This is a genomic window from Rodentibacter pneumotropicus DSM 21403 (assembly GCF_000379905.1).
GTDB classification, from domain to species: Bacteria; Pseudomonadota; Gammaproteobacteria; order Enterobacterales; family Pasteurellaceae; genus Rodentibacter; species Rodentibacter pneumotropicus.
On the sequence record NZ_KB904055.1, the window covers coordinates 57,672 to 115,342 of the forward strand.

Consider the following 57,671-nt stretch of genomic DNA (forward strand, 5'->3'; position numbering starts at 1 on the left):
TGTAGCAGACTGAGCCTTATCATGCTCTTCCTTCGCATCCATAATACCCGCTGCAATAAGAATGCCTGTTAAAGCTGTTCCTACATACGCCAATCCTTCCAAAATCCAAGGGACTGCCGGTGCAAGTGCCGGCGCAAATAATCCCAAGGGATCCGTTTGATTTCTGCACCGTTCCCTCAAACCGATACAAATTCATCCCACCTTTCAACCCTATCGGGTCCTGTGTCGTAAACCGCCCTGTTATCGGGTCATAGTAGCGCAGGAAGTTATAGTGCAACCCCGTTTCTTCATCATAGTATTGGTTTTGTAACCGAAACGGCTGGTGGGTGCCTGCCGTATTTTTCGGGTAGCGCTCTCGGATAAGAGCACCCCAAGCATCATAACGCCCCCGCCAAATCAGTTTACCATCACTGTCCGTCATCTCCCTCGGGATGCCGATTTGGTCACAGTGGAAGTAATTGACCTCGTGCTCAATCCGGTTGCCCTGTCCGTCCGTGCGGGCAAGACATTGCGCCAGTGGCTCATAGCTATTTGGGTGGCGGTAAATATAGGTGAAAGTGCGGTCGGTTTCGGTGCCGTTTTTGTGGTCATGTCGGATTTCCTGCACCAAGTGCGAACCGTCCCAGATAAATTCGCTGTGTAACGCTTTTTCGCCCCCGTTGTTCAGTTTCCATTTGGCTAGCCGTCTGCATCTAATATGCAATAAGATCATAGCTCAATAAAATAGAAGTTATAATAAAGAAAATAAAATAGGATAAAATCATCATAATTATCATATTTAACATCAAAACTAAATAACTGACATATGCTTTACCAGAAAACTTTATATAAACTTGATAAATAAAAAAAATAATTGGTGTATATATAAATAAAATAGTATTTTTATCCATGTAAAGCCAAAACAAATACATAAACCTATCATTAACCAAAAGAGATAAAATACTCATTAAAGAAACATAAATAATAATATATACATTTTGAATCATTAACTCTAATTTTCCCATATTTACTTCACCTTCTTAATTTTTAAGATGTCTTTTTCTACTTCTGTTGCAAAATCTTGACAATTATTCATTAATAAACTGTAATTATCATTACCAAAAACTGGATTATTTCTTATTACTATTTCCCCATTATCTGCTTTCTCTAAAGTTGGTTTCGTTCTATTTTTCACATTATTTACAGCTTGCCTCATAGTCTCATCATCATAATGAGTGCTAGAACATTTATATCCTTGTATTGAAGTCTCAGAGAATAGTCCATCTCCACCATATCCTATATTAGTTCCATCATCATAAAAAATATGTTCATGAAAGAATCCTAAATCTAAACCACCTCTAAAATTAGGATCTATATCACTGCTTCCAGGAAGAGCTTTCAAGGCTCTAGTACAAAAGCGTGCTAATCCCAAAGGATCAACCCATGCCTGTACATTAGGTGCAAATTGATAAAGATTCATCCCACCTTTCAACCCTATCGGGTCCTGTGTCATAAACCGCCCTGTTATCGGGTCATAGTAACGCAGGAAGTTATAATGCAACCCCGTTTCTTCGTCATAGTATTGGTTTTGTAACCGAAACGGCTGGTGGATGCCTGCCGTATTTTTCGGGTAGCGCTCTCGGATAAAACCGCCCCAAGCATCATAACGCCCCCGCCAAATCAGTTTACCATCACTGTCCGTCATCTCCCTCGGGATGCCGATTTGGTCACAGTGGAAATAGTTGACCTCGTGCTCAATCCGGTTTCCCTGTCCGTCCGTGCGGGCAAGACATTGCGCCAGCGGCTCATAGCTGTTCGGGTGGCAGTAAATATAGGTGAAAGTGCGGTCGGTTTCTGTGCCGTTTTTGTAGTCATGTCGGATTTCCTGCACCAAGTGCGAACCGTCCCAGATAAATTCGCTGTGTAACGCTTTTTCGCCCCCTTTGTTCAGTTTCCATTTGGCTAACCGTCTGCCCAACGGGTCATAATCATACCCCCAACTTTCCTGTTTGTAACGGGTGTAAATCTCCGCTTTTATCAGCCGATTTTTTAAATCATAGGTATAACGTTGGTAATCATCCTCTGCCCATTTGCGCTCAATCAGATTCCCCAAACTGTCATAGGTAAAACGAATACCTTGATAATTAACCACCCGGTTGTCGTGAACCTTTTCCGTCGGGCTATTGACGAGGTTATGTGCCGGGTCAAAATAAAAACCTTGGACTTGAGGTTGAGAATGCCCTTGACTCTCCGCTTTGGCAATCCGCCCCAGATTGTCATACTGATATTGCGTCTGTTGCGGTGCCTCAAACGGTTTAGGCGGGAACGCCGTGCGCGTTTGGGTCAGATTACCCAGACTGTCGTAGCCGTAAGTGCGGTCAATTTGTGCGCCGTTTTGGCTGTGGGCAAGCCCCGCCTGCTGTTGCACCAACCGTCCCATCTCGTCATAACGGTAACGCTCAGTCAGCTGCCCCTGGCTTCGAACAATTTCACGATGAAGATTATCCCGCGCCATTTCACTGATGAGTTGATGATTGAGCTTGATACCCGATAAATGTCCCGTACCATAGTAAAAATAACCTATACTATCCCCCGACGGCAGGCTGGTTTTTAAGCGGTTGCCATTCCCATCATAATCATAGGCAAGCCGCTTCCCTCCCTGACTTTCTTCCACTAAACGCCCTATCGCATCATAACGAAAATCAATCTGCTGCCCGCCACTTTCGACCGCACTCATCCGTCCGTTTAAATCAAACCGGAATCGGGTTTGGTGGGTGCTCTCTCCCTGACGGATAACCTCTTCGGTCAGCTGTCCCAAGCTATCGTACCTAAATTCCGCTATCCGTATCGCCGCTTTATTCCTCTCTCCACGTTCCGTCACACCATAATCCATGCGACGCATCAGATTCCCCTGTCGGTCATATTCATACTGCGTGAGCTTATCATCAAACCCCTTCGCCCAAATCACCCTGTCCAATTCGTCATACACAAAACGGTAGGTGGCGTGGTTTTCGTTAGTCAGCCCGACCAGTCTCCCTGCTACGTCATAACCATAGTGAAAGTGATGACCTTGTACATTGGTTTTTATACTGAGTAAGCCGTCAGCCCGGTATTGATAGCGGGTTCGGTTGCCCTGTGGGTCAATCACCTCTGTCATACGCCCCGCCTTGTCGTAGCGGTAAGCGGTGCGCTCTTGATTCGGTAACACCATGGCTATCAGCTGTTGTCGTTCGTTGTAGTCATAGCGGGTGGTGTGACCCTGCGCATCCGTTTGTGCGGTAAGTTGCCCCCATTCGTTATAACAAAAACGGCTTTGATTGCCCGAACAGTCCGTCACTTGGCTCAGTTGATAGTTGTCATCATACGCAAACAAGGTATCATTACCCAACGGGTCGGTACTGGAAGTCAGAAGTCCTTTGTCATTATAGACATACTGCGTTTTTTGATTTAACGCATCAAGGCGTTCAATCACGTTGCCCCTGTCGTCATAATGATAACGGGTCAGGTTGCCAAGCGCATCCGTTTGTCCCGTTAAACGACCCTCATTGTCATACATAAAATACAACATCGCATTATCCGGGCGGGTCAGTTTCGTCATCTGTCCCTGTGGGTTGTATTCAAAATAACGATGTTGCCCGGAGGCGTCGGTCTGCCGTAACACCCGACCCAGCTTATCCCGCTCAAACAACACAGCCTGACCATCCTTTGACACCTGCTTGACCAGTTCATTGTGCTCATCAAAGTGATATTCTTCACGTCTGCCCAGCACATCGCTCACCACCGTGTGGCCCGGAAAATAAGCAAATTCCCAACGTTCACCCAGACTGGTCGTATTGCGAATCACTTTGCCCCTTGGCGTATATTCGTCATACTCATAAGCAGACACTAAACCTGCCGCATCTTCATGAGAAATCATCAGGTGATGCCGATAGCCGAATTGACGGACAATATTGCCTAAGCCGTCTTTCACCCAAATTAAATCCCCTTCGCTATTGTAGCCATAAGAGACTAATTGACGGGCAGATAAAGGGGCGGCAAGGAGCGTCTCGACACCGTCGGAAAGTGCGGTCGGATTTTTCGCTGTTTTTTGTAGCCCTTCCTGTAATTGACTCAGGTCTATATCGGAAAAGGATTGTGTCAGTAAATACACAGCGGTCAGTCGCCATTGTGGTGAGACATCGTCGTGTTCAGACCCATCTATCTGTGGTGTGGTAGCGTGTGGGGTGATGTGTAGTATCCTATTTGTTGTTTCAGCATTGTCGGTCAGATTGGTAAACTGCAACCCAAACACCCGCCCATTGCCGTCCACAACCGCATAAGGTAGGTTATCCTGCCCGTATAAGAACTGTTGGCGATTACCATGATTATCCCCAATCTGCGTGAGCACAAAATTCCTGTTTCCACCCTGACGGGTAAAGGTAAAATGCACCATTTTATCCGACGAGGAAAGACGAACCGTCTCGGCAGATAAACGCTGCACCCAAATCTGCTCCGCCTGAATATACACCGGTATCCCGTCATTCATCATTGACGGCAACCTAATCTCCCGTCCCTGCTCGTCAAGATAAACCAACTGCTCAATGTGCACGACGGATTGACTCGTCCTCTCAATGTTCGCCTCCCCCTCTGCCGCCATATCGCCCATCAGCGTTTCCGCCGATATTGCCGTTAAACGGGATTCGATACGTTGACTGCCGTTCACCAACCAGCCCTGACCCAGCCAACCAATATGGGATACATCGGAATAATAACTTCGCCGCCAACTCAGCGGCATTAAACCCGGAAGCGCAAAATCCACTTCATGGCTTAACAACTTAATCCCCAAAATCGGATTCACCGGACGTCCCACCGCCGCAGCCTGTTTACACGCAACACATTCGCCTTCCACCGAACGTCCGCCCGCCACGGCGTTGTCTTTCACCGTCAACGGCCCTTCAATCGTCACTACGCCTTTTAACGTAATCCCTTTTTCATTCAGGTGAATCTCGCCGCCTCGGCTTTCCAGTCGGATTTCATCTTTGCCGGTCACGTGCATATTTTGACTGATAAGCGTCAAGCGTTCTGCGGTACTCAAATGCGTATTGTGGCTGACGTCAATCTTATAATCCTTGCCCACCGTTAAACCATAATCCTGTCCCACTATTTCATGTTGGTCTAGCAAGACGTTTAGGCTGCGCATCATGCCCACATTGTGCAACTCATTCATCACAATGTTGGTCATCCGGTTAAAGCCCACCGTGAGCAACTCATTTTGTTTTATCGTCTGCGAACGGTTTTTCCCCACCGTAATTTTTTCATTACGTCCGACCTTCTCCGTCCGATTGCGTCCCACTTTCGTGGTCTCATCATGATTCACGACGTTATTTTGGTCTCTTTGCGCATGAAGAAAGACTTCTTCTTTATCTTTTTCATCCTCAAAACGCAATTCGTTAAAGCCGTTACCCTTATGCGTCTTCGACTTTATCGTCATCCGCGTTTTATGCTCCGGCAAAGGATACGGCGGCTCCGTCGTACTGTGATAAGTCCGTCCTGTGATTATCGGTTGGTCCGGGTCGCCTTCTAAAAAGCTGACAATCACCTCGTGACCGATTCGCGGTATCATCATCGCACCAAACTGCGCACCCGCCCAGCCCTGACTCACCCGTACCCAGCAGGAACTGTGTTCGTTGTTGTTACCCAATCTGTCCCACGGGAACTGTATCTTGACCCGACCCCAGCGGTCACAATATATCTCTTCTCCCGCCGGTCCCACCACATGGGCCACCTGCTGACCGTCCACCTTGGGCTTCTGCTGTGGTGTCGGACGCCACGCCTTACCGCGCGGTATCAGTTTGATGGTGTTTTCATAACGGTTGCCCGCCTCCCCCGCTTCTTCCTCCAATACGCCGCTTTGCCAACCTCGGTGTACCACCCCCACCACTAACCAATCCTGATTAAATCGTGCCCGTCTATGCCCGGTTAAACTAAAGCAATACCCCGGCATCACGCGCAGGTCATCACTTTTTGCCTGCGCCACTTCCGCTTCCCGTTGTTCGTATTCCAATCGGTAGCGGCTAAACGGTTCACCTTGTTCATCCCGTTTATAACGTCCCGGATAATCATAACGCTCATATTGCCCGACCCGATGCTCGCCCAACACATTCGCGATATTATGAACCGCTTGATGCTCCTGATTGTAACGTGGATTCGTAAACGTATAATCACGCAGGGTTTGCCGGGTTGAACCCAGTGTTTCCTCATAATCCCAATGCCAAACCGCCGCCTGCGGACGCTCGCCTGACGGCATCCCATTGTACAATAACTCTCCCTTGGTCTCCGCGAGCGCCGCACTGTTACAAAAGTGTAAAATATGGCTGTCCGCCCGGTGTTCAAAATAATAGTACGTCCCCTCTTCCGCCGCCAAACGTTCCATAAAGGCTAAATCCGTTTCACGGTACTGCACGCAGTATTCCCGCGTCCAATAATTTTCCTTTAAATGAAACTGATGTTGCGTCACCTGATTTTTAGCCAACAGCGTTTCAATTATCACTCGACTGTCTTGGTGCTGGAAAATGCGAAGGTCCGACTGTAACCCCACTCGCGACAGCTCCGGCGCTATCACCATCTGATAGCGGGTACGGGAAAATCCGCTTTCCGCCTGTTTGAAGCCGGTGACGATACCGTTGAGATGACGGACCGCCACATCCCCCTGCCAGAAGGTGAGGGTCGCGGGATGGTCTAAAATATCGACAAATGCCGGGGCATCATCAAACCCCACAAGGGAAAGCTCCGCGCGGAAAAGCTCGGACAAATGTTCGGTCACCACAAAACTCACCACCTCAAATTGGCTTACGCCGTTTACGGTGAGACTATAACGATAATCAGATTGCACTGCCATAGGGACTCCTGTTTTTAACAAAGAGGAAAAGTACCATTGGTTTTTTGACAAAAAACGGTAAAAAACACCTGTTATTTTGACCGCACTTTATTACTACGATGTTAATAAATGATTTTTTCTGTGGGCGGTTCAATATAGTTTAATTTTACTGCACTTTGAATACTATCATACATCAAGAACCGTACGCTACTATGGTAAGATTTCTCTTATCTCCCATAGAATTTGTCTTTCCTAGATCATACCTGACAACAGTCATAGTATCAGAAATAGCCATTTCCTCATCCACTTTTCCCGAGTATGATGATGCATACTACGATATCAATCGTAATCACCATAAAAAATCGGTCATTTTTATCTGAGTTTACCTGTCATTTTAATCGGGTTAACATACAAGATAATTACTATGAAATAAGAAACATCATTTAAATAAGAGGAATTTCTATGCTTTCATTTTTAGCATCTAAACCGGGTAAACCGGTTCCCGATAATGAAATCAGAGAACGTTACAATCGTTTGAGATGGCATGCTTTGTTTGGAATTTTTATCGGCTACGCTGCCTACTATATTTTACGCAATAATTTTTTGCTTTCTTCTCCTGAACTTATTAGCGAATTTGGTTTTACCAAAAAAGATATTGGTCTCATTTCCGGAACCATGCTGATTGTATATGGATTGAGTAAAGGGTTTATGTCTGCCTTTGCCGATAAAGCCAATCCAAAACATTTTATGATTTTCGGCTTAACGATGTCGGCAGTCGTAAACTTAATGATGGGATTTAGTGCATCATTTTGGATGTTCTTATTTCTATGTATTTTGAATGGTATTTTCCAAGGAATGGGAGCCGGACCCGCTTATGTTGTACTCGCCAGCTGGTTTCCTCGAAAATCCCGAGGCGTGATAACAGCTGCATTTAATATTTCTCATAATGTTGGAGGCGGTTTGGTTGCACCAATAGCAGGAGCAAGTATTGCATGGTTAGGGCAGGAACATTGGCAAGCGGCACATTTTATCGTACCAACTGCCATTGCCACGGTAGTTGCGATTATTTTCTATATTTTCGGTACTGGTCGAACTTATAACGAAGGCTTACCTCCAACCAGTAAAATTCTTGGCACAGAACAAGAAGAACTGGTTGTCACCAAAGAAGAAAATGTCAATTTAACCACGTGGGAAATTTTTAGAGACTATATTGTTAAAGATATTAACGTTTGGTTTGTTTCTTTTATTGATGTATTCACCTATATGATCCGTTTCGGAGTATTAACTTGGCTTCCTCTGTATTTACTGGAAACTAAGGGCTTTTCTAAAGGACAAATGGCGACTGCCTTTGCTATCTTTGAATGGGCCGCAATCCCCTCTACCTTGTTAGCGGGTTGGTTGACTGATACCTACTTTAAAGGTCGCCGTATGCCGCTAGCAATTATAACTCTGGTTGGGGTTGGTGTAGCGATGTTTGCTTACTGGGGAGGGCAAGATTTGCTCACCGTCACCATCGGTGCAGGCATTATCGGGTGCCTAATTTATGTACCAATGTTTCTTTCTTCTTTGCAAACCATTGAACTTGTACCTTCATTTGCTGCGGGTTCAGCAACCGGTTTAAGAGGATTACTCAGTTATATTCTCGGAAGTTTCTCCGGCACGGCATTGTTTGGTATTCTCGCCGAACGTTTTGGTTGGAATGCAGGTTTTTATTTACTTCTGTTTGCTGTATGCGGTTGTATTTTTTGTTGTTATATGACCCACTTAGGCGTACTGCGTTTAGAAAAACAGCATAACAAGGATAAATAAAACAAATAGGAATAAATATGTCCCGAAATATCATTCTCGGGGCAATGGTATTGACGGAATAGGGCTAACTTTCCTTGGATAATGGGGTATTTTCTTTCCGTTGATTATTTACTTATTTGAACATCGCCCTATCAATAATATTGAGTAAAAAAGTGCGGTCGCTTTTCTCCTATTTTTGTAAAGCGACCAATTAAGAATTTATACGAGATAAAATTCTCCTGAAATCAACCGCACTTTTTGGTTTGGTAGACAGTATCGGGATGAGCAACTCAATATTTTTATAATGATACTCAGCAAAATAATCGCTAAAGCCTAAGACTAGAGCGATTATTGAAAGAATAATAAAGAAATTGTTCTATTTTTGATGTTTCTGCAACCATTGTTGCATAAATTTAATTTCCTCTTCTTGCGCTTGAATAATATTTTTAGCCAGTTGGCGCAATTCAGGATCTTTGCCATATTTCAGCTCAATTTCAGCCATTTTAACGGCACCTTGATGATGAGGAATCATACCCGTTGCAAAGGCGATATCTGCATCTTGGCTTTCCATCCCCTTCATCATATCTTGGTGCATTTCATTCATTCCAGCCATCAACTCTTTCTGCATAGGAGTAAGCTCAGTGACATGATGGTGGTGAGTAGTGTTTGCCATTGCTGTTGTACCAAGTGTTAAAGCAAATAATGCTGTCATTAGTTTTTTCATAAAATACTCCATTGGGTTAATTGAGCGGGCAGTTTAAACCCTAACCTTAGGTTAAGGTCAAGAGCATTTCGAATGTTTATTTTAAAGCAAATGTATATTGAGGGAATTCAATAATTAAGTGTAGAAAGAAAAATAGCGACTGGATAGCTAATAATGAAAAAAGGCTTACAAGTGAAGTATGACAGTAGTGTCATATTTTTGACATCAAAAAACAATAAAATGCCACCATATTAGTTGCCAGACTCGTTGAGGAAAAATATGAAAAAATTGGCTTTATTTGTCGTTTTTATACCGAGTATTGCAATGGCGCTTACTTATAATAGTTCATCTTTTCATGAAGAACTCAGTACAATAACAACGCCAGAAAAAACATTAAGCTTATCGGTTGGAATCGGAAGCGGTGCATTTCATCGCCAAAGTGACCCTGCCGATGTTTTTTATACCGTGACTGATCGAGGACCTAATATTGACTGTGGTGAGAATTCTAAAATTTTAGATCTATCATATTGCTCAAAAGGTAAAATTTTTCCTATACCGAATTTTGCACCAACTATTTACCGCTTACAACTATCTGAAAATAACAAATCTTCCGCAAAGATTTTGGATAAAATACCGCTAAAAACTCAGTCCGGAAAACTTGCTTCCGGTATCTCTAATCCAAATACTGAAACAGCGTATGATATTAACAAAAACTTACTCAAGGATGATGTAAACGGTTTTGATACTGAAGCATTAGTTGTAACACGAACAGGGGAATTTTATCTTGCCGATGAATATGGTCCCAGTATTATTTACGCAGCTCAAACCGGGGTAATTAAGAATCGTTTTGTACCTAAGGGGGTGAAATCTGAATTAAATGGCGCAGATTATACCGTCACAGAAAATTTACCGGCAGAATTGAGAAATCGCCAGCTTAATCGAGGTTTTGAATCCCTAGCATTAAGTAGAGATGAAAAAACACTCTATTTTATGTTACAAAGCCCATACAATCCTGGAAGCCGGACCATTACACTATATTCTATGGATATTCAATCTCAAACCATTAACGGACAATGGCTATATGAATTAGATACACCGGATACCTTTGTCAAAGATAATACTAAAAAAGCACGCATTCAAAATGATGTAAAAATAAGTGAAATAGCAACAATCGGAGATAATGAACTCATCGTTTTAGAACGGATTAGTAAAACGACTAAATTTTACAAAATTAAACTTGAACCTAACACAACTAAAAAAACAGTAAATAAAGAATTAATCGTAAACACAGATGATTTGGACAAGTTTCCAACTAAAATCGAAGGATTAGCGATTATTTCACCTCAAGAATGGATTTTAGTTAATGACAATGATTTTGCTATTGAGGGGGATAAAACACACATTATTCGTTTATCGCTACAAGATAAATAATAGAAAAATTATTTCTAACTTAAATAAAGACACCATTATAAAATGGTGTGCCCACAACAGGCTATCTCCCCAGATTTAATCATAAATAATGAAGGTTGCAACGGTTACGGTGAATGTAAAATAGCCTGTTTCACAAGTGCGATTACCTTGAAATAAAAACACGCTGATTTTTCACCGCACTTTCCTCTTGGAATATTTGACACTGCCAATACATCTGCCTATTATCCATTCATCATTTCTCTATTCTTACAAAATCTAAATTATGCAAAAAACAGCCTTAAACCAATTCAAAAACGCCCTCTCCCAACGCATTTTAATCCTCGATGGGGCAATGGGGACGATGATCCAACAATATAAACTCACCGAGGCAGATTTCCGCAGTGAGCGTTTTAAAAACAGTCCGATTGATTTACGCGGCAATAACGATTTACTCACTCTTACACAACCGCTATTGATTTCCGCCATTCACGAAAAATACCTTGAGGCAGGGGCGGATATTATTGAAACCAACACGTTTAGCTCCACCACCATTGCCCAAGCGGATTACGATTTACAAGCGGTCGCTTATGAGCTGAATGTTGCAGGGGCAAGACTGGCACGCCTTGCCGCCGATAAATATTCCACCCCCGAAAAGCCTCGCTTCGTGGCGGGCATTTTAGGCCCAACTAACCGCACAGCCTCGATTTCACCGAATGTGAATGATCCGAGTTTCCGCAACATTACCTTTATGGAATTGGTCGATGCCTACGCCGAAGCGACTCGGGGCTTAATCGAAGGGGGAGCGGACATCATTATGATCGAAACGATTTTCGACACTCTCAACGCCAAAGCCGCGATTTTTGCCATTGAAACCGTGTTTGAAGATTTGGGCGTTGACTTGCCGATTATGATTTCCGGCACGATTACCGATGCCTCAGGGCGAACGCTCTCAGGACAAACCACCGAAGCCTTCTACAATTCCCTTCGCCACGCTAAACCGCTCAGTTTTGGATTAAACTGTGCCTTAGGGCCAAAAGAGTTACGACCTTATGTGGAAGTAATGTCGAAAATTAGCGAAAGCTACGTTTCCGTTCACCCTAACGCAGGTTTGCCGAATGCTTTTGGTGGCTACGACTTGGGTGCAGACGAGATGGCGGAGCATATCAAAGCGTGGGCGGAGAGTGGCTTGGTCAACATTGTCGGCGGCTGTTGTGGCACAACGCCCGAACACATCAAAGCCTTTGCTGACGCGGTGGCAAACATTCCGCCGCGCCCCTTACCCGACATCAAAACGGCGATGCGTTTATCCGGGCTTGAACCGCTCAACATTGATGACAACAGCCTGTTTGTCAATGTGGGCGAGCGCAATAATGTGACGGGCTCGGCAAAATTCAAAAAATTGATTAAAGAGGAAAAATTTGCCGAAGCCATTGAGATCGCCATTGATCAGGTGGAAAACGGCGCGCAAGTGATCGATGTCAATATGGACGAAGCCCTGCTCGATTCACAAAAATGTATGACCCGTTTCCTCAACATTATGGCGACCGAACCCGATGCGGCAAAAGTGCCTGTAATGATCGATTCAAGTAAATGGGAGGTGATTGAGGCAGGTTTGCAAGCGATTCAAGGGAAAGGCATTGTCAACTCCATCTCACTGAAAGAGGGGGAGGAAAAATTTATCCAACAAGCCAAATTGGTGCGCAAATACGGTGCGGCAGTGGTTGTGATGGCATTTGATGAAGTCGGGCAGGCGGATACCGAAGCACGCAAAGTGGAAATCTGCACCCGTGCGTATCAGATTTTGGTCGATCAAGTCGGCTTTCCGCCTGAAGACATTATTTTCGACCCGAATATTTTCGCCATTGGCACGGGCATTGAAGAACACAATAACTACGGCGTGGATTTTATCAACGCCACCGGGCGAATTAAACGAACCTTGCCACACGCCAAAATTTCGGGCGGCGTGTCAAACGTGTCCTTTTCATTTCGAGGCAATAACCCGATGCGTGAGGCAATTCACGCCGTGTTTCTCTATCACGCCATCAAGCAAGGAATGGATATGGGGATTGTCAATGCGGGGCAGTTAGCGATTTATGACGATCTCGATCCCGAATTGCGTGAAGTCGTGGAAGATGCGGTACTCAACCGCCGTGCTGATGCGACCGAACGTCTGCTGGATTTTGCAGAAAAATACCGCAATCAGACCGCGTCCCACGAGGAAAACAGCATCGCTGAATGGCGGACTTGGACGGTAGAAGAGCGTTTAAAACACGCCTTGGTGAAAGGGATTACCACCTATATTGTGGAGGACACCGAAGAAGCACGCCAAAAATTCCCTACACCGCTAGAGGTGATCGAAGGGCCGTTGATGGACGGTATGGACGTGGTCGGCGATCTGTTTGGGGACGGTAAAATGTTCCTACCACAAGTGGTGAAATCCGCCCGTGTGATGAAACAATCGGTCGCCTATCTAGAGCCGTTTATCAACGCCACCAAGCAAAAAGGCTCATCAAGCGGCAAAGTGGTGATTGCAACTGTGAAAGGCGATGTTCACGACATCGGCAAAAATATCGTCAGCGTCGTGTTGCAATGTAATAATTTTGAAGTGATTGATCTGGGCGTGATGGTGCCTGCGGATAAAATCATTCAAACGGCGATTGACGAAAAAGCGGATATTATCGGCTTGAGTGGTTTGATCACACCGTCCCTTGATGAAATGGAATACTTTTTAGGCGAAATGAACCGCTTGAAGTTGAACATTCCCGTGATTATCGGCGGGGCGACCACCTCCAAAGAACACACGGCGATTAAACTTTACCCGAAATATCAGCACGAAGTGATCTACACCACCAATGCCTCCCGTGCCGTGACCGTCTGTGCGGCATTGATGAATCCGGAAACGAAAGCAGAATTGTGGGCGAGAACGAAAAAAGAGTACGAGCAAATCCAGCAGGCTTTTGCCAACAAAAAAGCGCCTCGCAAGCAGTTGCCAATCGAGGCAGCCAGAGCTAACCGCTTTAATGCGTTCAGCGGCGAATGGGTGGATTACCAAGTGCCAACACCAAAGCAAACGGGCATTGTGGAGTATAAAAATGTGCCGATTGCCACACTCCGAAAATTTATCGACTGGTCGCCATTCTTTCGACTATGGGGCTTAATGGGTGGCTACCCCGATGCCTTTGACTATCCTGAAGGGGGCGAAGAAGCCCGCCGAGTGTGGAATGATGCGCAAAACGTGTTGGACGAATTAGAGCAAAATCACAAGCTCAACCCAAGCGGTGTGATGGGCATTTTCCCTGCTAACAGTGTGGGTGATGATATTGAAATCTATCAAAATTCCGACCGCACTTTTGTCATCGGCAAAGCCTATCATCTGCGCCAACAAGGCGAACGGGGTAAAAACAGCAAAAGCCCGTACAATCTTTGCTTAAGCGATTTTATCGCAAGCAAAGAGAGCGGTAAGCAAGATTGGTTCGGCATGTTCGCCGTGTGTGCAGGGATTGAAGAATACGATTTAGTCGAAAGCTACAAAGCTGAAGGAGACGATTACAACGCCATTTTACTGCAAGCCGTCGGCGATCGTCTTGCCGAAGCAATGGCGGAATATCTGCACTTTGAACTTCGCACGAAAATCTGGGGATATAGCAAAGAAACCTTTGAAAACGACCGCTTGATCCGTGAAGAATATGTCGGCATTCGCCCCGCCCCCGGCTACCCAAGCTGCCCAGAGCATACCGAAAAACAGATTATCTGGGATTTACTGGAAGTCGAACAACGCATTGGTATGAAACTCACCGAAAGCTACGCCATGTGGCCTGCCGCCAGTGTGTGTGGCTGGTACTTCACCCATCCAGCGTCCAATTACTTCACTCTAGGAAGAATTGATGAAGATCAGGCCGTGGATTATGCACAACGTAAAGGCTGGAGTGAGAAAGAGATGGTGAAGTGGTTGGGGGTGGTGATGAAGTAGGATAAAAAATTAAAGTAATGAAATACCACCTAATATTAGGTGGTATTTCATAAGAACAGATATTTATTTGAGTATTTACATAGAATTGGGGATAGGGTCATTTATTTAGGAATGCCTTTTTTATTTGGATCATTAATCCATTCAGCAACTTTTCCTATAAAGTCCCATACATCCCCATCAGTGGGTCTAATATACTCATCTAAATCAGGATCATCTCCCATTTTATCAAAGATATTTCGTAACCAAGATGATTTTCCACGCTCAATATCAAGATTTTCTAACCATCTTTCAATTTCCCCCACAGGAACAACAAAACATCCGTAGTCTGATAAATTTTTAAAGAAATCTAAACAAAAATTTTTCTCTGAACCATTCAATAAATTAATTCCACCATCACATTTCATATTTTTTCCTGAAATACTATCAAAAGCTTTTTTTAGTTTAGCTCTATTAGTCCTGTAAGATTCATGACTGAGTTCAGGCAAATATATTCCATTTAATACTTTATTCCAGACATCTCCGCCTTCTTTAATTACATCAATATCAACAATCCCAACTGTAGGAATGCCTAATTCTCTTAATGGCTTAACAATATCCCAAACGGTCTGTTTATTTTGAGCATTTAGAAATAAACATCCTTCAATACCTCTAGGATCTTTTTCTCTTAATAGTCGTTCATTTATTTCTTGATAAAAAGCTCTATCTGCATCTGCTTCTGTAACTATAACTGCATTATAAAAAAGAGCATTAAAAACACCTATTGAGCGTAATAAAGGATTTTGCATTAAAGGTTTCAACTTATCTTGCGTTAAAATTCTCGCTGTAGCTCCCTGAATCCCATAAGTAAGTCTAACAATATTGATACCAACCTTACTTTGTACACAGCCCATCAAGAAATCAGCGCTATGAGTTGCAACAAATAGTCTTTTATCACTATTTAATATCGATGTAATCTCTTTACCTAATTTATAGGAGAGAGTTGGATGTAAGAAAGCCTCTGGTTCATCAACCAATATGAAATCAGACTCTCCAGCAATTAAAGATATTATAATTCCTATAAATGCTTTAACACCATCACTAGCATTCTCCACTAAAATTGCATTTTTATGGAAAGCTATTGCTTCTTCGGTAAGCCTTTTATCTAAACCATCTTTAGGTTCTTCTTCGGACAATCTCAATCTAAGATTACCTAAATTAGTAGGATCAATTACTAAATATTTTTTAAAAGCACTATAAATAACATCTCTCACTTTAGAAATTAATACCTGATCCCTAAATAATTTAGAAAAACTGCCTATAGGATTTTCTTGCAGATCACCAGCATGTTGTGAATTAACCAAAGATAATCTACTATATCCATCAAGTCTTGTCGTAAAATAAGATAAAACTTCCACTAACGCTGAATTTTTAATGTTCTCCCTAGTTGGGAGGAATGCAACCCTTATTAAATCAGGCAAATAAATCTGAATATTATTACCATACTTTCCAACTAAGAAATAATCGTTATTATAAGGAGTAAAATCCTTTGAAGGAGCAATTTTGATTTTATCTAATATTTTTTCATAAACTTGCTCACGGGTTAAACTTTCAAACTCTAGATTACTAATTACATTTAATAATTCCGTTCTTCCATTAGCTATCCATCCCTCTATTTCAATTAAAGCCTGAGATTTACCACTATTATTGGGTCCAATAAAAACAGTTACAGGGCTAAGTTCTATTTCCAAGTTTTCATCTGAGTTAGGATATGTCCCCGCTTGAAGTTTAAGCTTTTTAAGCATTTTATCCTCCGTATAATAAATAGTTATATTTTCAACTAAATAATGAGAATATCAAACAATATTTAATTATTTATATACAGCGATCAGTCCTATCGCGGCGCAGGCTTCTCAGCGAGTACATAACTCTAATTCTTCCCCCCCAAAAAACTCACCGCACTTTAGTGATTAGGGCATGCGTTAGGAAACATATGCTAGCACAAGTTTTCATCACTAAAAAATTCGGTCAAAATTCCAACGTTTTAGATTTATTGCACAACCAATCCACCTCATAAACTACTTCAACCCCATTAATCTCCATTTGTTCATAGTAGTAATTAAGATCTTTTTATAGTTATCTTTGATATGCAGAAGATTATCGGTTTCGTGGGTACTTTCAAGAATTTAAAAGGCAACTTGAATATATAAAATTTCATCAGACTTGCGAGCAATAAAGTCAATTTCTTTGCTATCAAGTTTACCGACATCAACGGTATAATCTTGTTTTAATAATTCAATGAAAAAATTGTCTATTTTCTCAAACTTGCACTCTCTCCAATTTCCGCTATCATACGCCACCTGATTTTCTATTTATGTTTAACGATGAACAAACTTAAACGACTTTTCCTTTTGGCTACGGTCTTCGTGCTCTTTGCCTGCACAACTACACAACCGCCGAAGAAGCCCGTTAAAACCCGTTTTTTAAAAGAAAACATCACCCAAGCGGAACTCAATAACCCCACCGCGTATAAACGCTATTACTATATTTGTCAAAATATCGAAACTCAATCTACTTCTTATTTAACAACCTATTTCCCTCTGTCGAGAGAGAGCCGTTTGAAAGAGAATTTTGGGATCTATTTTCAGTTAGATGGGGGTAAGGCTGTGCCGTTTGATCATATTGAGAACCGAGCGTTAAATACACGCGGTTCGAGATTTGAGGTCATTTACCGTTCCTATCAGCCGATTGAGGGGCGAGTTGTGGATTTAGTCGCACGCCAAAATCGTTCGACGTATTATAAAAACCATCAAGGTACGCAGGTGCGTTGGCTGAGTTGTAAAGAAAGTTAGCGATTGTATGGTTGATTTTCTAAATGGGGAATCAACGTCCAACTTTCCTAAACATTCAATCAGTTAGCATTAGCTTTCCAACTTCTCTACCCCCAATATCTCTTTTTGCGCTAAATCAAATTCGGCACGCACACCAAAGGCTTTTGCAAGATTTTCAGCATTTAGCACCGCTTGCGTTTCGCCACAGGCTAGCACGTTGCCTTTATCCAGCAAAATCACCTCATCACAAAATTTATACGCCAGTGATAAATGATGGATTGCCACCACGCACGTCTGTTTGGGCGTGAGGGACTTAAGCTGTTCCATCATATCGATTTGATAATAGGGATCGAGCGGGGCAATCGGCTCATCTGCAAGCAGTAATGGCGCATTTTTAATACAACAACGCGCCAGTTGCACACGGGCTTTTTCACCGCCTGACAGTTGCTGAAAGGGTTTATCCAATAAGGCAGAAACAGAAAATCGCGCTGAAATTGACCGCACTTTTTCCTGCTCTTTTGCAGGGCTAAGGGGATAAGGCAACCCTAAGGCGATCACCTCATAAGTGGACAAATCCCAGTGAATGGCGGTATTTTGGGCAAGATAGGCGAGCTGTTCGCTTTTCTGTTGGGCGCTCATTTCGCTTAATTTGCGACCATTTAACCAAATTTGACCGCTTGCAAGGGGTAAGATTCCCGCCAAACTTTTCAACAGCGTGGATTTGCCTGCGCCGTTTGCCCCCATAATGCCGACCAATTTTCCTTGCGGAATATGGCAACTAACATTGCTTAAGCCGTAGGGCTGGCTCACATTTTCAAGGTTAATCACGGGCAAGCCTCCGTTGTTGCGTCAGTAAAATCCAAATCAGCACGGGTGCACCAATGATGGCGGTGAGTGTGCCGATGTAGATGTGTGAGAAAAGCGGGAGATATTGCACACTGAGATCGGCGATGAGCAGCAATAACGCACCGATTAACGCACTGCTCACATAAAGCTGAGAGGGGCGTTTTTTGAGTAGCATTCGGGCGAAATGAGGGGCGATTAAACCGATAAAGCCGATTGTCCCTGTTTGGGGAATGGTCGCACCAACTAGCAATGCCACCCCCAGTGCGGTGATAAAAAAGCTCCGTTTCGGGTTGATCCCCATCGTGGCAGCGCTTTCTTCGCCAAAGGTGAGAAAGTCGATATAACGCCGTTGCTGAAAAAGGCAAAAGCCACCGAGTAGTAGAATCGGGAGCGATAAAAGGAGCGTCTCCATTTTTGCCCACACTAACGAGCCTTGCAGCCAGCGATAAAGTTCTGCCAATGCCCACGGGCTGTCAGCATTTGAGAGCAATAGGGCAATTGCCGAGCCAAGTAGCATATTCACCGCCACGCCACTTAAGATCATCACCGTTGCGCCTTGTTTGTGCGCAATGAGAGAGACCAACGCAAAACTGGCTAATGCCCCAAGTACGCCGCCGAGCAACAATAGGGGGGCAGGAAGGGAAAAATAGTAGAGCAAAAAAACGCTGGCGGTGGTTGCCCCATTAGCGCTGCCGAGCAATCCGGGGCTGGCGAGGGGATTTTGAAAAACCGCCTGCATCGCATTGCCTGCAAGCGCTAAACTTGCGCCTGTCAGCACCGCCAATAATATACGGGGTAGGCGAATGTCCCATATCACTAACGAACGCATATCGCTGATGATGCCGTCTGCGTTGCGTAACGCACTAAACTCATTCAGTTGATAGCAGGTGGCGAGTGTGCCGATCATTATCAGTAAGACGGCAAAAAAACGGTTTAACCGATGCACTTTATTCATTTTTATATCCGTATCTTGATTGTTTTAGCTGTTGGAAAATCTTTTCCGCCCCTTGCCAAATACCGTGATCGAAGCAGTAGGTGTATTTCATTGGAATACGAAAGTGCGGTCTGTTTTTAAAAAGTTTTTGTAAAATCGGATGATTGAGTAACTCAGCCTGTTCGTTATAGCTTTGTTTATCTGAAATTTCAATCAGTACATTTGGTTGGGTAAGCAACATTTTTTCGAGGGAAAAATTTTGTGCAGTGAATGGCATTTTCAATGGTGTTAATCCCAGTAAATTAAGTAAAGCGGAATATTGTGGAAAATTGCTTTCCACTACGCCTGTATCCGAAAGCATTAAAGTATCTGTGAGAGGTTGGTTTAGCGTGAAATTTTGCGATTTCAATGTTTTCACCAAATGCTCTGCATGAATTTCATTGCCCGTGATTTTTCCAAGTTTTAATATCAAAGCAAAGAGTTCATCAAACGTTTGTGGGACATCATTAACGGGAATCACCTTTGCCCCAAGTTTTTTCAGTTCTTCCACAAGCTGGGGATAAAATGCTTCATTGATAAATATGGTTTTATCCAAGTAAGGTAATAATGCAGTGAGTTGCGGTTCGAGAGTCGGTTTATTGGTATTAACCTTATCTAACATCATCAGTGGATTTTTGGAATAAGATGATTGCGCCACAATTTGGTCGGGGCGTGCTAATTCTGCCAAAAGCCGATCGCTGCATAGCGTCAGCGAAACAAATTGTTCGCCATAAGAGGAAAAAGAAAGAAAAAGTGCGGTTGAAAAAACAAAAAATTTAAACATAGCAGACTAATTTTGATACCACATCAACCACGACATGATTCATAAGTGCCCATTTTTACTTCGTAAAACGTGGATTTTTCGACCAGGATCGTAAAAATGCGGTTACTTTATTGTTTATTTTCATAGAAGTAGAAAAAATACTGACGTTGATTTTATCAACATTCTCACTATTAACAAGGAAACACTATGAAATTAATCAAAACCCTAATCAGTTCAATCATTTTAGGAAGTACGTTATTTAGCGCAAACTCATTTGCAGAAGAAAAAGCAGAGGAGTCTATTACGGTACAAACAGAGACTATCGAAAATGTATCATCAAAAAATGTGGGTGATAAGCTCAATATCAATACAGCTACGGCAAGTGAAATTCAAAAATCCCTAACCGGTATTGGTGCGAAAAAAGCAGAGGCCATTGTTCAATATCGTGAAAAGTATGGTAATTTCACCACCGCTGAGCAATTACTTGAAGTCCAAGGTATCGGTAAAGCAACCCTCGAAAAAAATCGTGATCGCTTAACTTTTTAATTCAAAGGTCGCAACCCGCGACCTTTATCTCTAAATAGATTATTTACTGTAATTTACACAAATAATCTGTGCTGCATTATAAAGCGTGGTATTAGGTGTTAAACGAATACTATATTTCTCTTGTTTTTTAGGTGCGGCGCGCAAACCTTCTCCCCAAAACTCATCATAGAAATCGGTGCGTACCTGTGTTAAGCGATAATTTTTACAATTCAAAATTTTATATTGACGAACAGAACGGGCATAGCGTTTCGATTCTTTTGGATAAACATATAACCCTTGTTCTAAATTAACAACTGCGTCAAAATGCACTTCTTGAGGTTCTTCGTTATCAACCCAAATCGAATCTGTATCAATATAGTAATTGACATTTTTTACCAAGCGTACATAACCTTGACGATCTTGTGTTGGTGGAGTGAGCTTAACATTTTGATGTTCAAAATTTTTTTGTGTCGAAACAGTGCAAGCGGCAAGTAGCGCGACAGGGAAAATTAAAATCAGTTTTTTCATTATTTACTCCTTAGCCTAATGTTAGCCGGCTGTTAATTAAAATTTAACGGTATGTCCGTAGCCTTCTAAAATGGATTTTATATGCTCGAGTGATTCACGTGTTGGTGGCATAACATCTTCAAGCTCGTAATCAAATCCAAGAGTTTTCCATTTATGTGCTCCAAGACGGTGATAAGGCAATAACTCGACTTTTTCGATATTTTCCATCCCCTCAATAAATTGTCCAAGTAAATGGACATCATGATCATTATCGGTGTAGCCCGGCACTACCACATAGCGAATCCAGGTTCTTTGATTACGCTTTTGTAAATATTTTGCAAATTCAAGGGTTCGTTTATTAGGTACGCCGATCAAATTTTGGTGAACCTGATCATTTAATTCTTTCAAATCAAGTAACACAAGATCGGTCACATTGAGTAGCTCGTCAATAATATGATCATAATGGCGAACAAAACCATTGGTATCAAGACAAGTATTAATTCCCTCTTTTTTACAAGCTCGGAACCAATCCCTCACAAATTCAGCCTGAAGAATCGCCTCACCACCCGATGCCGTTACTCCACCACCCGTTGCATTCATAAAATGACGATAACTCACCACTTCTTTCATTAGCTCGTCAATGCTGATTTCTCTACCACCATCTAAGTCCCATGTATCGCGGTTATGGCAATATTTACAACGCATTAAGCAACCTTGCATAAATAAAATAAAACGAATGCCCGGTCCATCAACGGTACCACAAGATTCAAAGGAATGAATTTTTCCTAAAACAGACATAATAAATCCACAATCAAATAATATCGTTAAATTTTATCAGAATATGCCACAATAAAAAATGAGCCTGACTTAAATCAGGCTCATCATTAATGTTGTTTCCGCCAAAGTGCGGTCAGTTTTTTCAAATTTTTTACATTGATTCTGTGAAAGTACGGGTAATCACGTCTTGTTGCTGCTCTTTGGTTAAAGAGTTAAAACGTACTGCGTAACCGGAAACACGAATAGTTAATTGTGGATATTTATCCGGATTTTCCATTGCATCTAACAACATTTCACGATTCAACACATTAACATTTAAGTGCTGGCCGCCTTCAACGCTTGCTTCGTGATGGAAATAACCATCCATTAAGCCAGCAAGGTTACGACGTTGAGCCTCCGCATCTTTACCTAAGGCATTTGGTACGATTGAGAAAGTATAAGAAATACCATCTTTCGCATAAGCAAACGGAAGTTTAGCCACAGAAGTTAATGAGGCTACCGCACCTTTTTGGTCACGACCATGCATTGGGTTAGCACCCGGTCCGAATGGTGCACCGGCACGACGACCATCAGGTGTGTTACCTGTTTTCTTACCATATACTACGTTAGAAGTAATGGTAAGCACAGATTGAGTAGGCACTGCATTGCGGTAAGTTTTGAGTTTTTGGATTTTCTTCATAAAACGTTCAACTAAATCACAAGCAATGTCATCTACACGGTTGTCGTTGTTACCATATTGCGGATATTCACCTTCGATTTCAAAGTCGATTGCTACGTTAGAAGCAACAACATTTCCTTCTTTATCTTTAATATCGCCACGAATTGGTTTTACTTTCGCATATTTGATAGCAGAAAGTGAATCAGCCGCCACAGAAAGACCAGCAATACCACACGCCATAGTACGGAATACATCACGATCATGTAATGCCATTAACGCTGCTTCGTATGAATATTTATCATGCATATAGTGGATAATGTTTAGGGCGGTGACGTATTGTTTTGCTAACCAATCCATAAAACTATCCATGCTGGTCATCACAGTATCAAAATCTAACACTTCATCTGTAATTGGCGCAGTTTTAGGACCTACTTGCATACCTAATTTTTCATCGATACCACCATTGATTGCGTATAATAAGGTTTTTGCTAAGTTAGCACGGGCACCGAAGAATTGCATTTGTTTACCAACAATCATCGGTGATACGCAACATGCGATTGCATAGTCATCGTTATTGAAGTCAGGACGCATTAAATCATCGTTTTCATACTGAACAGATGAAGTGTCAATAGAAACTTTTGCACAGAAACGCTTGAAGTTTTCCGGTAACTGCTCAGACCAAAGAATTGTTAAGTTTGGTTCCGGAGATGTTCCCATGTTGTAAAGAGTATGCAGAATACGGAAGGTATTTTTGGTGACTAATGTACGACCGTCTAACCCCATACCGGCAATGGTTTCTGTTGCCCACATTGGATCACCGGAGAATAATTGATCATATTCAGGCGTACGTAAGAAACGAACCATACGTAATTTCATCACTAAGTGATCAACTAATTCTTGTGCTTCCACTTCTGTGATTTTGCCCGCTTTTAAGTCACGTTCAATATAAATATCAATGAAAGTCGCCGTACGCCCAAATGACATTGCTGCACCATTTTGTGATTTGATCGCTGCTAAATAAGCGAAATACATCCATTGGATCGCTTCTTGAGCGTTAGTGGCAGGGTTAGAAATATCGTAACCATAACTTGCTGCCATTTGTTTCATTTGAGCAAGCGCACGATGTTGTTCTGCGATTTCTTCACGTAAGCGAATTGTTGCTTCAAGATCTACGCCATTTTCAAGGTTATCTTGTAAAGATGAGAACTGAGCGTATTTATCTTTCATTAGGAAATCAACACCATAAAGCGCAACTCGACGATAATCCCCAATGATACGACCACGACCATAAGCATCCGGTAAACCGGTTAACACACCTGATTTACGGCAACGTAAAATATCCGGCGTATAAACATCAAACACCCCTTGGTTGTGGGTTTTACGATATTCAGTAAAGATTTTTTTTACTTCAGGATCAAGCTCACGACCATAAACTTTACATGAACCTTCCACCATTTTAATACCACCGAATGGCATAATCGCACGTTTTAGAGGAGCATCGGTTTGAAGACCAACGATTTTTTCTAAATCTTTGTTGATATAGCCCGGTGCGTGAGAAGTAATTGTTGATGGCGTATGCTCATCAAAATCTAATGGCGCGTGTGTACGGTTTTCAATTTTAATTCCTTCCATCACCGATTCCCAAAGTTTAGTTGTGGCTTCGGTCGGACCAGCTAAGAAAGAATCATCGCCTTCATACGGAGTATAGTTTTTTTGAATAAAGTCGCGTACATTGACATTTTTTTGCCAATCACCATCGGTAAAACCGGTCCAAGCAACTTTTTGCGCTTCACTAAGTTCTGACATAGTCATTTCCTTTGTTAATTAATAAAAATAATTTGTTGCAATTTATTCGTGAGATTTTGTTAAGTAACGTTGGAATAAACCAATACAAATTGCACCACCCACTACATTTCCCAACGTTACCGGAACTAAATTCTTTACGATAAAATGATAGACATCTAAATCAGCATATTTACTCGCTTCAATGCCTAACTGCTGCCAAAATTCTGGGGGGCTATAATGGGCAGTAATAATACCCATTGGAATCATAAACATATTTGCAACACAGTGTTCAAAGCCTGATGCGACAAATAAAGCAATCGGCATAATCATAATAAATGCTTTATCTATAACCGTTTTACCCGAATAAGACAGCCAAACGGCCAAACATACCATGATGTTACACAAAATGCCTAAATTAAAGGCTTCAAACCAAGTATGGTGAATCTTATGTTGTGCCGTATTAAGAATTGTCAGCCCCCATTGTCCGTTTGCCGCCATCGTTTGACCACCAAACCAAATAAGTGCGACAATAATCAAACCACCGACAAAATTACCTAAATATACGGCAATCCAGTTCCGAATCATTTTCCATGTGGTGATCTTTCCACCAACTCGAGCAATAAATGTGAGCGTTGATGAAGTAAAAAGCTCAGAGCCTAACAACACCACCATGATCACACCAATAGAAAATACTAAACCACCAACCAATTTAGCCATTCCCCATGGAACACCTGCAGATGCAGTCTGTGTAGTTGTATAAAAAACAAATGCTAATGCAATACATGCACCAGCATTAATACCAGACATAAAAGAAAGAAATGGACGTTTTTTCGCTTTATAAACAGCTGCACTTTCTGCAAAATCCGTCGCTTCAACCGGCGTTAATGCTACCGTAGAGGAGTTTTTAACATCTGACATAAAATACCTAAATATGATGATTTCTTTTTAACACTACAATCGTGAATATTCTACTCTCTTAGGTATGCTTTGCAAGATACATCCCTTGTTATCTAAACAAAATTTGATATTTTGCAAGTTTTGTTAAATTTTTCTAATTTTGATAACAAAAAAGGCTTGGAAAACCCAAGCCTTACATTCTTCTTTATTTGCGAAATTATTCGCCCAAACGCTCTTTAATACGAGCAGATTTACCTGAACGTTCACGTAAGTAGTAAAGTTTTGCTTGACGCACCGCACCTTTACGCTTAACAGTAATAGAATCTACTACTGGTGAGTGAGTTTGGAATACACGTTCAACACCTACGCCGTTTGATACTTTACGTAAAGTAAATGCAGAGTGCAAGCCACGGTTACGAATCGCAATAACCACGCCTTCGAATGCTTGCAAGCGACGTTTACTTCCTTCTACTACCCATACTTTAACTTCTAAAGTATCACCCGGGCGGAAGCTCGGTACATTTTGTTTTAATTGTTCTTGTTCAAGTTGTTTAATAATATTAGACATTTTTTGATCCTTAATTGATCTAATGATCCTAGAATTAACTGAATTTACTGTTACTTTCCGTTTTCACTTCTTTCAACAGCTTACGTTGTTCGTCAGTCAGAGCTAGGTCTTCTAAGAGCTCAGGGCGACGGAGCCATGTTCTTTCAAGCGATTGTTTTAACCGCCATTTGCGAATTTCTTCGTGATGCCCCGACATCAGCACCGGTGGAACGGTTAGGCCTTCTAAAACTTCCGGTCTGGTGTAATGTGGACAGTCCAATAAACCATCAGCAAAAGAATCTTCTTCTGCGGAAGCTTGTTTGCCTAATACACCAGGAATAAACCGAGCAACGGCATCAATTAATGTCATTGCCGGCAATTCACCTCCGGTTAAAACGTAATCACCGATTGACCATTCTTCATCAATTTCAGTTTGAATCAATCGTTCATCAATCCCTTCATATCGCCCGCACACTAAAACCAATTTTTGATTTTGTGCCAGCTCCACAACGCCGGATTGATCAAGTTTACGTCCTTGTGGTGAAAGGTAAACCACCTTTGCACCTCCTCCCACAACCGCTTTTGCTGCGTGAATAGCATCCCGTAAAGGCTGCACCATCATTAGCATTCCCGGCCCACCACCATAAGGGCGATCATCGACTGTTTTATGCTTATCTCGCGTAAAATCACGAGGATTCCAGCATTGCACTTGCAAGAGATTCTGTTTTACGGCTCTACCGGTTACCCCAAATTCCGTAATAGCTTTAAACATTTCGGGGAATAACGTAATTATTCCGATCTGCATAATTCAGCCGTACTTTGTTTAAAACTGACAACATTACATTCGAGCATACCTGAGATTAGAAACCAGCGTCCCAATCCACTTCAATGGTTTTCGTGGTGAGATCGACTCTTTTAACTACTTGTTCATACAAAAACGGAATTAACCGCTCTTGTTTTCCAAAAGCATCTTTGCTATTGGCTTTGACGACCAGAACATCGTTTGAACCGGTTTCCATCATTTCAGTGACCGTTCCCATCGTATAGCCTTGAAGATTGACTACTGAACAACCGATTAAATCATGCCAGTAATAATCTCCTTCTTCCAATTCAGGAAATACGGAGAGGTCCACACCAATTTCAACATTTGCTAAAACTTGGGCTGCTTCACGATCATCTGTGCCTTTTAGCTTTACAATCAGCTCGTGATTATGATGACGCCAATTTTCAAGCTCTGTTGACTGCCATTCACCTTTGATTTTTAAAAACCAAGGCTGATAGTCAAAAATACTTTCGGCATATTCGGTCGATGAATAAATACGCAACCACCCACGAATACCATAGGTTGAGCCCAATTTGCCCACAACTTCAATACGTTGTTGTTCCATATTTTTCACCTATCTCTACTCAAAAGCGAATTAAGCGGCTTTTTGAGCTTCTTTTACCAAACAGGCAACGCGATCAGATAATGACGCACCTTGACCTACCCAGTGATTTACACGGTCTAAGTCAATGCGAAGACGTTCAGCATTACCTTGAGCAATCGGATTGAAGAAACCTACGCGCTCAATGAAACGACCGTCACGTGGTGAACGGCTGTCAGCGACTACGATTTGATAAAAAGGGCGTTTTTTAGCTCCGCCACGAGATAAACGAATGGTTACCATAACCTTCCTCTAATTATTTGATTACTAAAAGAATATTTCTAAGCTCGAAAGTCACTTAAAAATATAGCTTACTTTTTTCTCTGTATATATAGACAAAAAGCCTGAGGATTTTACACTTTTTGAACAAAAAGGCAAGCTAAAACAGCGTTGGGAAAATAGGAAATTCTGAAGAAAAAATGACCGCACTTTAATGAAAAGAGCGGTCAATTTATTCAATGTTTTTAGAAATAGAAATTAATAAACGCCTTGTGCCAACATGGCATCTGCTACTTTCACAAATCCGGCAACATTTGCCCCCACCACATAATTGATGTTTGCTTGTCCTTCTAATGTACCGTATTTTTTACAGTTCGCGTGAATATCCAGCATAATGCGGTGCAATTTAGCGTCCACTTCTTCTGCTGTCCAATATAGGCGTTGTGAGCTTTGTGCCATTTCTAAACCGGATGTTGCGACTCCGCCTGCATTAGCGGCTTTTCCTGGTCCGAATAACACACCAGCTTCTAAAAATGCCTCTGTTGCTTCAATGGAAGTCGGCATATTTGCGCCTTCTGCAACTAATTTCACACCGTTTGCAATCAAGGCTTTTGCATCGGCAATTTCAAGTTCGTTTTGGGTAGCACAAGGAAGCGCGATATCCGCTTTCACTTCCCAAGGGCGTTTACCTTCAATATATTGCAAACCAAACTGTGCCGCATAATCTTTTACGCGACCACGTTTAACGTTTTTAATGTCTAAAAGTGCGGTCAATTTTTCAGAAGTAAATCCTTCTGGATCATAAACATAACCTGAGGAATCCGAACAGGTCACCACTTTTGCTCCTAATGCTAAAGCTTTTTCTATAGCATATTGCGCCACGTTTCCCGAACCTGAAACAGAGACCACTTTCCCCGCAAAACTATCCCCTTTTTCTGCTAACATCGCTTGTGCGAAGTAAACTAATCCGTAGCCTGTTGCTTCCGGACGAATTAAACTCCCACCGAAAGATAAACCGCGCCCGGTGAAAACACAGGCTGCTTGATTCGATAATTTTTTCATATAACCGGCAAGGTAGCCCACTTCACGCCCTCCCACACCGATATCACCAGCCGGTACATCGGTATCTGCGCCGATATAACGATATAATTCCGCCATCAACGCCTGACAAAAACGCATCACTTCCGCATCAGATTTACCTTTAGGATCAAAATCCGATCCGCCTTTGCCACCGCCCATCGGTAAAGTTGTTAGCGCATTTTTAAAAATTTGTTCAAAACCTAAAAATTTTAAGATTGAAAGATTCACGGACGGATGGAAACGCATCCCCCCTTTGTAAGGTCCAATCGCACTATTAAACTGTACGCGGAACGCACGATTAACTTGAACTTGACCTTTATCATCCGTCCAAGCTACACGAAATTGAAATACACGTTCCGGCTCAACTAGACGTTCTAATAAGGCTTCAGAACGATACTTTGGATTGGCTTCCAAAAACGGCCAAATAGAAGTGAAAACTTCACGAACCGCTTGTAAGAATTCAGGTTGATGACCATCACGCTGTGCGACTTTTGCTAAAAACCCTTCTAAAGATGAGACTGTTGACATACTGTGTTTCCTTCTTAATTTTTGATGTTTGTGTGTTTGTTTTATTATGAGCAACCGTTTGCCAACGGTTGTAAAAACAATATGCAATGACTCATTTAACATTGCAATGATTTTTTTAATGAAAAAATGGATAAAAAAGAAAAAACGAGAAAAAATTTAATTTTTTCTCGTTTTTATTAGATAAAATTTAATTTTCGTGATAAAGATCACATTTTACATGAAAAACTATTTATTTTGATTTTCCAAATACAACCATTCCGCTACCTGTTTGGCAAAATAAGTTAAAATGCCATCCGCTCCCGCACGCTTAAAGCAAAGAAGGGATTCCATAATACATTCTTTTTCTTTTAACCAACCATTCTGAATTGCCGCCATATGCATCGCATATTCACCGGAAACCTGATAAGCAAAAGTTGGCACACCAAAATGTGTTTTCACACGATAAACCATATCCAAATACGGCATTCCCGGTTTTACCATCACCATATCCGCCCCTTCCTGCAAATCAAGTGCCACTTCTTGCAAGCCTTCATCACCATTTGCAGGATCAAGTTGGTAGGTTTTCTTATCGCCACCTTTAAGATTGGAAGAAGAACCGACCGCATCACGGAAAGGCCCATAATAATTTGAGGCATATTTTGCGGAATACGCCATAATTTGTGTATTGATAAAACCTTTTTCTTCTAACGCTTGGCGAATACGCCCGATACGTCCGTCCATCATATCACTCGGTGCAACAATATCCGCCCCGGCTTCCGCATGAGAAAGCGCCTGTTTCACTAAAACATCTGTTGTGATGTCGTTTAACACATAGCCTTCCTCATCGATAATGCCGTCTTGCCCGTGAATAGTATAAGGATCAAGTGCCACATCCGTTAGCACGCCTAATTCCGGATACGCCACTTTTAAAGCTCTGACGGCACGTTGCACCAAACCGTTCGGATTATAGGCTTCTTCTGCCATTAAAGTTTTTTTGTTTTGTTCAATTACGGGAAAAAGAGAAATAACCGGCACACCGTATTTCACTAAAAGCCCAGCTTCGATTAATAATTGATCAATGGTTAAACGTTCCACACCCGGCATAGAAGGAACCGCTTCACGGTAATTTTCACCTTCTAAAATAAACACCGGATAGATTAAATCATCTGCTGTGAGTTTATTTTCAGCCACAAGGCGACGGCTAAAATCATGTTTACGTAAACGGCGTAAACGACGGGTAGGAAATCCTGTAAAAATTTGTTGGGTCATATTGTTATCCTTTTACTGACTATTTATGACGAGAAAGGGGGCGATGCCCCCATTTATCATTTATTCCGTTTTATTAGATTCTTCCGAATTTTTAACCGCACTTTCTTCAGCATCATCCTTTGGTTGATAGAAACGAGCGACGAGCAAACCAAGTTCAAATAATAAACACATTGGTACGGCAAGTAATGTTTGAGAAAACACATCTGGAGGTGTCAAAATCATTCCGATAAAAAACGAAGCGACAATAATATAAGGGCGTTTTTCTGAAAGTGATTTTACTGTTGTGACGCCTGTCCAGCAAAGTAAAATAATTGCAATCGGCACTTCAAAGCACACACCAAAAGCAAGGAATAAGGCTAGCGCAAAATCAAGATAGCTGCTAATGTCCGTTGCAATCGCCACCCCCTCCGGTGCAGTTTGGGTGAAAAAACTGAAAACAAAAGGAAATACCACATAGTAGGCAAAGGCAACACCACAATAAAATAAAATCGTACTGGAAAATAACAGCGGATAAATCATACGTTTTTCATGTTGATACAATGCCGGCGCAATAAATGCCCAAACTTGATAAAGCAAATAAGGCACCGAAATAAACACGGAGACAATTGCGGTTAATTTAATCGGTGTAAAAAAAGGGGTTTGAATATTCGTTGCAATCATCGTTGCACCTTTCGGCATAACCTCTGTCAAGGGAGAAGCAACGAAATGATAAATATCATTAGAAAAATACACCAAACCAACAAAGATCACCGCAACACAAATCACACAACGCAATAAGCGGTTTCTTAATTCGACGAGATGGGTAATAAGGGGTTGAGATTCATCCACGTGATTCATAAAAACTCTCTATGATTGGGATTTTGGTGCCGGTGCTACTTCCATATCATCCGGTGGATAATAATCGGACAAACGCTCCGTTAATTCAGCTTGTTCATGGGGTTCAAGTGCGGTCAGATCCGAAGACGTTTTTTCATCGGTTTCTACGGTTTTATTCTTTGTTAGCATATCGCTTGAAAGCGCATTTTCGTCAGATTGAATATTTTCAGCCGCACTTTTAATTTCTTTAATCTGTTCTTCCACCGTCGTACCCGCTTCTGCGGCTTTTGACTCTAATTCGGTGCGCATTTTGTCCGCCTGCGCTTTTAATTCTTCAACGGTTTTGCTTAGCTCAGGAGAAAGGGTTTGTAAATTCAGGGATTCCGCTTTCTTAATGCTATCCTGCAATTCTTGTAATTTCAGTTCTTGTTTTAATTCATTTTGCACATTGGCAGCTAACCCACGGATGGTTTTTACCCACCCCATCACCGTTCTGATTGCCACCGGCAAACGCTTAGGACCTAGCACCACTAAGCCTACAATCATCAATAAAACAAGTTCGGAAAAACCAATATCAAACACGGGTTATGCCTGTTCTTTTTCTTTTGTTGTTTCAGTTTTCGCTGTTTCGCTGTTGTTATCAATGGATTTAAATTCCGCATCTTTGGCTTTTGGCTCATCATCTTGCATCGCCTTTTTAAAGCCTTTTACCGCAGCACCAAGATCAGCCCCTGCATTTCTTAATTTTTTCGTACCAAAAACCAACAAAATCACCACTAACAAGATAATCATTTGTGCCGGAGATAAACCAAACATAATAAAACTCCCTTCTTCTAACCTTCTAAGAATAAAAATTTGGGCTGAATATACTCTTTTTGACCTCATTGAACAATAGCCAAAGCAAATTATTTTCTCATACACAATAGAAAATACGGTGAATTTTATGGGAGAATTAAAGGTTGGAAGAATGACAAAAATTGCTATAATCAGCGCTCATTTTCAAAAGGAAGATAAATATGCATTCAATTTCTTATTGGCAACGCTTAAAAGTTGCTTTTCAATATGTGATGCCTCAACTTTATTTAACTCAATTTGCCGGCTGGTTTGCAAAGCAAAAATGGGGCAAAGTCACACATCTCGCCATTAAAGCCTTTGCGAAAAAATACAACATTGATATGAGTATTGCGCAAAAAGAACAATTTAATGAATATGAAAGTTTCAACGAGTTTTTTATTCGTCCGTTAAAAGACAACGCCCGCCCAATTAACCAAAATCCGACCGCACTTTGCCTACCGGCAGACGGTCGCATCAGTGAATGTGGTCATATTGATAGTAACCGTTTATTACAAGCCAAAGGGCATTTTTTCCGTTTAGAGGATTTATTGGCGGAAGATAAAGAATTAGTCGAAGCCTTTAAAAATGGCGAGTTTGCGACCACCTATCTTTCACCAAAAGATTATCACCGTGTACATATGCCTTGTGATGGCACGCTCCGTAAAATGATTTATGTTCCCGGTGATTTATTTTCGGTGAATCCGTTTTTATCCCAACACGTGCCGAATTTATTTGCCCGTAACGAGCGGGTGATTTGTGTGTTTGATACGGAGTTTGGCACGATGGTGCAAATTTTAGTGGGCGCAACCGTCACGGCAAGTATTGGAACAACTTGGGCGGGGGTGATTAATCCGCCACGTCATAATGAAGTGAAAACTTGGACTTATGAAGGCGAAAGTGCGGTGAAACTAACAAAAGGTCAAGAAATGGGTTGGTTTCAACTTGGCTCCACTGTGATCAATTTATTCCAAGAAAATCAAGTACGATTGGCTGAACACCTCAGCGTAGGCGAGCCGGTTCGTATGGGTGAAATCTTGGCATACAAAAACTAATTTTTAACAAAGGAAAACAGCATGAATTTTGAACAAGTTAAATTAGAAAGTCTTTCAGAAAAAGGCAGTTATGGTATCGGTTTACAAATCGGTCAACAATTATTAGACAGCCAAATGGAGATTGCCGTTGAAGCGGTCGCAAAAGGGATTTTCGATGCGATCAATCATAATCAACCTGCATTGGATATCAATGAGTTAATGCTTTCCGTACAACAGCTTCAACAACAAGCGGAACAAGCACAACAGGCTAAATTCAAAGTGATTGAGGAAGAAGGTAAAGCATTTTTAGCAGAAAATGCCAAAAAAGCCAGTGTGAACATCACCGATAGCGGTCTTCAATATGAAATCATCACGGAAGGCTCTGGGGCGAAACCGTCAGCGACCGATAAAGTTCGTGTTCACTACACGGGGACACTACCAAATGGCACCGTATTTGACAGTTCCGTATCACGTGGTCAACCTGCAGAATTTCCGGTAAACGGCGTAATTCGCGGCTGGGTGGAAGCATTACAAATGATGCCTGTCGGTTCTAAATGGAAACTCACGATTCCTCACGAGTTAGCCTACGGCGAGCGTGGTGCCGGTGCATCAATCCCACCATTCTCTACCCTTGTATTTGAAGTAGAATTATTAGATATTCTTTAATTTCAAATATAAAAAGAGCGGTTGATTTTCAGTGTGAATTTCAACCGCTTTTTGTCTTCCCTAGCTTACGATTTTTTTGATCTTTTAGATTTCTTATTCTGTTTAGCTACTTTCTTATATCCTACCAAATAGCCGTCCCCCCAAGCCTTACGCTGTGTAGAAGTCGCCTCCCCGCAAAACTGAATACGTTGATTGAGTTGATTTTCCCGATAAGTGGAAAAATCTTTGCCTACGCGATAGCCATCCAAATACCAATCGTCAGTATCCTGACAGGCAATAGTATTTAAACGTTTTATGTGTCCATTAACGGAAATAGGCGATCTTGATGATAATGCCCCCTGTGTTTGTACGCACGCAGTCAAAGTTAAAATTATTATACTCAAAATGATTTTTTTCATTTTCATTTACTTTTCCTTAAATAACATTATTTTTATAAAATAATCATGTCATCACGGTGAAGTGCAACCGAGCCATATTCATAGCCCAAAATAGCTTCAATTTCTTGAGATTTTTTTCCCTTGATTAACAGTAATGCATCACTGTTATAACGTGGCATACCAAGTGCAATATTTTTGCCCGCCTGATTGCGAATTTTCACTACCTCACCACGGGAGAAACACCCCTCTACCGCCAAAATTCCTGCCGGTAAAAGAGATTTGTTTTGCACAAGCATGGCTTGTTCTGCACCGTCATCAATGGTGATCGCTCCCGCTGAAGGAGCGGCAAATAGCCATTGTTTGCGGCTTTCTAAACGATCTGCATGATGGGCGGTAAATTTCGTGCCAATACCCTGTTCGTGTGCCAAATCCACAATTACATTTGAACGGTTACCCGGTGCGATAATGGTTTCAATACCAGAACGCGTTGCTACATCAGCGGCAATAATCTTGGTACTCATTCCTCCCGTACCCAGGGTTGTACCACTTCCTCCCGCAATGGAACGAATATGATCAGTAATTTTATCCACGACCGGAATCAATTTTGCCTCCGGATTTTTACGCGGATCACTGTCAAATAACCCTTGCTGATCCGTTAAAAGATAAAGTTGTTCTGCTTGCACCAAAATCGCCACCAATGCCGATAAGTTATCATTATCCCCTACTTTAATTTCCGCCGTTGCCACCGCATCGTTTTCATTAATTACAGGGATAATGTGATTATCCAAAAGCGCATGCAAAGTATCACGGGCATTGAGAAAACGCTCGCGATCTTCTATATCCGCACGGGTCAATAAAATCTGCCCGATATGAATATCATAAATGGCAAATAATTTTTCCCAAGCCTGAATAAGCTGGCTTTGCCCGACTGCCGCCAATAATTGTTTGGAAGCGATGGTCGGAGGCAACGTGGGATGATTCAAATAATGACGACCCGCGGCAATCGCACCGGAAGTGACAATCACAATCCGAAAGCCCTCGTGATGAAGTTGTGCGATCTGTCTCACAATTTCCATCATATGTGGCGAATTTAATTTTGGCGAACCCTGAGTTAAGGTGCTGGTACCAAATTTAACAACAATGGTTTTCTTGTTCATTTTTCTCTATTTTCGTCTCAAAAAATGGCGTTTACGTTATCACTAAATTTGTTAAAAAGCATTAACTTTATTCGGTGCTGTGATATATTGCTCAGCAATTCAACAAGGAGTTTTTATGACATTCAGTTTAATTGTTGCCACCACGCTCAACGGTGTAATTGGCAAAGATAACCAAATGCCTTGGCATCTTCCCGCCGACCTTGCTTGGTTTAGAAAAAATACCACAGGGAAACCGGTCATTATGGGACGTAAAACCTTTGAAAGTATTGGTCGTCCTCTGCCAAAACGGGTCAATATCGTATTATCTCGTCAGCCTTATAAATATGAAGGCATCATCTGGAAAAACAACCTTGAAAGTGCGGTTGATTTTGTCAAAGATTCTGAAGAAATTATGCTGATTGGCGGCGGTGAACTCTTTAAGCAATATTTACCCCAAGCGGATAAACTCTATTTAACCCAAATTCAAGGCGAAATTGAGGGCGACACCTTTTTCCCAAACTTAAATTGGGCTGAATGGCATATTGAATTTGAAGAATACCGAGAAAAAGACGAGAACAATCCTTACGATTGCCGTTTTTTGATTTTAGCGAGAAAGTAAAAAAGTGCGGTCAAAATGACCGCACTTTTTGTATTTGGAATTTATTGTCTTGTGACAACTTTTCCATCGGCATAATCCACGGTAACAACGCTGCTTGGGAGCAATTTACCGGAAAGGATTTGTTGTGCTAACGGATTTTCGATCTCTTGCTGAATCGCACGTTTTAACGGACGTGCACCATAAACCGGGTCATAGCCCACTTCACCAATGAAATCAATAAGTGCTTCGTTGAACACAATTTCATAACCACGGGTTTCCATACGTTTTGCCAAGCGTTCTAATTGAATACTTGCAATAGCGCGGATATTTTCTTTCGCCAATGGATGGAATACCACGGTTTCATCAATACGGTTGATAAATTCCGGGCGGAAATGTTGCCCCACCACCGACATCACCATATTTTTCATTTCATCATACCCTTCGCTTTGATGTTCCTGAATTAAATGGGACCCCAAGTTGGAGGTCATAATGACCACCGTATTACGGAAATCAACAGTTCGACCTTGCCCATCCGTTAAGCGACCATCATCCAACACTTGTAACAAGATATTGAATACATCGGCGTGTGCTTTTTCCACTTCATCGAGCAAAATCACGGAATAAGGACGACGACGGACAGCCTCAGTCAAATAACCGCCTTCTTCATAGCCCACATAACCCGGAGGCGCACCGACTAAGCGGGAAACACTGTGTTTTTCCATAAATTCAGACATATCGATACGTACCATCGCATCATCACTGTCAAAGAGGAATTTTGCCAAGGTTTTACACAATTCCGTTTTCCCCACGCCCGTCGGACCAAGGAATAAGAAAGAACCAATCGGACGGTTTGGATCAGACAATCCGGCACGGCTACGGCGAATAGCATTCGCAACGGCATCGACAGCTTCGTTCTGACCGATCACACGTTTGTGCAATTCTTCTTCCATGCGCAACAGTTTTTCTTTTTCACCTTCCATCATTTTGGACACCGGAATCCCCGTGGCTTTAGAAAGCACTTCTGCAATTTCTTCATCGGTTACACGATAACGCAATAAGCTCATTTCTTTGCCTTCGCTGGTTTCAGCCTGAGCAAGTTGTTTTTCCAATTCAGGAATACGTCCGTATTGTAGTTCCGACATTTTGCTTAAATCACCGGCTCGGCGGGCTTGCTCCATTTCGGTTTTCGCCGCATCAAGTTCTTGTTTAATATGTTGCGAACCGGAAAGTGTGGCTTTTTCGGATTTCCATACTTCTTCCAATTCCGCATATTCACGCTCTTTATCAGCCAGTTCTTTTTCTAAGGTTTCCAAACGTTTACGACTCGCCTCATCTTCTTCTTTTTTCAGCGCCTGTTGCTCCAATTTCAATTGGATAATGCGGCGTTCAAGACGATCAAGCGGTTCCGGCTTGGAATCAATTTCCATACGAATACTGGATGCGGCTTCATCAATTAAATCAATGGCTTTATCCGGCAATTGGCGATCGGAAATATAACGATGTGAAAGGGTCGCTGCCGCCACAATCGCAGGATCAGTAATATCCACATGGTGGTGAATTTCGTAGCGCTCTTTTAAACCACGTAAAATAGCGATGGTATCTTCCACGCTTGGTTCATCCACAAATACTTTTTGAAAACGGCGTTCCAATGCCGCATCTTTTTCAATATATTGACGATATTCATCTAACGTCGTCGCCCCCACACAGTGCAATTCACCACGTGCCAAACTCGGTTTTAACAAGTTACCCGCATCCATTGCGCCATCGGTTTTACCGGCACCCACCATGGTGTGAATTTCATCAATAAACAGAATGACCCGACCTTCTTCTTTTGCCAATTCATTTAATACTGCTTTCAACCGTTCCTCAAATTCGCCACGGTATTTTGCCCCGGCAATCAACGCCCCCATATCTAGAGAAAGAACACGTTTATTTTTCAATCCTTCCGGCACTTCCCCATTGACAATACGCTGTGCCAAACCTTCTACAATCGCCGTTTTACCCACACCCGGTTCACCAATTAAAACCGGATTATTTTTCGTACGACGTTGTAAAACTTGAATGGTTCGACGGATTTCTTCATCACGTCCAATCACCGGATCAAGTTTGCCGCTTTCTGCCCGTTTGGTTAAATCAATCGTATATTTTTCAAGAGCTTGTCTGCTTTCTTCTGCATTCTGATCGTTCACGCTTTGTCCTCCACGGATTTGTTGAATCGCTTGTGCAATTTGTTCTTTTTTCGCCCCGTACTTGGTTAAAATATCTTTTAACGATCCCCGTTCTTCTAATACGGCAAGCAAAAACAATTCGCTTGAAATAAATTTATCTTGTCTTTGCTGGGCGAGTTTGTCACATAAATTCAATAAGTTAAGTAGTTGGCGGGAAATTTGTACATCACCACCATTGCCGGAAACTTGCGGTAATCTGTTAAGCTCACTATTTAATTCATTACGCAATAAGGCGACATTCACTCCACTTGCAGTTAAAATCGGTGCAACTGAGCCGTCTTGTTGGTTTAAAAGTGCGGTCAATAAATGCACCGGTTCAATAAATTGATTATCTTTGCCAAGGGCAAGCGACTGGGCTTCACTCAATGCTTGTTGGAATTTTGTGGTAAATTTTTCTATATTCATTTCTCTTTTCCCTATTAATTCATATTCAATTTGGCTTTCGCCGTTCACACTGAGTAAGTAATATCGTTTGGAATGATTTCAAGGGGAAAAATGAGATATTTTTGATTTTACCTATCAATTAAATTGAAACGATAGATTTTACCCAATCAAAATATCAAAGAGAGGAATATCCCAATGTTCAATAGGCAATGCCTCAATTTGCTGGCAAGCATGAGCCAAACCAATAGGAAGAAAGGATTTTTGTTGCCAATTCTGCAAGGTTCGATCATAAAAACCACCACCCATCCCGAGGCGGTTACCTTGTTTATCGAACGCAACTAAGGGCGTAAAAAGAATATCCAATTCATTGAGCGGTAACACATTTTGAACGTTCAATTTTGGTTCCCAAATACCAAAATGGTTTTGCACCATCGGAGTGTCAGGCAAATACTGTAAAAAGAGTAAGTGATTTTTCGCAAAAGGATGCAAGACGGGCAAAAACACCTTTTTATTTTGCTCCCAAAGGGTTTTTATTAAAGCGTCAGTCGAAATTTCACCATCAAAAGAAAGATATAATGCAATATTTCTTGCTTGGCGATGTTCAATTACATCAAGAGCTTGACCTGTAATAGCTTGCTCCGCCAGCCTCTGCTGAAGTGCGGTTAAATTTGCGCGAGTTTTTCGGATTTGACGACGAATTTGTTGGCGTTGTTGTTGAGTGTTCATAGAGGTAAAAAAGAAAGAACCCGGAATGCCGTTGTGGGTGGCAGTCCTTGAACCCGATGGTTCAAGGAAATCGATAAGGTCATTTTTAGGTTTCTTACTTCCTTTAATTATTCAGAAGAAAAATAAAGGCAAAGCCTACACACCAATGACGGGAAACCGATTTATAAGATTTTAAGTATCGGCTCAGGGACATAACCCATTAGCGAGCATTCCAGGAAATCTTTATGCCGTTATACTAGCGAAAAGTCGGCATTTTTGCCAGACTTTATTTTTTAAATCTGCGATCTTGTTCACAAATTATTCTCTTGTTGAGAGAATACTCCCCAATGAGTGATCCAACTGCTGAATACGCGTTTTCAAAACGTCTTCAATTTGTGCATTTTTATTCTTTTCCTGCGTAAGCTCAAAACTTAAATTCAATGCAACAATAGAAAGCACACGATCAAGTTGAATTAAACCCGTTTTTTCTTTCATTTCGGAAACCAACGAGTCCAAATGGCGTGCTGCTTGGCGTAATGACTCTTCTTGATCCTGAGGTACATTTAAACGTAATACCTGCCCTAATACGACAATTTCAACCAGTTTTAATGACATTGTATTCCCTTTAATTTGTATTTTTGAGTGGGAAATATTATGCCATAGGCAAACTTTCCCGTCATATCTTTTACACGCAATCAGTGAGACTACCTGTTCGCGCCCTTTCTGAATTTACGCTATAATGCGCTCACTTTATCACATTGAATGAGATTTTTATGGCACAGATCGCAGCAAACCCACTGGTCTTAGTGGACGGTTCTTCTTATTTATATCGAGCGTTTCACGCATTTCCCCCATTAACCAACTCTGCCGGCGAACCAACCGGGGCGATGTACGGCGTGTTAAATATGCTGAAAAGCCTGATATCTCAGGTGCAACCAAGTCACATAGCGGTGGTGTTTGATGCCAAAGGGAAAACCTTCCGAGACGAACTGTTTGAACAGTATAAATCCCATCGCCCGCCTATGCCGGATGCTCTCAGAAAACAAATTCAACCACTACACGATATGATCCGTGCACTTGGTATTCCACTTTTAGTGGTAGAAGGGGTAGAAGCAGATGATGTGATCGGTACCCTCGCCGTACAAGCCTCCCGTGCCGGTAAAAACGTGCTGATTAGCACAGGGGATAAAGATATAGCGCAGCTGGTTGATGATAACATTATGCTCATCAATACGATGAATAATAGTTTGTTAGATCGCGAAGGTGTCGTTGAAAAATACGGTATTCCGCCAGAGCTCATTATTGATTATCTTGCACTGATGGGCGATAGTTCGGATAACATTCCCGGTGTTGCCGGAGTGGGGGAGAAAACCGCACTTGGGCTGTTGCAAGGGCTGGGAAGTATGGCTGAAATTTATGCCAATCTCGACAAAGTGGCAGAATTACCGATTCGTGGTGCAAAAAAGCTCGGTGAGAAATTACTGGCTGAAAAACAAAATGCGGATTTGTCTTACACCCTTGCGACCATTAAAACCGATGTGACATTGGATATCACGTCTGATGAATTATTGCTCGCTGAAAGTGATAATGACCGCTTGATTGAATATTTCGGTCGCTATGAATTTAAACGTTGGTTAGGCGAAGTGATGAACGGTTCGGATTCTATCACACAGGCTAACGATCAAGCGGTTAAAATAAATCCATATCAAGCCACACCTACAACTTCATCGAAAAGTGCGGTTGAAAATCTACCTAAATTTCAGATTGATCGCAGCCAATATGAAACTCTCCTGACGGAAACGGATTTAACCCGTTGGATTGATAAATTATCAAATGCAAATCTCTTCGCCCTAGATACGGAAACCGACAGCCTTAATTATATGTCGGCGAATCTCGTCGGACTTTCCTTTTCCCTAGAAAATGGCGAAGCCGCTTATCTTCCTTTGCAATTGGATTATCTCGGTGCGCCAAAAACGCTTGAAAAAACAACCGCACTTTCCGTCCTCAAACCGATTCTCGAAAATACCGACATAAAAAAAGTGGGACAAAACATCAAATACGATCTGACTATCTTGGCACGTAACGGTATTGAGGTGCAGGGCGTAGCGTTCGATACGATGTTAGAATCCTATGTGTTAGATAGCACCGGTCGTCACAATATGGACGATCTTGCAAAACGCTATCTAGGGCATCAAACGATTAGTTTTGAAGACATTGCCGGCAAAGGTAAAAATCAACTGACTTTTAATCAAATCCCCCTAGAACAAGCCTCAGAATACGCCGCCGAGGATGCGGATATCACAATGAAACTTCAACAAGTGTTATGGCAAAAATTACAGCAAACACCAAGTTTAGTCACACTTTTTGAAGAAATCGAATTGCCATTACTCAGCGTCCTTTCACACATGGAACGAACTGGTGTGTTAATTGACAGTGATGCGCTTTTTATGCAATCCAATGAAATCACCGCAAGATTGACCGCACTTGAGGCTCAAGCCTATGAACTCGCAGGGCAAACCTTCAATCTCGCCTCCACTAAGCAATTACAAGAAATTTTATTTGATAAATTGGGCTTACCTGTTTTACAAAAAACGCCAAAAGGCGCACCTTCTACTAATGAAGAAGTATTGGAAGAGCTGGCATATAGCCACGAATTGCCAAAAGTATTGGTGGAACATCGAGGCTTGAGCAAATTAAAATCTACCTATACGGATAAATTGCCGCAAATGGTGGATCCAAACACAGGGCGAGTACATACCTCTTACCATCAAGCCGTAACCGCAACGGGGCGTTTATCCTCCAGCGATCCGAATTTACAAAACATTCCTATCCGCAATGAAGAAGGTCGCCGTATTCGTCAGGCTTTTATTGCTCGTGAAGGTTATTCAGTGGTGGCAGCCGACTATTCCCAAATCGAATTACGTATTATGGCACATTTATCACAGGATCAAGGGTTGATTAATGCCTTTGCACAAGGCAAAGATATTCACCGCTCGACCGCTGCGGAAATCTTCGGTGTGCCATTGGATGAGGTAACAAGCGAACAACGCCGCAATGCGAAAGCCATTAACTTTGGTCTGATTTATGGCATGTCTGCCTTTGGGCTTTCCCGTCAGCTTGGCATCCCACGTGGCGATGCACAAAAATATATGGATTTATATTTCCAACGTTACCCGGGAGTACAAACCTTTATGCAGGATATCCGCGAAAAAGCCAAAGCACAGGGCTATGTGGAAACCCTATTCGGTCGCCGTTTATATTTGCCGGATATTAACTCGAGTAACGCAATGCGCCGCAAAGGTGCAGAACGGGTTGCTATCAATGCACCAATGCAAGGTACGGCTGCGGATATTATTAAACGTGCGATGATTAAACTGGATAAGCTTGTTCGCCACGATCCTGATATTGATATGATTATGCAAGTACACGATGAATTAGTGTTTGAAGTGCGGTCAGAAAAAGTTGAGTTTTTTAGCACGTTAATCAAACAAAATATGGAAACCGCCGCCGAATTGGTCGTGCCCCTCATTGTGGATGTAGGTGTGGGGAAAAATTGGGATGAAGCCCATTAAATTTAAGGAAACAATATGACGTATCAAATCATTTGTAGCAAAGATTTTACCGCAAAATGCCCTTGGGGAGCCTTAGATATCACGGAAATGAACGGCATCAGCGTACGTTTACATTGGACGAATAAACCTTATAAGTGGCATATCAACGATGGCGAAGAAGTGTTTGTAGTAGTGGATGGTACAGTGGAAATGCACTACAAAGAAAATGGTGAAGAAAAAATGACATTACTTAAAACCGGCGACATTTTCCACGCCGGTATTGGCACTGAACACCTCGCCTCTCCACAAGGTGAGGCACGTATTTTGGTGATAGAAAAAGCAGGTTCAGTCTAATTAATCCATAATAAAACAGTAGCTAAATTAAAATCCCTTATGTTTTCATAATGAATTTTCTTCTCTAAATAGTATAAAAAAATTAACCAAAATCAATTTTTAGTTAAATTAATTTGACTAGTTAAAATAACTTCATCATACTTTATGTCAACCATAAAGTGGTGAGGAGAAGAAAATGAACGATAAGCAACCAACTTTAATTGCACAAGATGTCGATCAACATATACTGCAATCTTATCTTCATTTAGCCGATTCTATCGCCCATTTATTAGGGGAATGTTGCGAAGTAGTGGTTCACCAATTAGGCGAACTCAGTTCTTCCGTGATAAAAATTGTAAACGGCTTTCACACAGGACGCTCCGTGGGTGCGCCAATTACAGATAAAGCCTTAAAAATCCTCAAAGACTATCAAAAAGCGCCCAAACAGTTAGAACAAAGTTATTTTTCCACCACCAATTACGGGCATTTAGTTAAATCCACCACTCATATTATTTTAGGCGGGAACGGCAAACCCATTGGATTATTTTGTATTAATCTGAATTTGTCTTATCCATTAGATAAAATTATGGCAAATTTAATGCCACAACAAAATTTAGCGATTCCACCAAAAGACGAAACTTTTGTGTCGAACCATCAGGACATGATGAAATATTCGCTTTCCAAAGCCATTTCTACTGTTGAGCAACATATTACACCTCATCAAAAAAACTACAAAAAAGCCATTATTACCCATTTATATGACAACGGTTTTTTTGAATTAAAAGATGCCGTGATGTTTGTGTCAGATAACCTTAATTTAACTAAATATGCCATTTATAAGCACCTTCGTGAACTCAAAGGTGAATAATTTTCAATTGATATTTTATTTTCACTCAAGGAAAGCAAAGAAAGAAACTGACTTTCTTACCTGGAGAAAACCATGAAAAATGAACTTTCAAAAGCGGAACTTAAAGCCGTAATGAAATTTGAGGCTACCGATTTCGGTTGGGTAATTATGAGTATTGGTATGGCAATTGGTGCGGGTATTGTATTTTTACCTGTACAAGTGGGCTTGATGGGCATGTGGGTATTTTTGTTGTCCTCAGTTATTGGCTACCCCGCTATGTATTTGTTTCAACGATTATTTATTAACACCCTTGCCGAATCACCAAAATGTCAAGATTATCCGAGTGTAATTTCAGGTTATCTTGGTAAAAACTGGGGGATTTTATTAGGCGCACTTTATTTTGTGATGTTGATTATTTGGATGTTTGTGTATTCCACCGCTATTACAAATGACAGTGCCTCATATTTATACACCTTTGGCGTAACTGATACCTTACTTTCTGAAAACCCATTTTATGGTTTAATTCTTATCTGCATTTTGGTAGCAATTTCATCTAGAGGTGAAAAACTATTATTTAAACTTTCCACCTTTATGGTGCTTACTAAATTATTTGTCGTTGTTGCACTTGGATTTTCTATGATCGGCATGTGGCATTTATATAACATTGATGCACTTCCTCCAGCCGGTTTGTTGATTAAAAACGCAATCATCACCTTGCCATTCACCTTAACCTCAATTTTATTTATTCAAACCTTGAGTCCGATGGTCATATCCTACCGCCAAAAAGAAGTGAATCGTGAAATAGCCCGCCGTAAAGCCTTACGCGCCATGAATATCGCATTCTTTATTTTGTTTACCGCGGTATTTTTCTACGCAGTATCTTTCACCCTTGCCATGGGACACGAAGAAGCGGTAAAGGCCTATGAACAAAATATTTCAGCCCTTGCTATCGTCGCACAGTTCTTCCCGGGGTCTTGGGCAACCTATGTTGGCATGATTTTAAATATCTTTGCCGTAATAACGGCATTCTTTGGGGTATATCTTGGCTTTCGTGAAGCCACCCAAGGGATTGTAATAAACTTACTTACGCGTATTATTCCTGAAGATAGAATCAATCAAAATTATGTACAAAAAGGCATTATGATTGCTGCAATTTTACTGGCTTGGGGAGCTATTGTATTAAATGCGCCAGTATTGAGCTTTACTTCAATTTGTAGCCCTATTTTTGGTTTAGTCGGTTGTTTAATCCCTTCTTACTTAGTGTATAAGGTGCCAATATTACACAAATACAAAGGTGCCGCACTGCACATTATCATCACCACTGGTATTTTATTATGCATATCTCCTTTCCTCACATTTTTATAGGACTCCATTATGAAGAACAGATTACAACAAATGGGCGATAAATTCATTGCCATCGTTCAAAAAGATGTTGTCCCGGCACTCGGCTGTACCGAGCCGATATCCCTTGCCCTTGCCTCAGCAACAGCAGCTAAATATTTAGGCAAAAAGCCGGAACGTATTGAAGCAAAAGTTTCACCAAACCTAATGAAAAACGGCTTGGGCGTAGCCGTACCGGGAACAGGCATGGTTGGGTTGCCTATTGCGGCGGCAATTGGTGCATTGGGCGGAGATCCTGATGGTGGGCTAGAAGTATTAAAACAGATCACACCACAGCAAGTTTCAGCAGCAAAAGCAATGCTTGACCAAAAACGGATAACCGTCGATATTCACCCAACAGGCCATATCCTCTATTCTGAAGCAGTACTTTTCGCAGATAACGATTGGGTGAAAGTCGCCATTCAAGATCAACATACTAATGTAATTTTTATTGAAAAAAACGGTGAGATCATCTTTGAAAGAACAGAAAATGAATGTGCCAATACTGATCCCTATGAGATTTTTAAACAGGTCACGGCTCGTGAAATTTTTGAATTTTCCTGCGAAGTTGCCTTAGACAAAATTCGCTTTATCGGACAAGCTGCCGAGCTCAATCTAGCCCTTTCCAACGAAGGTTTACGGGAAAATTACGGCTTACATATCGGGCGAACGTTACGTAAACAAGTAGGGAGCGGTTTAATTTCAGACGATTTACTCAGCAAAATCATGATCGAAACTACCGCCGCCTCCGATGCTCGAATGGGCGGAGCCTCCTTGCCAGCAATGAGCAATTCAGGTTCGGGAAATCAAGGTATTGCCGCTACTATGCCTGTCGTGGTGGTTGCCGATTATTTGAACGTCGATGAAGAAAAACGCCTACGCGCCTTATTTTTATCGCACTTAATGGCGATTTATATTCACAGTAAACTCCCTAAACTATCCGCACTTTGTGCGGTTACCACCGCTTCTATGGGAAGCTGTGCGGGCATTGCTTATTTATTAACAGGGAGATTTGAAACTGTCAGTATGGGTATCTGTAGTATGATCGGCGATATCAGTGGCATCATTTGCGACGGTGCGGCAAACAGTTGTGCGATGAAGGTCTCTACCAGCGTAGCATCGGGTTATAAATCCGTACTCATGGCAATGGATGAAACTCATGTTACCGGCAACGAAGGTATCGTTGAACACGATCTTGATCGCACCATCGATAACCTCTGCGCTATCGCCTCAAAAAGTATGCAACATATTGATCGCCAAGTGATTGAAATTATGGTGAACAAGCCTTGTTCTTAATTTTTTTATAAAGCGAACTACTGCATACTATTTTCATCATTTACGCTTACTTATCCATCAAAACAGTTCACATTTGAAAATGTTTGAGGGTGAAATTGAAATGGACGAAAGCGACTTCGGTAGCACGCATAAAGGTAAACGCAGACGTGGTGCAGCTGGAAAAGTCGCTGTGTTCGGATTTCTTAAAAGTACAACCATTGAAGTCGCTGTTTTATGTAGCTATGGACTATCATAAAAAAGTAATAACAGATCATTACCAGCTATAACGGTAATTTACCTGCACGGCAAGCGGTTGGTCGAAGTGTTTCCCCCTCGTAGTTTTCGCTTCGACACCCAAACGGTGGTTACCTGCTAGCGCATTGATTCCAAGCACACTTTCAATACGCCCGCGCGTTGCGGCAATATCAAAAGCATATTGATTTACCCGTACTTGGCTATGGCGGTTTTTAGTTGTCATACCGCTTACTTCTGCATAGGGCTGTAACGTCCAGCCGTTTAAATCCAGTATCTTGGCAAGCCGCACACCAACTCTTGCATACAGTGCTGATAGACGATCTTCATTCGCTTTCGCTGAAAGGCTTGACCATGCTAGCTGTAATTGTGGCGTAACCGTCCAACCTTGCCCTAATGTGTGAACCTTACCCACTTCGCTCGACAAGGTATAACTATGGTAACGGCGTTTCTCTGTTGCCTGACCTTGCGATGTTAAGCGCTCATATTTGGTAATCTGATCAATATACACACCATTATCAAATTGGAACATACCGTATAAACCGGCTGTTTGGCTGTTTACTTTGCCAGAGCCATAGTCGCCTTTAAAATCAATCTCTGAGTGAGCTGTACCGACAAATGCTCCCAATCGGAAAGTATCATTAAATGCGGTATCTGCTCCGACTTGCAAGGCATGATAATCCTGCCGAAAACCCGATGTACGGCTATCCGAGGCAACCTGCATTTCGCCTAATCGATTACGACTGTTGAGATTTCTTACCCATACATTACTTCGTCCGCCTTGTTTTAGTTCCCCCAAACGCTGATGGATGCCGCTTAAACTCTGTTCTAAATGCAACAATTGCGCCTGACGAAGTGAAATATGCGAGTTAGTGCTTGCAGCCAATTCCTTTAAACCTCCCGTTATTTGAGGCAGTTGAGGTACAGTTGGCGGCATATTCACCGACGATATCGAACTATTTGCTGTTTCTATCGGTTGGTGAGTGAAATTGCTCAAACCTATCTTATTGTCTTTTGGTGAATTATCTGTTGATATGTCTGACTTCATTAGGGCTTCTGTTGGCGGAGTCATTACTCCCTCCGCATTCACTACATTAGCTTTTGAGGGATTATCTGGTGATATGCCTGATACTACTGAAACTTCCGTTAGCTGATTCGCTAAATTATCTGAATCCATTGTATGATCTTTTGGTGGATTATTAGCCGACACGATTGGCAGTTCACTTGGCTGATCATCCCCTTTCGGCTCAGATACATCGCCTCGCACACGTTCTATCTCATTCGGTTTGGTCGGTGCAACCATTTGCTCATCTTTACGGTTGGACAACACCCAATCATTCCCTTCTTTATGCAAGCGGTAGCGAAATGCTCCAGCATCAACATATTCTCGATCTTTTAAGCGAAATCGTGCTGTACCTGTTTGTGTTTCAACCAACGTAACCTTACCGTTTTCTGCTTGCTGTTCGTTGCCACTGTCCGCTACAATCAGACCAAAATCACCGCTGTCTTCGCCTTTCACTACGATCTTGTCGGATTTTTGATTGGCGAGATCAGAGTTAACCACAAAACTCAACTGACCGGATAGGTTATCTAATGTCAGAATTGAGAAAGCATCACGAGGTTCAAATATCACCGTCCCATTACCGCTTAGCTGCCCCAGTGCAGGGGTGGCTTCTGCAATAACTAAACGCCCATTCTCACTTATCCGGCTCTCACCTGACAAACGGTGTTCGCCCGCTAACCGAACAATTCCTTGGTTAATAACAATGCCTGCAAAGCGATTATGCCCCATTAAATCAACTGTCCCCATATGGTTCATTATAAGGCGACCTTCTCCCTGAATCGTTTTTGTCCAACGGTCATATCGACTAAAATCGCCTAAATCCAAGTGATATTCTGGTTCGGCAAGTGTGGCAAAATCCTCATAAAAATAACTAGGCCCATCATAAGAGGCGGGTAAGTTAATTAATCCCCAGTTATTCCCCGCGTTTGAGAAATCCCCCAAACTAGCCAAACTATGACTTGGGTAGGCATCCGCTGCCAGAATTTGTCTTCGGGCATTATCATTTAGATAGGGAAAACGTAAACGCAATAAAGCGCCTGCAGTATCGGGTAAATTCTCCGGCAAAACAACCTGAGCAGTACGATTAGGAAATATTTTCCCATAATCGCCAATATTGTGATTTTCCAGCTCATATTGGGAGGCTAACGGAGAATTAAGAGTATCTAAGCAATTTCGCAAGATAGCTTGTGTCTCCTGACAAATTGCATCAAATGGCTCACGTACTCCTTTTGCAAATTGCACTAAGTGAGAAACAATATCATCATTGTTAAGTAATTGAGCTTTATAAAAATACTGAGAGAAACGAGAGGCTATGGTGTCTGTTGGGAAATGAGCACCGAGCACTGTACGGCTTTCACCGTATTGTAACGCTCGAGCAAATATCTCTTTTCCACGTTCAGGAAAAATAATGGACGCTAAAACAGCTTCACCAAAACCGTTAGAGGTATGCCCACTGGGGTAAGACGATCCTTTTATTTTGACATAATTCGGTTTATATTCTCCCTGTTCATCTAAAACCTGATACGGTCTGCCACGCCGATATTTATCTTTTAAAATAAAATCATAAGAACGAAAACGCCCTTTATTTGGATCAAAGACATAACCGGCTCGTCTGACTAAATTGCGTAAATCACCACTCAATTTATAATAGTATTGGTTATCAATAGTTGTCGCAAAATCCTGTAATGCGGCAGTCCGCATTAACATTGCAACGTGTTCTTTATGTTGATTTGCATCTTCTCTAGCCAAATCCTGACGCGCCGTACCAAGCCGTTGGCGATTTAATGATTCCCAGCGATCCAGCTCTGCGGCAACCGATCCTGACTGAGGATAAGGTGGCAAACTCCTGTCTAATTGTTGAAACCAACTCTCCGATTGCTCTCTTATCAGCTGATCGGTTTGGTTGACATCCATTTCCGCTAAAATATCAGACGTAAAGAGTGAGAATAGGCTAAGACATACAGCAATTTTGCTTAATTGAAATGAAGGTTGAATCACAGGTAGTTTCCTTATTAGAATGAGTTTTGAGCAATTCTAATAAGGAAATATGAACGCTTTATGACAGGCATACCAATTTATAAACAACAAAATCCGTTGCTTGAAATAGATACGGTTGAATTTACTATTCTCAACGATAGACCTATTCCCCATTATTAAAATACCACTTAAATGCGTCAGTCTAAGCGTATTAAGAGATAAAATATTATCGAAGGCGTAAGCTCGCCCGTGAATGCCGTTAAAAACGCGGGCGATATTTATCGACAGACAGTCTGTATCACTCAATAGTGAAGGAAAAGGGTACATTAATTCTGCTTTTTACCCACACTTTTATTCCTAAATTACATATCAATTAACCAAAAGTTCTTGGCATATTCTCGTTTAATTTATTAAAAATAACCCACTCTTTTTCTAGATTATCTTAGGAGGACCAATGCTTTTGACTGGGTTATTCTGCGGTATTTTGCTTGGGTTTGTGATGCAACGAGGGCGATTTTGTATCACCGGCGCATTCCGCGATTTATATGTGACAAAAAGCAATAAAATGTTTGTCGCTTTACTTATTGCCATCACCGTGCAATCTATCGGTTTTTTCATTTTAAAAGAAGTCGGCTGGTTAAATATTGAACCTACCAAAAATTTTGAATTTGTTGCCGTAATTGTGGGTTCCTTTTTGTTTGGCATAGGCATTATTTATGCCGGCGGTTGTGCGACCGGGACTTGGTATCGTGCGGCAGAAGGCTTAATCGGTAGCTGGGTGGCGTTACTTATGTATATGCTGTTCAGTGCGATGATGCGTACCGGCCCGCTTGGTGAATTCAACCAAACATTACGTAATGTAAAAATAGACGAACGCAACATTTATGAAAGTGTCGGGATATCCGCATGGTGGCTTGTGGCATTATTAACCCTCATCACGGGCTATTATGTGTACAAACATCTGGCGAAACCACAGGCAAAAGTCGCCACACTAACACCGAAGAAAAACGGTATTGCCCATATTTTGTTTGAAAAACGCTGGCATCCTTTTGTTTCTGCAATATTAATTGGTTTGATTGCACTTGCGGCTTGGCCGTTAAGTGTGGCAACCGGACGGATTGGAGGTTTGGGAATCACCACGCCATCAGCAAACATTATGCAATATCTCATCACCAATGAGACAAAATTCATCAATTGGGGCGTGTTTTTAGTATTAGGGATCTTTATCGGTTCATTCATTGCGGCAAAAGGGAGTAACGAATTTCGTCTTCGCCTACCGGATACACAAACCATGGTACGTAGTGCCTTCGGTGGATCACTAATGGGTATTGGAGCGAGTTTAGCAGGCGGGTGTTCAATCGGCAATGCCCTTGTCGCCACCGCTTATTTTTCATGGCAAGGTTGGATATCCCTTCCTTTAATGGTGCTTGGCACTTGGTTTGCCGCTTATTTCACTATTATCCGTCCACAACGACTAAAAACGGTTACCGCTTAATTTTTAGGAGAAAAAAATGATTGTTAAATTACCGACACTGGGTTTAGTTTGCCCTTTCCCTCTAGTGGAAGCAAAAGCCGAAATGGCGAAGCTCAATAAAGGCGATGGTCTTGAAATTGAATTCGACTGTACTCAAGCCACCGAGGCCATCCCTGCTTGGGCAGCAGAAGAAGGATATGAAGTCCCCCATTTCGAACAAATCGGTGATGCGAAATGGACGATTACTATCCTGAAATAAGCGACTGAAGTGCGGTTAAAAAACAAGAAGATTTTTAACCGCACTTTACATAAAAACTAAATTAACGAAACCGGCACTTTCACCACGAGCTTTTTAATTTTTTCCGCTTTTCCATTCACTAGACAACAAGGTTTATGCGGTTCGTAAGGATAGAATACGGCAAACATTTTAGGCGTTAATGTTACCGTAAATTTATTTTCAATTTCCGATGAGGTAAGCTGATAATCATCGGCTTCATTGTAGTCTTCATACTTTGTTAAATCCGGATAGGTTGCGCCGACTTCGATGTTTTCCTCTCCACGAATCAGCACTTGCACGTCTAGATAGTTATGGTGTAATTCTGCTTTTTTATTACTTGCTTCCGCAGTTTCCGGTTCCATCACATTCATATAAATTTGATCGTTAATATCATGACGACCGGTTTCTAGGGCATTGAGGTCTAATGTATTGAGATAATCACACACTTCCGTAATTACTTTTGGTAAACCCACCTTAAAATTCGAGTTAGTTAGGCTACTAATAATCATCTTCTCTCCTTACTGAATGAATAAAAATCGAGTTATCATAACAAGTTGGTGCTATGAAATAAAGTTACCAATCACACCAAAACATCTGTATAATGTACAAGTTTTATTTTCTGTATTAGCGTGCGGCTAACAAAAGAAATTTTTTCACATAAAGTGCGGTAAATTTTCTTAAAGATTTCTTTTGCTAGTCGCAATCTGGAAAATAAAGCATTGTTTTTAATATCAAAATCAAAGGAAAACATAGTGAATCCAATTGTTAAACAATTTAAATATGGTCAACACACCGTAACATTAGAAACCGGTGCGATTGCCCGTCAAGCCACTGCCGCTGTGATGGCAAGTATGGACGACACCAGCGTGTTCGTTACCGTTGTGGCGAAAAAAGATGTGAAAGACGGTCAAGATTTCTTCCCATTAACCGTTAATTATCAAGAGCGCACTTATGCCGCAGGTCGTATTCCGGGTGGATTCTTCAAACGTGAAGGTCGTCCATCCGAAGGCGAAACCTTAATTGCCCGTTTAATCGACCGTCCTATCCGTCCACTATTCCCGGAAGGTTTCTTCAATGAAATCCAAGTTGTGGCGACCGTTGTTTCCGTCAATCCGCAAATTAGCCCGGATTTAGTGGCGATGATTGGTGCTTCTGCCGCATTATCCTTATCCGGAGTGCCGTTTAACGGTCCTATCGGTGCGGCACGTGTTGGTTTTATCAACAACCAATTCGTGTTAAATCCAACGATGTCGGAACAAAAACAGAGCCGTTTGGATCTTGTTGTAGCGGGAACGGATAAAGCCGTACTAATGGTGGAATCCGAAGCAGACATTTTAACGGAAGAACAAATGTTATCTGCGGTGGTGTTCGGTCATCAACAACAACAAGTTGTGATTGAAGCGATTAAAGAATTTACCGCAGAAGCGGGCAAATCTCGTTGGGATTGGGTTGCACCTCAACCAAATACTGATTTAATCAATAAAGTGAAAGCCATTGCGGAAACCCGTTTAGGTGACGCATATCGTATTACTGAAAAACAAACCCGCTATGAGCAAATTGATGCGATAAAAGCGGATGTTATCGCACAAATTACGGCAGAAGATGAGGAAATCAGCGAAGGTAAAATCGTTGATATTTTCACCGCACTTGAAAGCCAAATTGTACGTGGTCGTATCATCGCAGGCGAGCCGCGCATTGATGGCCGTACAGTCGATACCGTGCGTGCTTTAGATATTTGCACCGGTGTCTTACCACGTACTCACGGTTCGGCAATTTTCACCCGTGGCGAAACCCAAGCCTTAGCGGTTGCCACACTGGGTACAGAACGCGATGCACAAATTATTGATGAATTGACCGGTGAACGCTCCGATCATTTCTTATTCCATTATAATTTCCCTCCATATTCTGTGGGCGAAACCGGTATGATCGGTTCACCAAAACGTCGTGAAATCGGTCACGGTCGTTTAGCAAAACGTGGTGTAGCCGCTGTCATGCCAAGTCTTGCCGAGTTCCCTTATGTGGTACGAGTAGTATCAGAGATCACCGAATCCAATGGTTCTTCTTCTATGGCTTCAGTATGTGGCGCATCATTGGCATTAATGGATGCGGGAGTGCCGATTAAAGCCGCAGTTGCAGGTATCGCAATGGGCTTGGTGAAAGAAGATGAAAAATTCGTGGTACTTTCCGATATTCTTGGCGATGAAGATCACCTCGGTGATATGGACTTTAAAGTGGCAGGTACACGTGAAGGTGTAACGGCATTACAAATGGATATTAAAATTGAAGGCATCACTCCACAAATTATGCAAATCGCGTTAAATCAAGCGAAAAGCGCGCGTATGCATATTCTTGGTGTGATGGAACAAGCCATTCCTGCACCTCGTGCAGATATTTCTGACTATGCACCGCGTATTCATACGATGAAAATCGATCCGAAAAAAATCAAAGATGTGATTGGTAAAGGTGGGGCGACGATTCGTGCATTAACCGAAGAAACCGGCACTTCAATTGATATTGATGACGACGGTACAGTGAAAATTGCCGCGGTTGATAACAATGCAGCGAAAAATGTGATGGCGCGTATTGAAGAGATCGTTGCAGAAGTCGAAGCCGGCGCAATTTATAAAGGTAAAGTGACTCGATTAGCAGATTTTGGTGCATTCGTTGCTATCGTTGGTAATAAGGAAGGGTTAGTTCACATTTCACAAATCGCAGAGGAACGCGTAGAAAAAGTGAGCGATTATCTTCAAGTAGGTCAAGAAGTCAATGTAAAAGTAGTCGAAATCGATCGTCAAGGTCGCATTCGCTTAACCATGAAAGAGCTTGCACCAAAACAAGATGCTGAAATAAGCCAAGAAGATTCTACTGAAGAACAAGAGTAATCTTGGTAACATGATCAAAACTTGACGGTAAATGCCGTCAAGTTTTATAACTTCCAACAAATATTAGTACACAAGAAGAAAGCCAATGCAGTGTTTTCGACTATCTCGCCATAGTTTAGCCTATTTATTTAGCTTATGTGCGATATTGTTTCTTGTCGGCTGTGTCCAGTATAGAGGCGCTTTTGTGTCTAAAAATCACGTAATACTTGCTGAACAAAACCCTAATTCACACTTTGAACAAGAAGTGATGATTGTAAGGATTAGCCAAGTATTATTAGTTGGAAAAATGAGTAATGAAGAGCGTGCTTCGCTGCATTTTGAACGCGGCGTTCTATATGATTCCCTCGGTTTATGGGGGCTAGCGCGTTACGATTTTACTCAAGCCCTTGCATTACAGCCCAAAATGGCTGCCGTGTATAATTATTTAGGGCTTTATCTATTGCTTGAGGAAGATTATGACGGCGCATTGGAAACCTTCAATGCGGTGTTTGAATTAGACCCAAGTTATGATTACACCCACCTTAATCGTGGTTTAAATTTTTATTATGTAGGACGTTATAATCTTGCCGAGCAAGATTTCTTACAGTTCTACCAAGCCGATACAACCGATCCTTATCGTGTTTTATGGTTGTATTTGAACGAACAAAAATTAAAACCGCAAGAAGCCCATAAAAACCTTGTCGAACGAGCAAAAGGGCTATCAAAGGACTTCTGGGGTACAAATATCGTTCAATACTACTTAGGACACATTTCTTTAGAAGAATTACAGCAACGTGCCGGCGAATTCGCTGGAAATTCACAACAATATGCTGAAATTCTCACGGAAACCTATTTTTATCTAGCAAAACAAAAACTCAATGTAGGGCTGGTTGATGAAGCGGCAGCTTTATTTAAACTGGCTATGGCGAATCAGGTTTATAACTTTGTTGAGTATCGTTTTGCCTCTTTTGAGCTAATGAAACTAAAACCGGCTCAAACACAACAGGAAAAAGAAGTAAAAAGCGCAGTGACAAAAACTGAAAATTTTTAGACCGCACTTTATTCAACAATTAAACCGAAAGCCCTCTTGAGCTTTCCTTTTTATATTCGAGTATTTTAATGACTGACAAAATCACTTTTAATGACTTAGACTTACCTGAGTTCATCTTAAAAGCTGTTTCAGACTTAGGTTTTGAAACACCCTCTCCAATTCAACAAGCCTGTATTCCTCACTTGCTCAACGGCAAAGATGTGTTGGGTATGGCACAAACCGGCAGTGGTAAAACTGCGGCTTTCTCATTGCCTTTATTGGCTCAAATTAATACTGAAGCAAAACACCCACAAATGTTAGTGATGGCGCCGACACGTGAACTTGCTATTCAAGTAGCAGATGCCTGTGATCAATTTATAAAACATATACAGGGCATACGTGTTGTTACGCTTTACGGCGGACAACGTTACGACATTCAACTACGTGCGTTAAAACAAGGTGCACAAGTGGTGGTGGGCACACCGGGTCGTATTCTTGATCATATTCGTCGGGGTACGTTAGATTTATCCGAACTTCGTTTTATTGTATTGGATGAAGCCGATGAAATGTTACGAATGGGCTTCATTGATGATGTTGAAACCGTGATGGCGGAATTACCGGAACATCATCAAACAGCCCTTTTCTCCGCAACCATGCCGGAACCTATTCGCCGTATTACTAAACGCTTTATGAACAATCCTGAAGAGGTGAAAATTAAAGTCAATAATGAGAATGCGCCAGATATTGAGCAAAGTTGTTGGTATGTTAATGGGGTACGCAAAAATGAGGCGCTTCTTCGTTTCTTAGAAGTGGAAGATTTTGATGCGGCAATTATCTTTGCCCGTACTAAAACTGCGACATTGGATATCACCGAACTATTAGAGAAAAACGGTTTCCGTTCCGCCGCACTTAATGGCGATATGACCCAGCAATTACGTGAACAAACCCTTGATCGCTTACGTAACGGTAGCCTTGATATTGTTGTCGCAACAGATGTTGCTGCGCGTGGTATTGATATTGAGCGTATCAGCCTTGTAGTGAACTATGATATTCCGCTTGATGCAGAATCTTATGTCCATCGTATCGGTCGTACCGGTCGGGCAGGTCGTTCCGGTCGTGCATTATTATTTGTAGAACCGCGCGAACGCCGTTTACTCCGCAATATTGAACACTTGATGAAAAAACCGATTAATGAAGTGGAATTACCAAATCATTTAATCTTACAAGAATGCCGCCGTAAAAAATTCGTAGCAAAAATTACAAAGCAACTCGAACATCATGATTTAGAACAATATCGTAGTTTGTTAGAAGATTTATTTACTGCGGATCAAGATCAAGAAGATATTGCAGCGGCAATGCTTATGTTGCTTCAGGGTAAACAAAAATTAATCCTTCCACCAGATCCACCAATGGAAAAACGCCGCCGTAATGATCGTAGCGAACGCCGTGATAACCCTCGTTCCGCCGAACGTCGTGGCGAGCGCAAAGGCTATGGTAATCCACAACCGATGGATTTATACCGCATTGAAGTCGGCAGAATGGATGGCGTTGAAGTTCGTCATATTGTTGGTGCGATTGCCAATGAAGGGGATATTAATAGTCGTTACATCGGTCACATTAAACTTTACGATGACTACACCACCGTGGAATTGCCACAGGGTATGCCAAAAGAATTGCTCCAACAATTCGGCAAAACCCGCGTGCTAAATAAACAAATGAGAATGTCTTTCTTAGGTGCAGTGAAATTAGAAGGTCATCGTAATAATGATGATTCCCGCGGTAAACGAAAAGGCCGTGGCAATGATTTTAGTCACGATGATCGCGGGCGTAAATTCAACGAAAAAAATAACCGCTCTTTTAACGAGAAACCTCGAAGAGAACGACGCAGTTAATCCTAATATCAGTAAGGGTAGAGATAGAATATATCCCTACCCTTTCTATTAAGGGGGAAAAATGAATTTTAAAAATCATAGTTATTGGGCAATTCAAAGTGTAGCAAAAGATGAGAGCAGGTTAATTAAGCCTATTTTAAAACACACTATAGAACCTTCACAAAATGCAAATCCGTCCCTCTCTTAGAGGGATATTTACCTTTTAAATATAAACATTTTTATTGGAATTTAAATAAAGAAATGAAAACATTCATTGCTATTATTCCAAATCAAGACTTAGAAGAAAAATGGCAAGAAGAACAATATAAAAATTGCGCTTGGTTACTGGAGATTCACATCTATGAAAAATTAAATTATGATAATGAACCAAACTATGATGATAAAGTAGTTTCCA

Annotated in this window: 47 protein-coding genes, 1 other RNA gene and 3 pseudogenes (2 of these 51 cut by a window edge); 21 read left to right on the forward strand and 30 right to left on the reverse strand. The window is 41.7% G+C overall.

Annotated features, from left to right (window positions below; translation table 11 throughout):
* A protein-coding gene (locus A3GE_RS12205; RefSeq protein ID WP_018356429.1) for a hypothetical protein crosses the window boundary here: on the reverse strand, positions 1-147 show its 5' portion. It extends 309 nt beyond the left edge of the window; only the first 147 of its 456 coding nucleotides appear in the window; the start codon lies at positions 145-147; its stop codon lies off the left edge, out of view.
* Between the two features lie 91 nt (positions 148-238).
* Positions 239-421 (reverse strand): annotated as a pseudogene (locus A3GE_RS12440) (RHS repeat-associated core domain-containing protein); the annotation flags it as partial.
* Positions 422-508: 87 nt separating this feature from the next.
* Between A3GE_RS12440 and A3GE_RS12445 the strand changes: the two are divergent.
* The gene (locus A3GE_RS12445) at positions 509-643 is read left to right on the forward strand and encodes a hypothetical protein (protein WP_282705095.1); all 135 of its coding nucleotides are present in this window, start codon (positions 509-511) and stop codon (positions 641-643) included.
* A 363-nt stretch (positions 644-1,006) separates the two neighbouring features.
* Here the strand turns inward: A3GE_RS12445 and tssI are convergent, their stop codons facing one another.
* Positions 1,007-6,856 (reverse strand): type VI secretion system tip protein TssI/VgrG, encoded by a 5,850-nt coding sequence (tssI, locus tag A3GE_RS11600; protein ID WP_018356432.1) that lies wholly within the window; start codon positions 6,854-6,856, stop codon positions 1,007-1,009.
* 441 nt (positions 6,857-7,297) lie between these two features.
* On the opposite strand from tssI, the gene A3GE_RS0106415 reads away from it, so the two are divergent.
* Complete coding sequence (locus A3GE_RS0106415; protein WP_018356433.1) at positions 7,298-8,644, forward strand: MFS transporter; 1,347 nt, start codon at positions 7,298-7,300, stop codon at positions 8,642-8,644.
* 355 nt (positions 8,645-8,999) lie between these two features.
* Here the strand turns inward: A3GE_RS0106415 and copM are convergent, their stop codons facing one another.
* Complete coding sequence (gene copM, locus A3GE_RS0106420; RefSeq protein WP_018356434.1) at positions 9,000-9,347, reverse strand: CopM family metallochaperone; 348 nt, start codon at positions 9,345-9,347, stop codon at positions 9,000-9,002.
* Between the two features lie 258 nt (positions 9,348-9,605).
* On the opposite strand from copM, the gene A3GE_RS0106425 reads away from it, so the two are divergent.
* Complete coding sequence (locus tag A3GE_RS0106425) at positions 9,606-10,757, forward strand: esterase-like activity of phytase family protein (RefSeq protein WP_018356435.1); 1,152 nt, start codon at positions 9,606-9,608, stop codon at positions 10,755-10,757.
* A 262-nt stretch (positions 10,758-11,019) separates the two neighbouring features.
* Positions 11,020-14,706 carry a methionine synthase gene (gene metH / locus A3GE_RS0106430; RefSeq protein ID WP_018356436.1) on the forward strand — a complete coding sequence of 1,229 codons (3,687 nt, stop codon included), beginning with the start codon at positions 11,020-11,022 and terminating at the stop codon, positions 14,704-14,706.
* A 101-nt stretch (positions 14,707-14,807) separates the two neighbouring features.
* Here metH and A3GE_RS0106435 read toward each other — a convergent pair whose 3' ends face one another.
* Entirely contained in the window at positions 14,808-16,487 is a 1,680-nt protein-coding gene (locus A3GE_RS0106435) for an ATP-dependent nuclease (protein ID WP_018356437.1), read from the reverse strand.
* A 223-nt stretch (positions 16,488-16,710) separates the two neighbouring features.
* Positions 16,711-16,985: pseudogene (locus tag A3GE_RS12480) on the reverse strand (hypothetical protein); the annotation flags it as partial.
* Positions 16,986-17,066: 81 nt separating this feature from the next.
* On the opposite strand from A3GE_RS12480, the gene A3GE_RS0106450 reads away from it, so the two are divergent.
* Complete coding sequence (locus A3GE_RS0106450; RefSeq protein WP_018356439.1) at positions 17,067-17,534, forward strand: hypothetical protein; 468 nt, start codon at positions 17,067-17,069, stop codon at positions 17,532-17,534.
* Between the two features lie 69 nt (positions 17,535-17,603).
* On the opposite strand, the gene A3GE_RS0106455 is transcribed toward A3GE_RS0106450, so the two are convergent.
* Genes A3GE_RS0106455 through A3GE_RS0106465 form a run of 3 tightly spaced genes read right to left on the reverse strand, consistent with a single transcriptional unit; the run spans position 17,604 to position 20,116 of the window.
* The gene (locus tag A3GE_RS0106455; protein WP_018356440.1) at positions 17,604-18,341 is read right to left on the reverse strand and encodes an ABC transporter ATP-binding protein; all 738 of its coding nucleotides are present in this window, start codon (positions 18,339-18,341) and stop codon (positions 17,604-17,606) included.
* The gene (locus A3GE_RS0106460; RefSeq protein ID WP_018356441.1) at positions 18,334-19,314 is read right to left on the reverse strand and encodes a FecCD family ABC transporter permease; all 981 of its coding nucleotides are present in this window, start codon (positions 19,312-19,314) and stop codon (positions 18,334-18,336) included. The genes A3GE_RS0106455 and A3GE_RS0106460 overlap by 8 nt, the downstream gene beginning before the upstream one ends.
* Positions 19,307-20,116: a TroA family protein gene (locus A3GE_RS0106465; RefSeq protein ID WP_018356442.1), complete on the reverse strand. Its 810-nt coding sequence runs from the start codon at positions 20,114-20,116 to the stop codon at positions 19,307-19,309. Before A3GE_RS0106465 ends, A3GE_RS0106460 begins: the two co-directional genes overlap by 8 nt.
* A gap of 186 nt (positions 20,117-20,302) precedes the next feature.
* Between A3GE_RS0106465 and A3GE_RS0106470 the strand changes: the two genes are divergently transcribed.
* On the forward strand, positions 20,303-20,641 hold the full coding sequence (locus tag A3GE_RS0106470; protein WP_018356443.1) for a helix-hairpin-helix domain-containing protein: 339 nt from the start codon (positions 20,303-20,305) through the stop codon (positions 20,639-20,641).
* 39 nt (positions 20,642-20,680) lie between these two features.
* Here the strand turns inward: A3GE_RS0106470 and A3GE_RS0106475 are convergent, their stop codons facing one another.
* The 13 genes from A3GE_RS0106475 to tatA all read right to left on the reverse strand — a co-directional run bounded on the left by A3GE_RS0106475 (position 20,681) and on the right by tatA (position 31,922).
* Positions 20,681-21,148, reverse strand: a complete 468-nt coding sequence (locus A3GE_RS0106475; protein ID WP_018356444.1) for a surface-adhesin E family protein — start codon at positions 21,146-21,148, stop codon at positions 20,681-20,683.
* A 36-nt stretch (positions 21,149-21,184) separates the two neighbouring features.
* Positions 21,185-21,925, reverse strand: coding sequence for a pyruvate formate lyase 1-activating protein (gene pflA / locus A3GE_RS0106480; protein ID WP_018356445.1), 741 nt, complete (start codon positions 21,923-21,925; stop codon positions 21,185-21,187).
* Positions 21,926-22,055: 130 nt separating this feature from the next.
* Positions 22,056-24,368, reverse strand: a complete 2,313-nt coding sequence (pflB, locus tag A3GE_RS0106485; protein ID WP_018356446.1) for a formate C-acetyltransferase — start codon at positions 24,366-24,368, stop codon at positions 22,056-22,058.
* Positions 24,369-24,410: 42 nt separating this feature from the next.
* The gene (gene focA, locus A3GE_RS0106490) at positions 24,411-25,265 is read right to left on the reverse strand and encodes a formate transporter FocA (protein WP_018356447.1); all 855 of its coding nucleotides are present in this window, start codon (positions 25,263-25,265) and stop codon (positions 24,411-24,413) included.
* 196 nt (positions 25,266-25,461) lie between these two features.
* Positions 25,462-25,812, reverse strand: coding sequence for a 50S ribosomal protein L19 (gene rplS, locus A3GE_RS0106495; RefSeq protein ID WP_018356448.1), 351 nt, complete (start codon positions 25,810-25,812; stop codon positions 25,462-25,464).
* Between the two features lie 34 nt (positions 25,813-25,846).
* The gene (trmD, locus tag A3GE_RS0106500; protein WP_026215421.1) at positions 25,847-26,596 is read right to left on the reverse strand and encodes a tRNA (guanosine(37)-N1)-methyltransferase TrmD; all 750 of its coding nucleotides are present in this window, start codon (positions 26,594-26,596) and stop codon (positions 25,847-25,849) included.
* Positions 26,597-26,651: 55 nt separating this feature from the next.
* Positions 26,652-27,179: a ribosome maturation factor RimM gene (rimM, locus tag A3GE_RS0106505; RefSeq protein WP_018356450.1), complete on the reverse strand. Its 528-nt coding sequence runs from the start codon at positions 27,177-27,179 to the stop codon at positions 26,652-26,654.
* Positions 27,180-27,209: 30 nt separating this feature from the next.
* Positions 27,210-27,458: a 30S ribosomal protein S16 gene (rpsP, locus tag A3GE_RS0106510; RefSeq protein ID WP_018356451.1), complete on the reverse strand. Its 249-nt coding sequence runs from the start codon at positions 27,456-27,458 to the stop codon at positions 27,210-27,212.
* A gap of 234 nt (positions 27,459-27,692) precedes the next feature.
* On the reverse strand, positions 27,693-29,042 hold the full coding sequence (gene gdhA / locus A3GE_RS0106515) for an NADP-specific glutamate dehydrogenase (RefSeq protein ID WP_018356452.1): 1,350 nt from the start codon (positions 29,040-29,042) through the stop codon (positions 27,693-27,695).
* Between the two features lie 225 nt (positions 29,043-29,267).
* A complete protein-coding gene (gene hemB / locus A3GE_RS0106520) occupies positions 29,268-30,290 on the reverse strand; it encodes a porphobilinogen synthase (protein ID WP_018356453.1) in 1,023 nt (340 codons plus the stop codon).
* A 60-nt stretch (positions 30,291-30,350) separates the two neighbouring features.
* The gene (tatC, locus tag A3GE_RS0106525; protein ID WP_018356454.1) at positions 30,351-31,127 is read right to left on the reverse strand and encodes a twin-arginine translocase subunit TatC; all 777 of its coding nucleotides are present in this window, start codon (positions 31,125-31,127) and stop codon (positions 30,351-30,353) included.
* A gap of 9 nt (positions 31,128-31,136) precedes the next feature.
* Positions 31,137-31,688, reverse strand: a complete 552-nt coding sequence (gene tatB / locus A3GE_RS0106530; RefSeq protein ID WP_018356455.1) for a Sec-independent protein translocase protein TatB — start codon at positions 31,686-31,688, stop codon at positions 31,137-31,139.
* A 3-nt stretch (positions 31,689-31,691) separates the two neighbouring features.
* Positions 31,692-31,922 carry a twin-arginine translocase TatA/TatE family subunit gene (gene tatA / locus A3GE_RS0106535; protein ID WP_018356456.1) on the reverse strand — a complete coding sequence of 77 codons (231 nt, stop codon included), beginning with the start codon at positions 31,920-31,922 and terminating at the stop codon, positions 31,692-31,694.
* A 200-nt stretch (positions 31,923-32,122) separates the two neighbouring features.
* Between tatA and asd the strand changes: the two genes are divergently transcribed.
* Both asd and bamJ read left to right on the forward strand, forming a co-directional pair.
* Positions 32,123-32,992, forward strand: coding sequence for an archaetidylserine decarboxylase (gene asd, locus A3GE_RS0106540; protein WP_018356457.1), 870 nt, complete (start codon positions 32,123-32,125; stop codon positions 32,990-32,992).
* A 21-nt stretch (positions 32,993-33,013) separates the two neighbouring features.
* A complete protein-coding gene (gene bamJ, locus A3GE_RS0106545; protein ID WP_018356458.1) occupies positions 33,014-33,637 on the forward strand; it encodes a BamJ family beta-barrel-assembly machinery protein in 624 nt (207 codons plus the stop codon).
* Positions 33,638-33,702: 65 nt separating this feature from the next.
* On the opposite strand, the gene A3GE_RS11205 is transcribed toward bamJ, so the two are convergent.
* Together A3GE_RS11205 and proB are read right to left on the reverse strand one after the other, a co-directional pair.
* Positions 33,703-34,041 carry a hypothetical protein gene (locus tag A3GE_RS11205; RefSeq protein ID WP_018356459.1) on the reverse strand — a complete coding sequence of 113 codons (339 nt, stop codon included), beginning with the start codon at positions 34,039-34,041 and terminating at the stop codon, positions 33,703-33,705.
* Positions 34,042-34,067: 26 nt separating this feature from the next.
* A complete protein-coding gene (proB, locus tag A3GE_RS0106555) occupies positions 34,068-35,171 on the reverse strand; it encodes a glutamate 5-kinase (protein ID WP_018356460.1) in 1,104 nt (367 codons plus the stop codon).
* 115 nt (positions 35,172-35,286) lie between these two features.
* Here proB and folA point away from each other — a divergent pair, with 115 nt between their 5' ends.
* Positions 35,287-35,769, forward strand: a complete 483-nt coding sequence (gene folA, locus A3GE_RS0106560; protein WP_018356461.1) for a type 3 dihydrofolate reductase — start codon at positions 35,287-35,289, stop codon at positions 35,767-35,769.
* 41 nt (positions 35,770-35,810) lie between these two features.
* On the opposite strand, the gene clpB is transcribed toward folA, so the two are convergent.
* The 4 genes from clpB to A3GE_RS0106575 all read right to left on the reverse strand — a co-directional run bounded on the left by clpB (position 35,811) and on the right by A3GE_RS0106575 (position 39,680).
* Entirely contained in the window at positions 35,811-38,381 is a 2,571-nt protein-coding gene (gene clpB, locus A3GE_RS0106565; protein ID WP_018356462.1) for an ATP-dependent chaperone ClpB, read from the reverse strand.
* A gap of 138 nt (positions 38,382-38,519) precedes the next feature.
* Positions 38,520-39,086 (reverse strand): 5-formyltetrahydrofolate cyclo-ligase, encoded by a 567-nt coding sequence (locus A3GE_RS0106570; protein ID WP_018356463.1) that lies wholly within the window; start codon positions 39,084-39,086, stop codon positions 38,520-38,522.
* Between the two features lie 13 nt (positions 39,087-39,099).
* Positions 39,100-39,307, reverse strand: a non-coding RNA gene (gene ssrS / locus A3GE_RS11855) — 6S RNA.
* 76 nt (positions 39,308-39,383) lie between these two features.
* Positions 39,384-39,680 (reverse strand): cell division protein ZapA, encoded by a 297-nt coding sequence (locus A3GE_RS0106575; protein ID WP_018356464.1) that lies wholly within the window; start codon positions 39,678-39,680, stop codon positions 39,384-39,386.
* Between the two features lie 158 nt (positions 39,681-39,838).
* Here A3GE_RS0106575 and polA point away from each other — a divergent pair, with 158 nt between their 5' ends.
* The 6 genes and pseudogenes from polA to A3GE_RS11860 form a co-directional block, all read left to right on the forward strand.
* Positions 39,839-42,637, forward strand: a complete 2,799-nt coding sequence (gene polA / locus A3GE_RS11210) for a DNA polymerase I (protein ID WP_018356465.1) — start codon at positions 39,839-39,841, stop codon at positions 42,635-42,637.
* A 15-nt stretch (positions 42,638-42,652) separates the two neighbouring features.
* Positions 42,653-42,970 (forward strand): cupin domain-containing protein, encoded by a 318-nt coding sequence (locus A3GE_RS0106590; protein WP_018356466.1) that lies wholly within the window; start codon positions 42,653-42,655, stop codon positions 42,968-42,970.
* Positions 42,971-43,145: 175 nt separating this feature from the next.
* The gene (locus A3GE_RS0106595; protein ID WP_018356467.1) at positions 43,146-43,817 is read left to right on the forward strand and encodes a helix-turn-helix transcriptional regulator; all 672 of its coding nucleotides are present in this window, start codon (positions 43,146-43,148) and stop codon (positions 43,815-43,817) included.
* Positions 43,818-43,889: 72 nt separating this feature from the next.
* Positions 43,890-45,161, forward strand: coding sequence for an SLC5/6 family protein (locus A3GE_RS0106600; protein ID WP_018356468.1), 1,272 nt, complete (start codon positions 43,890-43,892; stop codon positions 45,159-45,161).
* A gap of 9 nt (positions 45,162-45,170) precedes the next feature.
* A complete protein-coding gene (locus A3GE_RS0106605) occupies positions 45,171-46,472 on the forward strand; it encodes an L-cysteine desulfidase family protein (protein ID WP_018356469.1) in 1,302 nt (433 codons plus the stop codon).
* Positions 46,473-46,482: 10 nt separating this feature from the next.
* Positions 46,483-46,659, forward strand: a pseudogene (locus A3GE_RS11860) (IS1595 family transposase); the annotation flags it as partial.
* 66 nt (positions 46,660-46,725) lie between these two features.
* On the opposite strand, the gene A3GE_RS11605 reads toward A3GE_RS11860, so the two are convergent.
* Positions 46,726-49,764 carry an autotransporter outer membrane beta-barrel domain-containing protein gene (locus A3GE_RS11605; RefSeq protein ID WP_018356470.1) on the reverse strand — a complete coding sequence of 1,013 codons (3,039 nt, stop codon included), beginning with the start codon at positions 49,762-49,764 and terminating at the stop codon, positions 46,726-46,728.
* A 433-nt stretch (positions 49,765-50,197) separates the two neighbouring features.
* Here A3GE_RS11605 and A3GE_RS0106615 point away from each other — a divergent pair, with 433 nt between their 5' ends.
* Together A3GE_RS0106615 and A3GE_RS0106620 are read left to right on the forward strand one after the other, a co-directional pair.
* A complete protein-coding gene (locus tag A3GE_RS0106615) occupies positions 50,198-51,238 on the forward strand; it encodes a YeeE/YedE family protein (protein WP_018356471.1) in 1,041 nt (346 codons plus the stop codon).
* A gap of 16 nt (positions 51,239-51,254) precedes the next feature.
* A complete protein-coding gene (locus A3GE_RS0106620; RefSeq protein WP_018356472.1) occupies positions 51,255-51,476 on the forward strand; it encodes a sulfurtransferase TusA family protein in 222 nt (73 codons plus the stop codon).
* A 56-nt stretch (positions 51,477-51,532) separates the two neighbouring features.
* Here the strand turns inward: A3GE_RS0106620 and nanQ are convergent, their stop codons facing one another.
* Entirely contained in the window at positions 51,533-52,003 is a 471-nt protein-coding gene (gene nanQ, locus A3GE_RS0106625) for an N-acetylneuraminate anomerase (RefSeq protein WP_018356473.1), read from the reverse strand.
* 243 nt (positions 52,004-52,246) lie between these two features.
* On the opposite strand from nanQ, the gene pnp reads away from it, so the two are divergent.
* From pnp to A3GE_RS0106655, 4 genes are all read left to right on the forward strand, one after another.
* Positions 52,247-54,376, forward strand: a complete 2,130-nt coding sequence (pnp, locus tag A3GE_RS0106635) for a polyribonucleotide nucleotidyltransferase (RefSeq protein WP_018356475.1) — start codon at positions 52,247-52,249, stop codon at positions 54,374-54,376.
* A gap of 85 nt (positions 54,377-54,461) precedes the next feature.
* Complete coding sequence (gene nlpI, locus A3GE_RS0106640) at positions 54,462-55,406, forward strand: lipoprotein NlpI (RefSeq protein WP_026215422.1); 945 nt, start codon at positions 54,462-54,464, stop codon at positions 55,404-55,406.
* A gap of 68 nt (positions 55,407-55,474) precedes the next feature.
* Positions 55,475-57,277: a DEAD/DEAH box helicase gene (locus tag A3GE_RS0106645; RefSeq protein ID WP_018356477.1), complete on the forward strand. Its 1,803-nt coding sequence runs from the start codon at positions 55,475-55,477 to the stop codon at positions 57,275-57,277.
* Positions 57,278-57,517: 240 nt separating this feature from the next.
* Positions 57,518-57,671: the 5' portion of a hypothetical protein gene (locus A3GE_RS0106655; RefSeq protein ID WP_018356479.1), read on the forward strand. 128 nt of this gene lie beyond the right edge of the window; 154 of the gene's 282 nt are visible here — the first part of the coding sequence; its start codon is at positions 57,518-57,520; its stop codon lies off the right edge, out of view.

Coding starts and splice junctions, on each gene's coding strand:
- tssI (WP_018356432.1), bottom strand. CDS start 6,856: ATGGCAGTGCAATCTGATTATCGTTATAGTCTCACCGTAAACGGCGTA.
- A3GE_RS0106415 (WP_018356433.1), top strand. CDS start 7,298: ATGCTTTCATTTTTAGCATCTAAACCGGGTAAACCGGTTCCCGATAAT.
- copM (WP_018356434.1), bottom strand. CDS start 9,347: ATGAAAAAACTAATGACAGCATTATTTGCTTTAACACTTGGTACAACA.
- A3GE_RS0106425 (WP_018356435.1), top strand. CDS start 9,606: ATGAAAAAATTGGCTTTATTTGTCGTTTTTATACCGAGTATTGCAATG.
- metH (WP_018356436.1), top strand. CDS start 11,020: ATGCAAAAAACAGCCTTAAACCAATTCAAAAACGCCCTCTCCCAACGC.
- A3GE_RS0106435 (WP_018356437.1), bottom strand. CDS start 16,487: ATGCTTAAAAAGCTTAAACTTCAAGCGGGGACATATCCTAACTCAGAT.
- A3GE_RS0106450 (WP_018356439.1), top strand. CDS start 17,067: ATGAACAAACTTAAACGACTTTTCCTTTTGGCTACGGTCTTCGTGCTC.
- A3GE_RS0106460 (WP_018356441.1), bottom strand. CDS start 19,314: ATGAATAAAGTGCATCGGTTAAACCGTTTTTTTGCCGTCTTACTGATA.
- A3GE_RS0106465 (WP_018356442.1), bottom strand. CDS start 20,116: ATGTTTAAATTTTTTGTTTTTTCAACCGCACTTTTTCTTTCTTTTTCC.
- A3GE_RS0106470 (WP_018356443.1), top strand. CDS start 20,303: ATGAAATTAATCAAAACCCTAATCAGTTCAATCATTTTAGGAAGTACG.
- A3GE_RS0106475 (WP_018356444.1), bottom strand. CDS start 21,148: ATGAAAAAACTGATTTTAATTTTCCCTGTCGCGCTACTTGCCGCTTGC.
- pflA (WP_018356445.1), bottom strand. CDS start 21,925: ATGTCTGTTTTAGGAAAAATTCATTCCTTTGAATCTTGTGGTACCGTT.
- pflB (WP_018356446.1), bottom strand. CDS start 24,368: ATGTCAGAACTTAGTGAAGCGCAAAAAGTTGCTTGGACCGGTTTTACC.
- focA (WP_018356447.1), bottom strand. CDS start 25,265: ATGTCAGATGTTAAAAACTCCTCTACGGTAGCATTAACGCCGGTTGAA.
- rplS (WP_018356448.1), bottom strand. CDS start 25,812: ATGTCTAATATTATTAAACAACTTGAACAAGAACAATTAAAACAAAAT.
- trmD (WP_026215421.1), bottom strand. CDS start 26,596: ATGCAGATCGGAATAATTACGTTATTCCCCGAAATGTTTAAAGCTATT.
- rimM (WP_018356450.1), bottom strand. CDS start 27,179: ATGGAACAACAACGTATTGAAGTTGTGGGCAAATTGGGCTCAACCTAT.
- rpsP (WP_018356451.1), bottom strand. CDS start 27,458: ATGGTAACCATTCGTTTATCTCGTGGCGGAGCTAAAAAACGCCCTTTT.
- gdhA (WP_018356452.1), bottom strand. CDS start 29,042: ATGTCAACAGTCTCATCTTTAGAAGGGTTTTTAGCAAAAGTCGCACAG.
- hemB (WP_018356453.1), bottom strand. CDS start 30,290: ATGACCCAACAAATTTTTACAGGATTTCCTACCCGTCGTTTACGCCGT.
- tatC (WP_018356454.1), bottom strand. CDS start 31,127: ATGAATCACGTGGATGAATCTCAACCCCTTATTACCCATCTCGTCGAA.
- tatA (WP_018356456.1), bottom strand. CDS start 31,922: ATGTTTGGTTTATCTCCGGCACAAATGATTATCTTGTTAGTGGTGATT.
- asd (WP_018356457.1), top strand. CDS start 32,123: ATGCATTCAATTTCTTATTGGCAACGCTTAAAAGTTGCTTTTCAATAT.
- bamJ (WP_018356458.1), top strand. CDS start 33,014: ATGAATTTTGAACAAGTTAAATTAGAAAGTCTTTCAGAAAAAGGCAGT.
- A3GE_RS11205 (WP_018356459.1), bottom strand. CDS start 34,041: ATGAAAATGAAAAAAATCATTTTGAGTATAATAATTTTAACTTTGACT.
- proB (WP_018356460.1), bottom strand. CDS start 35,171: ATGAACAAGAAAACCATTGTTGTTAAATTTGGTACCAGCACCTTAACT.
- folA (WP_018356461.1), top strand. CDS start 35,287: ATGACATTCAGTTTAATTGTTGCCACCACGCTCAACGGTGTAATTGGC.
- clpB (WP_018356462.1), bottom strand. CDS start 38,381: ATGAATATAGAAAAATTTACCACAAAATTCCAACAAGCATTGAGTGAA.
- A3GE_RS0106570 (WP_018356463.1), bottom strand. CDS start 39,086: ATGAACACTCAACAACAACGCCAACAAATTCGTCGTCAAATCCGAAAA.
- A3GE_RS0106575 (WP_018356464.1), bottom strand. CDS start 39,680: ATGTCATTAAAACTGGTTGAAATTGTCGTATTAGGGCAGGTATTACGT.
- polA (WP_018356465.1), top strand. CDS start 39,839: ATGGCACAGATCGCAGCAAACCCACTGGTCTTAGTGGACGGTTCTTCT.
- A3GE_RS0106590 (WP_018356466.1), top strand. CDS start 42,653: ATGACGTATCAAATCATTTGTAGCAAAGATTTTACCGCAAAATGCCCT.
- A3GE_RS0106595 (WP_018356467.1), top strand. CDS start 43,146: ATGAACGATAAGCAACCAACTTTAATTGCACAAGATGTCGATCAACAT.
- A3GE_RS0106600 (WP_018356468.1), top strand. CDS start 43,890: ATGAAAAATGAACTTTCAAAAGCGGAACTTAAAGCCGTAATGAAATTT.
- A3GE_RS0106605 (WP_018356469.1), top strand. CDS start 45,171: ATGAAGAACAGATTACAACAAATGGGCGATAAATTCATTGCCATCGTT.
- A3GE_RS0106615 (WP_018356471.1), top strand. CDS start 50,198: ATGCTTTTGACTGGGTTATTCTGCGGTATTTTGCTTGGGTTTGTGATG.
- A3GE_RS0106620 (WP_018356472.1), top strand. CDS start 51,255: ATGATTGTTAAATTACCGACACTGGGTTTAGTTTGCCCTTTCCCTCTA.
- nanQ (WP_018356473.1), bottom strand. CDS start 52,003: ATGATTATTAGTAGCCTAACTAACTCGAATTTTAAGGTGGGTTTACCA.
- nlpI (WP_026215422.1), top strand. CDS start 54,462: ATGCAGTGTTTTCGACTATCTCGCCATAGTTTAGCCTATTTATTTAGC.
- A3GE_RS0106645 (WP_018356477.1), top strand. CDS start 55,475: ATGACTGACAAAATCACTTTTAATGACTTAGACTTACCTGAGTTCATC.